This window comes from Mesorhizobium sp. WSM1343, assembly GCF_055901535.1.
In genome coordinates, this window is the sequence record NZ_CM148370.1 from 4,621,804 (window position 1) to 4,679,474 (window position 57,671).

Sequence of the window (57,671 nt, forward strand, 5' to 3'; positions counted from 1 at the left end):
GGGAACCGATCACGATGGAGGGCGGCACCACTTTCCACTTCGTCGTCGACGGCATCCATTCAGCTCTTGAACGGGCCAAGGCTGCCGCTGGCGGCAAGGATGTGCGGGTCGGCGGCGGCGTCGCCACCATACGGCAATATCTGCAGGAAAAACTGATCGACGAGATGCATCTGGCGATCGCGCCGGTGCTGCTGGGCACGGGCGAGAACCTTTTTGCCGGCCTGGACATGCTCAAGCTCGGCTATGTCTGCAGCGAGCAGGTGGCGACCCCGCTCGCAACGCACGTCACCATCAAGCGGGCGTAAGGTGGAGAGCCAATCTCCCCCCTCGTGGGGGAGATCGCAGCTTCGTCTGCCTCAATACTTCTCCGGCACGTAGAGCTCGCGCGGCAGCACCTGGCGTTCGTATTCGGGGTTGAAGACGCGCTCCGGCAAAGTGATCTCCTCGTGCGGCACTTCCTCGTAAGGCAGCTGCTTGAGCAGATGGTCGATGCAGTTCAGCCGCGCGCGTTTCTTGTCGTTGCCCTCGACGATGAACCAGGGCGCTTCCGGGATGTTGGTGCGGGCGAAGGTCTCTTCCTTGGCCTTGGTGTACTGCTCCCAGCGCACGCGCGACTGCAGGTCCATCGGCGACAGTTTCCACTGTTTCATCGGATCGTGGATGCGCATCAGGAAGCGCATCTGCTGTTCCTCGTCGGTGATCGAGAACCAGTATTTGACCACGGTGATGCCCGAGCGGACCAGCATGCGCTCGAATTCCGGCACGTCGTGGAAGAATTCTTCGACCTGATCGGGCTGGGCAAAGCCCATCACCCGCTCGACGCCCGAGCGGTTGTACCATGAGCGGTCGAACAGCACGATCTCGCCGCCGGCCGGCAGATGCGGGACATAGCGCTGGAAATACCATTGCGACTTTTCGCGCTCCGTCGGCGCCGGCAGTGCGACGACACGGCAGATGCGCGGGTTGAGGCGCTGGGTGATGCGTTTGATGACACCGCCCTTGCCGGCCGAATCGCGTCCCTCGAAGATCACCACCAGCTTCTTCTTGTGGTGGGCGACCCAGGACTGCAGCTTGATCAATTCGGACTGCAGGGTGATCAGGTCGCGAAAATACTGCATGCGATCGATCGAAGGCGGATGCGAGTTCTTGTAGATCTTGGCGATCTCCATCGACAGCGCCGGCTCCGACATTTCGAGCTCATAGTCTTCGTCAAGCGTGTCGGCGAGCTCGGCTTCAAGCCAATCCCTGGCCGGAGAATTCTGTTTTAGCTCGGTCATTATCGGCTGCTCCACTTGCAAGCTCTGTCGATCCACGTCCGGCGCCCCAAACTCCCGGCCTACAGCCCGGGAACGGCAACACCTGAGCCGACTTCCATATAGGCCTGCAATGACGGTTTTATTGCAGCGCGAGCATGGTTACCGCCGCCGTCGGTCCAGCCAGGCATGATCGATCCGCCGCGCTGGCATGGAGACACGTCGCCCAAATTGTCCTACAAATAGCGGCCTTATTCGGGCACCCTCCCCAGCCCTTTCCCAATGCAATCGCGAGGACCGACATGGAATACCGCACCCTCGGCCGTTCCGGCCTGAAAGTTTCGACACTGACCATGGGGACCATGACGTTCGGCGGCGCCGGAGCTTTTTCGGCGGTCGGCAAGACCGATCTCGACGAAGCGCGCCGGATGATCGATCTCTGTATCGACGCCGGCATCAATGTCATCGACACCGCCAATGTCTATTCGAACGGCATTTCGGAAGAGATCATCGGCGAAGCGCTCGGCGGCAAGCGCAAGGGCGACGTGCTGATCGCCTCTAAGGCACGGATGCGGATCGGCAAAGGTCCAAACGATGAAGGCCTGTCGCGCCATCACCTGATCCGGGAATGCGAGAAGAGCCTGAAGCGGCTCAAGACCGACGTCATCGACATCTATTTCCTGCACGAATGGGATGGCGTGACGCCGCTGGAGGAAACCATCGGCGCGCTCGACACGCTGGTTGCCCAGGGCAAGATCCGCTATGTCGGCTGCTCCAACTATTCCGGCTGGCAGGTGATGAAGGCGCTCGGCATCAGCGACAGCCGTCATCAGCCGCGCTTCATCACGCAGCAGATCCACTACACGCTGGAAGCGCGCGAAGCGGAGTACGAACTGCTGCCGATTTCCGTCGACCAGGGGCTGGGCGTTCTGGTCTGGAGCCCGCTTGCCGGCGGATTGCGTCCGGCAAATACCGCCGTGACAGCCCCACCGCCCGCCAACTCGCGGGCTGGTCGGAACCACCGATCCGCGACGAGGACCGGCTGTGGCGGATCGTCGATGTGCTTGTGGAGATCGGCGCGCAGCGCGGCGTGTCGGCAGCGCAGGTGGCGCTGGCCTGGCTGCTTGGCCGGCCGTCCATCAGTTCCCTGGTGATCGGCGGCAGGACGGAAACGCAGTTCCTGGACAACATCGCGGCGGCAAGCCTGGTGCTTTCGGGCGAGGAGCGCGCGCGCCTCGACGCGGTCAGCCGGCCGCCCCTGCTCTATCCCTACTGGCACCAGCAGCTGGCGGCAAAGGACCGTTTTGGTGCCGCCGATCTGGTGATTGACCGAAGCGGCATCTGATCGGCAAATCGATGGCGATAGGTATCGCCGCCGCAGTGATGGGCGTGGCCCCATCATTGCGGCGCGCATCTTGCAAGCCTGGCCATCATCGACGCACTATCGCTTCAGCTGTTGTGTTTGACGGCTAATGCTCCTAGGCAGGACCAGAGCCGCGAGGCAGTGAAAAAGGAGCCGATATGGCGCGACCACCAAACTACGATCAGGAACGCAAGGAACGCGACCGCCAGAAGGCGGCCAAGAAGGCCGAGAAGCTGGCAGCCAAGGTTGCAGCGAGGGAACGTTCGAAGCCCGAAGACGAGACTGAAGCCGAAACCGAAACGGCAAAGTGACGGCAAAAGGCCCGCAGATGCGGGCCGTGCCTCAATCCGGATTGCCGCCTCGGATGTCGCCTTGTGTCAGGCCGGCGCCTTGTCGCTGACAAAGACGTCCACTTCGCGCGCCGCCGCAATGAAGGCGCGCCTGGCGTTCATCGCCGGCTTGTCGCCGGCGAGTGCGTCATGGCAGGCCTGCAGGGCCGCGCGATGCTTGGGGCTGCGCTTGCCGGGCCAGCTGTTGAGGAGGTAGTCGGAAGCCTCACGCGCCGTGCGCAAGAGCTGAGTGCTTCCCGCCGCGACTGACTTCACAGTCACAGGTGTTTCAAATCGGTTGTTTTCCATCGCCGCTCCTTACGCCATCGGCGTCTGCGAAGCGAGGGCGAAAGTGCGCACACGTCCAGACGCCGCTTTGCGCCCCTTCATCCACCTTAAGCAGCAACGACGGCAAAGCCTCTGGCGCGAAGACCGCGCCGATCGTTGGCGAGCGACGTCACCAGCCGGTCGCGGCTGCCGACGATGTGGACCGAGAGCAGGCGCGCAGCTTCATCGGCGTCGCCACGGCGTGCCGCCGCCAGTATGGCGCGATGTTCGGCCCAGGCGCGGCTGAGGGCCGCTTCGTCGCGAACCTCCAGCCAGCGCGCCCGTGACAGGCGCGTCATGGCATCGCGGACCGCCCGGAACAGGAATTCATTGCCTGACAGACGCGCCAGTTCGATGTGAAAATCCATGCCGACGCGATGCCATTCCTCGCGCGGCGTGTCGTTGTCGCAGGATTCGAGCATCGCCTGGATGACATCGATGGCGCTCCGGTCCGCCAGGCTGCATGTCAGGCGAACTGCCGCAACCTCGACCGCCTCCCTGTAGACGGCGATCTGCTCGAGTTCAGCCAGATTGATCGGCGACACCGTCCAGCCGCGCCCGTCCCTGCCGACCAGCCCCTCGGTCTCGAGCCGCAGAAGTGCTGCCCTGACCGGGGTTCGCGATGCACCGAAACGGCTCTCGATCCAGCGCTCGGTCAGCTTTTCGCCGGGACCGATCTCGAGGCCCAGGATCATCTGCCGAAGCTGTTTTTCGACGCTGTGCATCTGCGACATTGTCGTTTCCACCTTTTGGCCGTTTGCGATCGTCTTGCCGATCACGTTCGACAGGTTGCATTGACAGCGGCCAAGCTTGCGTCCATGACGTGCACCATCTTGGTATCCCAAATTGGTATCCGCAGCAAGCATCGATAGAAGAGTTGCTGGGACAGGACATACGACATGCAGCAGAGCACGCCCCCGGCGACCGACAGCACCTACAACATCCACTGGCGGCGCAATCTGTTCGTGTGCTTCGCCGGTTCGTTTTCGACGCTTGTCGCCATGACGCTGCTTCTGCCGTTCCTGCCGCTCTATATCGAGCAGCTGGGTGCCGAGGGTCACGCGGCGATCGTGCAATGGTCGGGGATTGCCTATGGCGCGACGTTCTTCGCGGCGGCGCTGGTGGCGCCGCTCTGGGGACGTCTCGGCGACCGCTATGGCCGCAAGGTGATGCTGGTTCGCGCCAGCTTCGGCATGGCCATATGCATGTCGCTGACCGGCATGGTGCAGACGGTCTGGCAGCTGGTGCTGCTGCGGCTGCTCATCGGCTTTGCCGGCGGCTACTCCTCGGGATCGACCATCCTCGTCGCCATGCAGACACCCAAGGAGCGTTCCGGCTGGGCGCTGGGCCTGCTGTCGGCCGGCATCACGGGCGGGGCTCTGGTCGGCCCGCTGGTTGGCGGCGCCCTGCCGCCGCTGATCGGCATCCGCGCCACCTTTCTCCTCTCCGGCGGCGTCATCTTCCTGGCATTCCTGGCGACCACGTTTCTGATCAAGGAGAATCCCCGGCCGAAAACAGCAGACGCCGGAGCGACGCAGAAGCGGAAAGGCGGCTGGTCACAAATCCCCGACAAACGGCCTGTTGTCGCCATGCTGGCGACCGGCATGCTGTTGAGCTTCGCCACCATGTCGATCGAGCCGATCATCACCGTCTATGTGCAGCAGCTCATCGAGGACCAGAGCCGCGTCACGCTGATATCAGGCGTCGTCATGTCGGCGGCGGCCCTTGGCGCCATCCTGTCGGCCTCGCGCCTCGGCAAGCTCGCCGACCGCGTCGGCCACTGGAACGTCATCATCGGCGCGCTTGCCGTCTCGGCGCTGCTGCTGATCCCGCAGGCCTTCGTCACACAGAGCTGGCAACTCACCGGCCTGCGCTTCCTGATGGGTCTGGCGCTGGGCGGGCTGTTGCCCTGCATCACCAGCGTGATCCGCCACAATGTTCCCGATGGGGTCGGCGGCAATGTGCTCGGGCTGTCGATCTCCGCCCAATATGTCGGGCAAGTCGCCGGCCCCTTGCTGGGCGGCTTTGCCGGTGGTCATTTCGGCATGCGTTCGGTGTTTCTGGGCACATCCGTCTTGATGGCCGGCGGCGCGGTGTATAACTGGCTGGCACAGTCACGCCGCGAGCAGGACATGCTTGCCCACCCCGGCAAGCCCTGACGGGGTTGGGCGTCACGGAGCCCCAAACATGAGCACAGCCGAACGACCTTCCGACAACAGCAGCCGTATCCTCGTCCTGACCGGGGGCTTCTGCGGTGCTGCCGGCGTGGCGCTGTCGGCCGCGGCGGCGCATCTCGGCGGCGCCTTCGTTGGCACCGCCGCATCGTTCCTGCTGATGCATGCGCCGGTCTTCCTTGCCGCCGGATTGCTTGGCGCGAACCGGATCCTGCGCATCGGCAGCCTGATCCTGCTGGTTGGGCTTCTGCTGTTCTGCGGCGATCTGCTGGCCCGCGATTTCATCGGGTCGCGGCTATTCCCGCTGTCGGCGCCGATCGGCGGCACGCTGCTCATTGCCGGCTGGCTGGCGATCGCTGCCTCGGCGCTGGTGCGCGTGCGGTCCTGACGCCCGCCGGCACCAAACGTCGAGCGTGGCGGCTAATCCTGCCGGCGCTCGGGCTTGATGAGCAATTCGCGATTGCGCCGCCGCAGCCTTGCCAACCGACGCCGCTCCGGCCGTTCGGAAGCCGGCGCGATGCCCCAATAGTTGCGGTAGATGTCTTCAAATAGATAGCTCACGGGATGCATGATGTGCGCTCCTTTCAGCACTTGAATCGATCCAATCGAGAGGTGCGAAAAACCGACCCCGATCAGCTCCGCTTGCGCTCCACAAGGAACCGCAACTCGCGGACCCATGGGCTGGTTTTGCCGCGGCGCTTCTGCGTCGCGGTGTTCGACGAGATGCTCCAGTCGTTGCGGTAAATGTCTTCGAACAGAAAATTGACGGGATGCATGACACAACTCCCTACTTGATGTTGAATCGATCCAATTCTGCCAGCAGGCGTTTCCTTGGATCGATCAAACATAGGCCCTATCGAAGCCTCGATCAAGCCAAAATTTGAACCGATCCAACGAAAGTGTTAAATGGGAAGAATTCAGGAGACGAAGATGGCGCCACTTATCTCTGCAAAGACAAGACCGGTCCGGCTGGCGGACATTGCCAAGGCAGCCGGCGTGTCGCACGGCACCGCGTCCAACGTCTTCGCCCGTCCGGAGATCGTGCGCGAGGAGGTCCGTGAACGGGTCAAGGCGGCAGCCGAGGCCATGGGATATGGCGGACCGGATCCCAAGGGCCGGCTGCTGCGCGCCGGCAAGGTCAATGCCATCGGTGTCGCGACCGCGGAACCCCTCTCCTATTTCTTCGACGATCCCTTTGCCCGGGTGATGATGGCCAGCATCTCGCAGGCTTGTGACGCGACCGGTGCGGGGATTTCGCTGGTCTCCGCCGTCAATGGCGAGCAGCTCGCGTGGAACATCCAGAGTGCGCTGGTCGATGGCTTCATCGTTTTCTGTGTCGATGGCGGCTCAAAGCTGGTCCAACTGGCACGTGAACGCAAGCTCCCCTTTGTGGCGCTGGACCTCGATTCGGACGACGACGATGCGGTCGCGGCGATCGGCGTCGACAACATCGCCGGTGCCGGCCTGGCGGCCCGCCACCTGACCGAGCTCGGACACCGCCGCTTTGCCGTGCTTACCCTGCCCTGTGCCGACGCAGGCTTCGGCCCTACCACAAGGGAGCAGGTGGAAATGGCCCTCTACTCCGCTACGCGGGACCGCTTGCGTGGCTATTTCGCGGAACTCTCCCGCGTCGACATCGACGTCTCGCGTGTGCCGATCTACGAGACCGTCAATGACGAGAAGAGCGTGTGGGCCGGCCTCGACCATATTTTCGCCGGTGCCGAGGCGCCGACAGCCATCCTGGCGATGTCGGACAGGATGGCGCTCCATGCGCTGGACTGGCTGCGGCAGCACGACATTGCAGTACCGGGCGATGTTTCTGTCGTCGGCTTCGACGGCGTTCCGGAAGGGGCGGTTTCCAAGCCGCCGCTGACCACGATCGTCCAGCCGATCGCCGAGATGGGCCGCCTTGCCGTCAAGGCGATCCTTGAAAATGATGGTTCGTTCAGCCGGCAATCGCTGCCGGTCGAACTCGTGGTGCGGGCCTCATCCGGCCCCTCGTCCGCCTGAGCTCAACGGCCCATTCTTGTCGCCATGCCCGGCATCGCGAAGGATGCAGCATGGACGGGCGGTGCGGCGCTGTGAGCCGGCCTGCTTTTGGCGGACCAGCCAAGGCCCGATAGCCATTCGAGATAGTAGGCGAGCGCGAACTGCATGACGATGCCGGCCGATATCAACAGGCTGTCATAGGCAAATCCGCCCGGATTGATCAGCTTCAGCACCTGCGCCGCCATTGCAAGCACCGTGCCGGCAATGAAAACCGGCAGCGATCGTTTGCCCAATATGGCAAGCGGATGATCGCGCCCGGTGCGAAACAGATTCGAGATCACCGGGAATGCCACGATCAGGTAGCTCACTGCGAGTATATGCAGGAGCCTCGGCAGCGACAGGAACGTCTTGTCGAAACCGGTCAGCACCGGAGGCAGGCCAAACCAGGAGATATGCCCCCAGAGCGGGCTGTGCACCCAGACCAGGGCCACAACGGTGTAGGCCAAGGCCGCCCCAACCAGCCAGCGATTGACCGGGATGGTGCCGCCGCGACGCACATGCAGCGTGCCCGCCAGGCCGATGTTGAAAAGGAACTGCCACGACAGCGGGTTGAGAAACCAGAAGCCGGGCTCGGGGTAGTTGGGCGGAGCAATCTGATAAATCCCCGCGACCAGCCACAGGGCGCCGGATGCCACCAGTGCCAGGACCGGCCGATAGCTGACAATGAGCAGGAACAGCGGCGCCAGCAAGAGCAGCACCGCATAGACGGGCAGGATGTTGTTGTACCCAAGTTGGTGGCCCAGCGTCACGATGCCGATCAGCACCTGCGGCGTATTCTTGATCAACGGCTCGATGTTGATCATCGTCAAAAGCTCCGGCCGCCTGGCAAACACCGCCGCAGCGCAGAAAATGGCCATCACCACCATGGTGGTGACGATGTGGGTGGCATAAAGCACACCGGCGCGGCGCAACATCTTCAAAGTTGCCAGCAGCCGGTTTCCAGGCTGGAATTTCTTGCCGTAGGCGAGCGCGACCGAGATTCCCGAGATCAGCACGAAGACCTCCGCCGCATCCGAAAAGCCGAAATTCTTGTATGTCAGATACTCGAAGGCGGTACCCGGCACATGGTCGACATAGATGGTCAACAAGGCGAGAGCACGGATCACATCGATGCGCGTGTCGCGCTCAGTGCGGTCCGGGACACGCGCCTCGCGGTCTGGGACACGCGCATCGCGGTCCGGGGAAATCTGGGTGGTCATCGACAAAAAGGCCTCAAAGCTGGTTGTTCATACCGGCAATGCGACCCCCGGCGCACCGCTTCGATTCCTCCCGAAGGATGTTATCGGCGGAGAAACGGACTGTAATGCGCCCGGTTCAATCAACTTTCGCGGAGCTTGAAAATATTGCGTTTTGAAGCCGGCAAATTGAGCGAAACGTCATATAATCAAGAGGATGGTCGATGATCGACGAGACCTCACAAGATGGTGCGTTGCGGCGTGATCTCGCCTTCCACTACCGGCTTTACGGCGCGGCGGATTCAACGGGCGACTGCTTCTTCCTGCTGCATGGGTCGGGTGTCGACGAGACGACATTGGTGCCGCTGGCGCGAGAGATCGCACCGCGTGCCACGCTCGTCGCGGTGCGTGGCCGCGTTGTCCAGGAGGATGGTTTCCGCTGGTTCGCGCGGATCACGCCGACGCGCTTCGAACAGGCGAGCATCCGCACCGAAACCGAGGCCTTTGCGGGCTTCGTCGCTGACGCGGCCACACGCCATCATCTCGACCTCTCGCGCACAATTTTCCTCGGCTATTCGAACGGCGCCAATCTGGTTTCGAGCCTGATGCTGCTGCATCCGGGCCTTGTCGAACGCGCCGCGCTGCTGCGACCGATGCCGGTGCTCGATGATGTGCCGGCGACGGATCTGTCAAAGGTGCGGGTGCTGATGATCGCCGGCGCCGCCGACCTCACCTATGCGCCTTTCGCCCCTGCTCTGGTGACATTGCTCAGTCGGCATGGCGCCGAGATCGACGCCAGGATTGTCTCATCAGGTCATGAATTCGGCAGCGCCGACGCGGCAATCGTCAGGCAATGGCTGGCGGGACCGGCGGCGGTGGCGCAGGCAAGCTGACAGGCTCGCCGCCACGACCAGCCGGCCTACCCTCTTCCCATCCGGTTCCAGGCATCCAGCCCGGCGATCTTGTAGGCTTCGGCGAGCGTTGGATAGTTGAAGGTGTTGTTGACGAAGAAGTCGACGGTGCCGCCGAGATTGATCACCGCCTGGCCGATGTGGATGAGCTCGGTGGCGCCCTCGCCGATGATGTGCGCGCCGAGCAGACGGCGCGTTTCGATCGAAAACAGCAGCTTCAGGAAGCCGGTGTTGACACCCATGATGTGGCCGCGCGAGGTCTCGCGAAAACGCGCCACGCCGACCTCGTAGGCCGCACCGCTCTCACGCACCTGTTCTTCGGACTGGCCGACCGTCGAGATTTCCGGCACCGCATAGATGCCATAGGGGAAGGTTTCCGGCGGCGGCGGCAAAGGCACTCCAAAGGCATGGCAGGCGGCCACCCTGCCCTGCTCCATCGAAGTCGAGGCCAGGCTCGGAAAGCCGATGACGTCGCCGGCGGCATAGATGTTGGGCACGCTGGTCTGGAAGGATTGCGGATCGACCTTGATGCGCCCTCTGGAGTCGGCGTCGATGCCGACGACATCCAGGCCCAGGCTGCCGACATTGCCGGTGCGGCCGGCGGCGTAGAGCACAACCTCGGAACGGATGGTGCGGCCATCGGCCAGTTCCACTTCGGCGGCGTCCGGCTTGGAGCGGATCTCCTTCACCGCGCTGCCCAGCCGGATGGTCATGCCGCGATCGCGCATCTGGTGGATGAAATCGTCGACGATCTCGCGGTCGACGAAATCGAGGATGGAGTTGCGCGGCTCGACCAAGGTTACCGGCACGTCGAGCGCGGAAAAGATCGTCGCATATTCGACGCCGATGACGCCGGCGCCGATCACGGTCAGCGTGCGCGGCAAGCGATCAAGCTCCAGCATCTCGTCGCTGTCGAAGACGCGGGTCTTGTCGAAAGGCACGTCGCGCGGGCGGTGCGGCCTGGTGCCGACCGCTATCAGCGCATTGGCAAAACCGACCTCGCTGTAATCGCCGGTGTCTGATGTCAGGCTGACCTTGTTGGGGCCAAGGAATTTCACCGCGGCGCGAGCGCTCTTGACCGTGTTGCGCATGAACTGGTGCTGCAGCACCTCGACCTCATGGTCGAGCGTCTTGTGCAGGCGCTCGACCAGATCGCCGACCGAAATATCCTGCTTGACGCGGTAGCCGCGCCCGTAGAAGCCACGCTCGCGCCAGCCCGAGAGATTGAGCACCGTTTCGCGCAGCGTTTTCGATGGGATGGTCCCGGTATGCACCGAGACACCGCCCAGACGCCGGCCGCGGTCGACCACCAGCACGGACTTGCCGAGCTTGGCCGACTGCACCGCGGCACGGCGGCCGGAAGGGCCGCTGCCGATGACCAGCATGTCGTAGTCCATATTGCCCCGTCCCCTGTGCGCTCTGCTGCGCCGCAACAAGCTAATGCTATCCGCGCCGCAAATTCAACCAGTTCGCATCGGGCCCGACGCCATCGAAGCTGGAGCACCGCTGGAAGCGCGATCTTGATTCCGCCACAGGCCTTCACCATTTCATGGCTGAGCAGTCCGCACCCTATGTCGGACCTTGTTACGAGGAAATGACATGAACGCGCGCGTTCTCGACGGCGAACTCATCACCAGCAGGCTCGACGATGTCAGGGCCTATGACGGCGTGCGCACGAAGCGCATCCTCGCCTTCATGATCGACTATGTCATCGTCGCGCTGCTCACCATCCCGTTTGCCATTCTGGTGTTCTTCCTCGGGCTTTTGACCCTCGGGCTTGGCTGGATGCTGTTCGGCATCCTGTTGCCGACTGTGGCCATCCTCTACATCTGGAACACGCTCGGCAGCACCGATCAGGCCACCACGGGCATGAAGATGATGGGTATTCGGCTCGACCGGCTCGACGGCAGGCCGATCGACGGCCTCACTGCGGTTGTCCATTCGGTCCTGTTCTGGGCCGGCAATGTCATCCTGTCGCCGCTTGTCCTGCTGGTGACGCTGTTTTCCGACCGCAAACGCACCTTGCACGATCTTTTGCTTGGCACGGTCGTCAGCCGCACCGACCGCTGAAACGGCCCTCTGAAGAGCAGTCGCAACCGATTGAGCACAAATGTGAAGGCGTCGAGTCGACCGCGCCCACATAATCCTGTTGAATTTTTCGCCATCCGCGCCAAAGGTAGAGCGATTCGAAGGAGTGTTTCCAAGGCTCGATGACGCAGCATCCGACCCAGTCGCCGCAGTTCTTCCTGACCGCGCCGTCGCCGTGCCCCTATCTCGACGGCCAGTTCGAGCGCAAGGTGTTCACGCATCTGGTTGGCGACAAGGCGGCGGAGATGAACGACCTCTTGACGCAAGGCGGCTTCCGGCGCTCGCAGAACATCGCCTACAGGCCGGCCTGCGAGACCTGCCGCGCCTGCGTTTCGGTACGCATCCTCGCCCAGGAATTCGTCGCCAGCCGCAACATGAAGCGCGTGCTGCAGCACAATTCCGATCTCGTCGGCTACATGCACAATGCCGAGCCCTCGACCGAACAATATTCCCTGTTCCGCAGCTACCTCGATGCCCGCCACCGCCGTGGCGGCATGTCCGACATGACGGTGCTCGACTATGCGATGATGGTCGAGGATACCCATGTCGACACCAAGGTGATCGAATATCGGCGGCGTGGACCCGACACCTTCATCACCGGCAAGGGACAGGGCGAGCTGATCGCGGTGGCGCTCACCGACAAGATGGCCGACGGCCTGTCGATGGTCTATTCCTACTTCAATCCCGATTTCGAGGAACGGTCGCTCGGCACGTTCATGATCCTTGACCACATCGCCCGCGCCAGGGCGATGGGCCTGCCCCATGTCTATCTCGGCTACTGGGTCAACGGCTCGCGCAAGATGAATTATAAGATGCGCTTCATGCCGCAGGAGCATCTCGGCCCCAAGGGCTGGGAGCGCTACACCAACGAAGCGGTTTCACGCTGAGCTTTTCCAAGGTCCGCCTTTAAACTGTTTCAAGGCAGGGGATGCTGGTCTTTCAGCCGGTTGGCTGGAGAGAGTGCGCCATTGCACCGGCCGGCCGCCAGCCTGCATTTCATTGCGAAAGTTCCTGCATGTCCTCTCACCATGACCACCAGAAAGGCCTTTTGATAACCGCCATCGGCGGGCTGACGCTGACTGTCGACATACCGTTGATCCGGCTCGCCGACGGCGGCGCATGGACGATCATGCTGCTACGCACCGGCACCACATTCGTCGCGGCGATGGTCATCTGGTCGATCTGGCGGGCATTGAGCCGAAATGCCCCGCCGCTCATCCCCGGCTGGTCCGGACTGATCGTGGCGATCTGCTACGGGCTGACCGGGATCACCTTCGTCACCGCCGTCTATCACACCTCGACCGCCGACCTGGTGTTCATCCTGGCCTTCAACACCGTCTTTGCGGGGTTGCTGTCCTGGATATTCCTGCGCGAGAGGCCGCGGCTGGTGACCATCGCGGCGATGCTGATCATGATCTTCGGCGTGCTGGTCATCGTCGGCGGTTCCGTCGGCACCGGCAAGCTGTTCGGCGATTTCATGGCGCTCTGCTCGGCCTTCTTCATCGCCGTGGCCATCACCATCTCGCGCGCCAGTGGCAAGGACATGGGATTCACCTCGCTCGTCGGGGTGCTTCTGCCGCTTGGGCTGGCGGCCTTCATGGTGACAGGCGAAGGCTTTCACGTGAACGCGCCCTGGTGGATCGTCTTCAACGGCGCGGTCGTCATGCCGATTTCGTTCTTCTGCCTTGCCGCCGGGCCGAAATACATTTCGGGACCGGAAGTGGCGATGTTCTACGTGCTCGAAACGGTGCTGGCGCCGGTCTGGGTGTGGATGATCTTCGCCGAGGCACCGACCCGGAACAGCCTGATCGGTGGCGGGATCCTGATCGTCACGCTGACTGCGCATTCGCTGTGGCAACTGCATGAGGGCCGCAAGCGCCGAGCGACGCTCGCCGTCGCTCACCCGGCCTAGAGAGTGGACGGCAGTCGTTCCAGACCTGCAGCGCACGCAAGCGCAATCAACGCGTTGCCGTATCTGAAAAAGGCTCTGCGATTATCTGGTATTCGTCCTCGTAAACAACATATCCCAGACGGGAACTCTTCATGACCTCGACATGATGCCCATGCCGCCCAAGGAGCGCCGCGAGGTCATAAGCCCTTGCCAAATGGTCCGTTGCCGTTGGCTTGAACCAGCTTAATCCTTGGGTCGTCTGTTTCCGGTAAAAACCTTTCGATCTTGAGAGGTTGAAACGTGGCGGTACCGCAAGGTTCTGTCGAAACCAGGCGAGACTATCTTCCGGCCGATCTAACGTGTGTTGATCGATATCAGGTTGGCCTCGCAATTCGTAGGCAGCGCCAAAAAAACCTTCGCGCGCCTGCATTCCCTCAATAATTCTTGGCAGAACAAATCGCAAAAACATGCGTAGACCGACGTCAGGTGAGTCGCGCTTGGATCCCGAAGATCATGCCCGGGCCTTTTTCTCGGCGACAATTTCGATCTGCGGCGGGCTGCCTTCGATCTCGGCGACGCCATCGGGAACGACGTCTTCCGCCATTTCCACCTCGCGCAGCCATTCGCGCCAGATAGCCACCAGCAGGGCCATCAGCACCGGGCCGATGAACAGGCCGAGAAACCCCATGGTCTTGACGCCGCCGATCAGACCGAAAAAAGTCGGCAGGAAGGGCAGTTTTATCGGGCCACCGACGAGCTTGGGGCGCAATGTCTTGTCGACGATGAACAGTTCGACCGCCCCCCAGAGGAACAGCGCCAGCCCGGCCATCGGCGAGCCGCTGGCGGCGAGGTAGATCGAGACCAGCGTGAACGACAGCGGTGCACCGCCCGGGATGAGCGCCATGACGCCGGTCAGGGCGCCGAGTGTGACCGGCGACGGCACGCCGGCCAGCCAGTAGGCGATGCCCAGCACCAGGCCCTCGCCGATGGCGATGACGGTCATGCCGGTCACGGTCGAGGAGATCGTCGCCGGCACGACGCGCGAGATCCGCTCCCATCTGGCCGGCAGGATGCGCTCGCCGAGACGGTCGATCTGGCCGGCAAAATGCTCGCCGTCGCGATAGGCGAAGAACAAAGCGATCATCATGAACAGCAGCGTCAACAGCAGGCCGAAAGCGCTGCCGCCGGCGGCCAGCACGCCGCGATAGATGCTGCCGATGTTGGCGCCGCTGATCAGCTGGATCAGTTCGCCGATGCCGCCCGGATGACCGAAATTGGTCGTCCACTGCTCGTTCAGCCACTCGCCCACGACGGGCATGGTGGCGATCCAGTGCGGCGTGACGGCGCCGTGCCGGTTGGTCTCGATCGCCCAGGCGACCCATTCGCGGACCTCGTTGATCGCATAGGTGCCGGCGAGCGCGATCGGTATCACCAGGAAGGCGAGGATGAACAGTATGGCAAAGGTCGCGGCGATGGTGCGGTTGCCGCCGACCGCGACAAGCAGGCGCCGGTAGAGCGGCCAGCTGGCGAAGGCGATTACGAGGGCCGCCAGCACCGGAAACAGAAACCCGTGGAAGAAATAGACGCCGGCGGCGACGATCAGCACCAGCAGCCAGCGCGCCGCCGACAGCGGCGGAATGACGGCTGCCCTGAGCGGCGTCGACAGACCGAACAGACGCTGCTGTCGTTCCGGCTTCTGGATCTTCGCTTCCTTCAAACGCCCATTTCTCCCCGGCCTATCTCAGCGTTATGTACTGTTATAGTGCCGCAATCGTGACGATAGTCCAAATGCTTGGGAATCTCCCCCTCGAGGGGGAGATGGCCGGCAGGCCAGAAGGGGTCGCCGCGCGTGAAGCGCTAGCCTCCTGTGTCTGCGATGGGGGGCCGCGCCCAGTCGTACCGACCCCCTCTGTCGCCTTTGGCGACATCTCCCCCTCAAGGGGGGAGATTAGCAGCGTCATCCAAACTTCCCCGTTCTCGGGAATCCCTTCGGCACCATGCGTCCGGCTGAAGCCCTGGCGCCGATCCATTCGGCCAGTTCCTCACGCGACCTTGTGAAGGTGCGGTCGGCTGAATCCTGCCAGGAAAGGCCGCTCTCAAGCGTGAACGGCTTGAGATCGAGGAGGCCGCCGTCCTTGTATTTCTGCAGCCGCACGCCCTTGCCGCGGCCCATCTCCGGAATCTCGGAGAGCGCGAACACCAGCATCTTGCGATTCTCGCCGACGATGGCGAGATGGTCGCCGGTGACCGGGATGCAGCGCTTGGCCTCGTCCGGCGCCTTGACGTTCATCACCTGCTTGCCCTTGCGGGTGTTGGCGACGACATCCTCCTCCGGCACGATGAAACCGTTGGCGTCATGCGAGGCCAGCAGCAGCTTGCGCTTCGGATCGTGAACGAAGGCGGTGACGATGTCCTGGTCATTGTCCATGTCGACGATGATGCGGATCGGCTCGCCATGGCCGCGCCCGCCAGGCAGCCGGTCGGCGCCGATGGTGTAGAATTTGCCGCCGGTGGTGAAGACCAGCACCTTGTCGGTGGTCTGGGCATGGAAGGCGAGCTTGAGGCTGTCGCCCTCCTTGAAGGTCAGCGTCGAGAGATCGGCCAGATGCCCCTTCATCGCCCGCAGCCAGCCCTTTTCCGAGACGACCACGGTGACCGGCTCGCGCTCGATCATGGCGTGGGCGATGTCGGTCAGATCGTGTTCGGGCGCGTCGGCGAACTGGGTACGGCGCTTGCCGAGATCGGTCTCCGGGCCGAACTTGTCGCGGATGTTGGTAACTTCCCACTTGATCGTCGCCCACTGCTTCTCGTTTGAAGCAAGCAGTGCCTCGATCTGCTTCTTCTCCGCGCTCAGGCCGTCGAATTCCTTGCGGATCTCGAATTCTTCCAGCTTGCGCAGGGCGCGCAGCCGCATGTTGAGGATGGCTTCGGCCTGGGTGTCGGTGAGCGACCAGCGGGCCATCATCACCTGCTTGGGCTCATCCTCTTCGCGGATGATCCTGATCACCTCGTCTATGTTGAGGTAAGCGATCAGATAGCCGGCAAGTATCTCCAGCCGCCTTTCGATCTCGCCGAGGCGATGTTTCGAGCGGCGGACCAAAACGTCGCGGCGGTGCTCCAGCCATTCCTGCAGCACGCCCTTCAGCGACAGCACGTTGGGCACCTTGCCGCGCGACAGCACGTTCATGTTGAGCGGGAAGCGGCTTTCGAGCTCAGTCAACTTGAACAGCGATTCCATCAGGATGCCTGGGTCGACCGAGCGGCTCTTCGGCACCAGCACGACGCGGACGTCCTCGGCGCTTTCGTCCCTGATGTCCTCGAGCAGCGGCAGCTTGCGCGCCATCAGCAGCTCGGCGATCTTCTCGATCAGCCGCGCCTTCTGAACGCCGTACGGGATTTCGGTGACGACGATGCTCCAGGTGCCCCTGCCCTGGTCCTCCTGGAACCACTTCGAGCGCACGCGAAAGCCACCGCGACCGGTTTCGTAGGCTTCGAGGATCGAGGCGCGGCTGTCGACGATGATGCCGCCGGTCGGGAAATCCGGTCCCTGGACAAAATCCATCAGCTTCGCCACCGGCGCGTCCCGGTTTTCGATCAGGTGAAGTGCGGCATCGCAAAGCTCGGCGGCGTTGTGGGGCGGGATCGATGTCGCCATGCCCACCGCGATGCCGGACGAGCCGTTGGCCAGCAGGTTCGGAAAGGCGCCGGGCAAAACCACCGGCTCCTCGTCTTCTTCATTGTAGGTCGGCCGATAATCGACGGCATCCTCGGTGATGCCGGACAACAGTTCGGTCGCCACATCGGTCATGCGCGCTTCGGTGTAGCGCATGGCGGCGGCGTTATCACCGTCGATGTTGCCGAAATTGCCCTGCCCGTCGACCAGGGGATAGCGCATCGAGAAATCCTGCGCCAACCGCACCAGCGCGTCATAGATCGACTGGTCGCCATGCGGGTGGAACTTGCCCATCACCTCGCCGACGATGCGGGCGCATTTGGCAAAGCCCTGATCGGGGTTGAGCCGCAGCAGGCGCATGGCGTGCATGATGCGGCGATGGACCGGCTTCAGTCCGTCGCGCACATCGGGCAGCGCCCGGTGCATGATGGTCGACAGCGCATAGGCCAGATAGCGCTCTTCCAGCGCCTTCTTCAGATCGACCGGCTCGATGTGATCGCCACCGCCATTTTCAGGCGGCAAAAGCCTTTTTCCCATGGGCTCGGACTAGCCGAGCGGGTGATTCGCGGCAAGAGCCCGACGGAGATACCGGCCTTTCTGCAACATGAAACCATACCCCAGCGGATGTCGGCCAACATCAGCCTGTTACATGCGGGCTCTATCGCCAAGCGCGACGATATCCGGCTATCGGCTCTTCATGACAAATTCACCGGTTTGCGCAAAGACGGTGGGATCGGGTTTGCCTTTCACCGCGATTTTTGACCAATGTGCCGGGACACGCCTTTTTCCGGTCCAGTTCGTCACGGAATGGTGATGGCGCAAATAATTGAAAAAACAATTTCAGGACACTCTCAGGGACCTTGCGATGACAATCAAACGCTCAATTCTCAGGAAACTGGCTTTTTCGACCTTCTTGCTCACGCTGCCGCTGAATGCGGCCCTCGCACAGGATACGGCAGTGGCCGACCGGCTGAAGGCAGCGCTTGTCGCACAAGGTGTCGACATCACCTGGACCGGGGTGACCGGCGACAACACCAGCATGGTGCTGCAGGGCGTTGCCATCAAACCGGCGGCGGAGAAGGAAGCGCTTCCCATCGGCGACGTCAAACTCGAAGGCGTGACCGAGGCAAATGGCGGCTATGACATCGCCACCGTATCAACGGCTGCCTTCACACACAGCAAGGACGGCGTCACCCTCGACCTTAGCCCCTTCGTCATCCACGACATGACAGTTCCGGCCGACGGCGCCACCGGCCCGCTGGGCTCGCTGATGATGTACAAGTCCGCCGAACTCTCGAACATGACCGTCAAGGTCGCCGACAAGACCGCCTTCTCGATGGACGGACTTGCCATCGAGATCACGCCGCCGGCGGACGGCAAGGCGATGGAATTCACCGCAACCACCGAAAAATTCAATGCCGACCTGACGCTGGTGGACGATCCCAAGTCCAAGGAAGTCATCAACGCGCTCGGCTACCAGAACATCGCGGGCAACCTCGAAATGGCCGGCACCTGGCAGCCCACGGACGGCAAGATGGAACTGTCGAAATACGACATCTCGGTCGAGAATGCCGGCACGCTCGGCATGACCTTCGATCTCGGCGGCTACACGCTGGACTTCATCAAGTCGCTGCAGGAAATGCAGAAGAAGATGGCGGCACAGCCGGAAGGCGCCGACAATTCGGCGCAAGGCATGGCCATGCTCGGCCTGTTGCAGCAGCTTTCGTTCAACAGCGCCTCGATCCGCTTCGACGACGATTCGCTGACCAACAAGGTTCTGGACTATGTCGGCAAGCAGCAAGGCATGTCCGGCAAGGACATCGCCAACCAGGCCAAGGCGATCGTGCCGTTCGGCATGGCGCAGCTCAACAATCCGGAACTGACTGCGCAGGTTACGGCCGCGGTCAGCAAATTCCTCGACGATCCGAAGAGCCTCGAAATCTCGGCCGAGCCGCCGGCATCCGTGCCGTTCGCGCTGATCATGGCGGGCGCCATGTCCAACCCGCTCGATCTGCCCAAGACGCTCGGTGTCACCGTCAAGGCCAACGAAGACTGATCGAAGCGATCTCGGTATGCGAAAAGCCCGGCAGCGATGCCGGGCTTTTCATTGGGATTAGCGAATCGAAAGAATCGGTTCGGGCGGTTCTTTAAAGCATCGCCCAAAGCGCGCGATCAGGCGTCCTTCCTGGGCACGGCAACGCGCAGCGCCAGGTCGCGAAGCTGCTGAGGGCTCGCTTCCGACGGTGCATTCATCAACAGATCATAGGCCTGCTGGTTCATCGGGAACATGGTGATCTCACGCAGGTTCTTGGCGCCGAGCAGCAGCATGACGACGCGGTCGACACCGGCGGCCATGCCGCCATGCGGCGGTGCGCCATACTGGAAGGCACGATAGAGGCCGCCGAAGCGCTCCTCGACCGTGGCGCGGTCCAGCCCGACCGTCTCGAACGCCTTGACCATGGTTTCGGGCAGATGGTTGCGGATACCGCCTGAGGCGATCTCGAACCCGTTGCAGACCATGTCGTACTGGAACGCCTTGATGCCGAGCAGGTCCTCGCCATTCAGCGCATCGATGCCACCTTGCGGCATCGAGAACGGGTTGTGGGCGAAGTCGATCTTCTTCTCTTCCTCGTTCCACTCGAAGAACGGGAAGTCGACGATCCAGCACAGTTCGAAACGCTCGCGGTCGACAAGGTTCAGCTCCTCGCCGGCACGGGTGCGCGCAGCCCCCGCGAAGGAGACGAACTTCTTCGGGTCGCCGGCAACGAAGAAGGCGGCGTCGCCATCGGCAAGGCCGAGCTGAAGGCGGATCGCCTCGGTGCGCTCCTCGCCGATGTTCTTGGCGAGCGGACCGGCGCCTTCGAGCTTGTCGCCCTCCTTGCGCCAGAAGATATAGCCCAGCCCCGGCTGGCCCTCGCCCTGCGCCCAGGAATTCATGCGGTCGCAGAAGGCGCGGCTGCCGCCGGTCTTGGCGGGAATGCCCCACACTTCGGCCTTCGGGTCGTTGGCCAGGATGTTGGCGAACACCTTGAAGCCGGAATCGCGAAAATGATCGGAGACGGCCTGCATCTCGATCGGGTTGCGCAGGTCCGGCTTGTCGGAGCCGTATTTGCGCATGGCCACATCATAGGGAATGCGCTGGAAGTTCTGCGTCACCGGTTTGCCGTTGGCGAAGGTCTCGAAGACCCCGCGCATGACAGGTTCCATGGTCGACAGCACGTCGTCCTGCTCGACGAAGCTCATTTCAAGGTCGAGCTGGTAGAATTCACCGGGCAGACGGTCGGCGCGCGGGTCCTCGTCGCGGAAGCAGGGTGCGATCTGGAAGTAGCGGTCGAAGCCCGACACCATGATCAGCTGCTTGTACTGCTGCGGCGCCTGCGGCAGCGCGTAGAAGGTGCCGGGATGGATGCGCGACGGCACCAGGAAGTCGCGCGCGCCCTCGGGCGAAGACGCGGTCAGGATCGGCGTCGAGAATTCGGTAAAGCCGACCTCGCCCATGCGCTTGCGCATTTCCGCGATGATTTTGGTACGCGCAATGATGTTCTTGTGCAGCGTCTCGCGGCGCAGATCGAGGAAGCGGTACTTCAGCCTTATATCCTCGGGATAGTCGGGCTCGCCGAACACCGGCAGCGGCAGTTCCTTGGCCGCCGACAGCACCTCGATCTCGCGGGCGAAGATCTCGATCTCGCCGGTCGGCAAATTGGCGTTGGTGGTCTCGGGCAAGCGCGCCTTGACCTCGCCGTCGACGCGGATGACCCACTCGCCGCGCACGGTCTCGGCGACCTTGAAGGCAGGCGAATCCGGATCGGCAACGATCTGGGTCAGGCCATAATTGTCGCGCAGGTCGATGAAGAGCAGGCCGCCATGATCGCGCACGCGATGCACCCAGCCGGACAGACGAACGGTCGAGCCAACGTCGCTCTTCCTCAACTGGGCACAGGTATGGCTGCGGTAACGGTGCATTGTCATTGATAAAGTCCGGGGTGCTGGGTTGCGGGCCGAGCATCAAGCCCGGCCTCAAAATTTGCGCGAAAAGCGCATGGGAGGCCGGATTTGTCAAGGCAAGCAGGCCTTTGGGGTTCGAGTCTCTGCCGGCCTTCATGCATTGCCGCCAGAAGTGTTTCTTGCAACGATGCAGCAATCAAACGATTTGGAGATGCTTTGTGCCAAAACGCACTCCCCCAAAGGGCATCGCGCCACATAATGGTCGCGAGTTGGAATTGATGCTTCGGGGCGACAAGCCAATGGCCTTGTTCGCAGCGGAACCGGGTATGGACACCGAAGATGTTGGTGACGCGCATTTCGGACCGATTGTCGAGGAAGGCCGCATCCTGAAATTTTCCCAGGTTGATTCAAAAACGTCTGTGGAGGAACGCTGCTACTGCCTGCCGACGGAGGAATGGCGCTGCAAGCTCAGCCTGCTGATCGCTCGGATGTGCCGTAGCGAAGCAGCCTTTGATGTCTTCACACCGAACGATCTGGCGAGGCTGGAAGGCACTCTTCTCGGCTACTCAAAGGAGAGTGTTGAAGCGTTTGTTGCACATGCAGCGTCTCTGAAATTTCTGAACCCCAGCACGGATTGAACGGCCTGCCCCTTCCCGGCCCAGGCCGGATTCGAACTTTGCTTCCAGGAATTGCCGCTGGTATTGGTCAAGGCGATGGTTCAAGAAGAGATCACCGACACGTGATTGCTTCATGTCCTCCATCCGCCCGATGATCCCGCTTCTTCTCGCCGCAGGCATACTGCTCGGCGGCAATGGGCTGCAGAGCACGCTGATCGCGCTGCGCGGCGCGCAGGAAGGGTTTTCCGCTTCCGACATCGGACTGATGGGCACCTTCTACTTCGCCGGCTTCCTGCTCGGCTGCCTGGCCATCACCCGCATCATGAAGGCGGTCGGCCATATCAGGGCATTTTCGGCGCTGGCGGCAATCGCCTCGGTCGGTACTTTGCTCCTGGTGCTGGTCATCGATCCGGTGATGTGGTGCGCGGTGCGCCTAGCCGGGGGTTTTTGCTTCGCCGGGCTGTTCACCATCGTCGAAAGCTGGCTGAATTCCGGCGTCAGCAATCACGACCGGGCACGCGTGCTGGCGATCTACCGGATGGTCGACATCGGTTCGGTGACATCAGCCCAGTTCCTGATCCCGATCTTCGGCGCCGGCGGTTTCGCTATCTTCGCCATCATGTCGATGATGATCACTCTATCGCTGGTGCCGGTGTCGCTCGGCGACCGCTCCAACCCGACACCACCCGAAGAGGTCAAGCTCGACCTGGCGCGCGTCTGGCGGATTTCGCCGCTGGGCTGCTTCGGCTGCATCGCCGTCGGCGTCACCAACAGCGCCTTTCGCACCTTGTCCCCGGTCTATGCCGAGCAGATCGGCATGTCGGTCGCCGATGTCGTGACCTTCGTCAGCGTCGGCATTTTCGGCGGCGCCATCATCCAGTATCCGCTGGGTTACCTTTCCGACCGCTGGGACCGGCGCCGGGTGCTGTTGATCACAACCTGCTGCGCGATGCTTTCGGCACTGGCGCTGGTGTTCATTGCCGGCAGCAATCCGGCGCTCAACTTCATCTTCATCTTCATCTTCGGCTGTTTCGCCATGCCGCTCTATTCGCTGTCGGCGGCGCATTCCAACGACCGCGCCGACACGGGCGAGTTCGTGCTGATCAACGCGGCGCTGATGCTGTTCTATTCCTTCGGCGCGATCGGCGGCCCGTTCGCCGCCTCGACGGCGATGCAATATTTCGGACCGGGCGCCCTGTTTGTATTCAGCGCGGTGGTCTATGCGATCTTCATCGCCGTCATCCTCTACCGCATGCAGGCCCGGTCCGGCGTGCCGGCGGGCAGGCGCGGCCGCTTCATTGCGCTCCTGCGCACTTCGACGGTTTTCGCGCGGCTGGCCAGGAGAAACGGCGATTCCGACGGTCCGGGAACCTCATGATGGCGGTGCCAAAGCTTGACGAAAGCCCCGGCGGCTGAAATCTAGGAAGACCTTACTCCTGCCAAAAGCGATTTGATGCACGTCATCACCACCCAGAAAGAACTCGAGACCGTTCTCGCCGCTTTCGAAAAGTCGGATTTCGTCACTGTCGACACCGAATTCATTCGAGAAACGACGTTTTGGCCGATCCTGTGCCTGATCCAGATGGCCGCTCCCGGCGTGACGGCACTGATCGATCCGCTGGCTCCCGATATCGACCTGAAGCCGTTCTTCAGGCTGATGGCCAACGAGGCGGTGGTCAAAGTCTTCCACGCCGCGCGGCAGGACATCGAAATCATCGTCCATCTCGGCGATCTGGTTCCGCATCCAGTGTTCGACACGCAAGTGGCGGCGATGGTCTGCGGCTTCGGCGACAGCGTTTCCTACGATCAGCTCGTGCAGCGCATCACCGGGGCCCGGCTCGACAAGTCGTCGCGCTTCACCGACTGGCGCCACCGGCCGCTTTCCGACAAGCAGCTCGACTATGCGCTGGCCGACGTCACCCATCTGATCGAGGTCTATCAGCACCTCAGCGCCGAACTGGCGCGAGAAAACCGCGCCCATTGGCTCAACGAGGAAATGGAGGTGCTGACCTCACGCGAGACCTATGATCCGCACCCCGAGGACGCCTGGAAGCGGCTGAAGATGCGGCTGCGCAAGCCGCAGGAACTGGCGATCGTGCAGGGCGTTGCGGCGTGGCGCGAGCGCGAGGCGCGCGAACGCGACGTGCCGCGCGGCCGCGTACTCAAGGACGATGCGATCTACGAGGTGGCGCAACAGGCGCCGCGCGACGCGGCAGCCCTGGGCAAGCTGCGCACGACGCCGAAGGGCTGGGAGCGCTCTTCGACGGCAACGGCGTTGCTTGGCGCGGTCAACACCGCCCTTGCCCTGCCCAAGGAGCAGATGCCAAAGCTGCCGAAGAGTTTCCAGCCGCCCGAGGGCTCGAGCGCCGCGGCGGAACTGTTGAAGGTGCTGCTGCGGATCGTCGCCGAAAAGGAAGGCGTCGCCTCCAAGGTGCTGGCCTCCAGCGACGACATCGACCGTATCGCCGCCGAGGGCGAGGACGCCGACGTACCGGCCCTGCAGGGCTGGCGGCGCGCGGTGTTCGGCGAGGCCGCGCTCAAGCTGGTGCGCGGCGAGATCGGCATCAAGTTCGACAAGCGCAAGATTGCGGTGTTCGACCTGTAGACGTCCCTCGCGGATTTTCCTTCTCCCCTTGCGGGAGAAGGAAAAAGTGCCCTGCTCAAACCATGCCGAGCAGGTGCAGCGCGAACCAGATCCATCCCAGCAGGAGAATCACCGCACTGACGAAGAATGACCGGCTGCGCAGCAGCAGATTGTTGCTGGTCAGGTGAACCCAGGCGTGGAAATAGCGCGATGCGACGAAAATCCACATCAGCGCCAGGGTCAGATAGTTGACGCCGTTGGTCAGGTGCAGCGTCAGGCACAGCACATAGAACAGCACCGGCAGCTCGAACTGGTTGGTGAGATTGGCGGCAACGGTGACGCTGGAGGCCGGCTCGGTCGAACGCACCTTGAACTGAGCTGGCTTCGCCTCGCCTGACCTGATTGCGCCGTATCTGCGGCGACCCAGGATGCAGTAGACGATGTAGATCAGCAGCACATGCGCCAGAACAGGCCAGAAGATCGTGGTCTGGTTCACGAAGTTTCCCCTACCCGGCTAAGCTTTGCGCGCGGCATCAGGCCAGGCGTTTCTGGCCTGCCAGCCAGAAGGCGGCAATGACGATCACCGGGACGGCGAAAAGCGCGAATTTGGTGACGGTGAGCGCCGAAGCCAAAGACAGCGAGTCCGGATTCGCCGACAGGAAATCGGACAGAAGCCGCGCTACCGCGATGTTCTGGGCGTAGTCGGCAAGCGTGTAGGGCAGCACCAGGACCAGCGCGAAGATCGACTGCAGCTGCACCGGCTGCACGCGGAAAGCCTTCAATCGCCGGCCGGTGGCCAGGATCAGGCTGACCAGCGTCACAGACAGCAGCGCCGGGAACAACAGATCGAAGGTCAGATAGTGCCAGACGAGAATGATCTCGCCGCCGCGCCGGCCGAGTGCCGTCAGCCAGGCCATGCCTTCGTCCGGAGTGAAACCGAAAATACGCATGTCGAGTGATGGCAAGCCGCCGCTCAACTGGCGGAAGTAGAGGAATTCCATAGCCGTCATGGCGATGAAAACCACCGCCGACAGGAAACAGAGTGCGCCTGCGTGGCGCGGCAGCCGCAGGATCGTTGCCGTCAGGCTCCGCCCGAGCCCGTACTGGTCAGGCTCCGCCGGGATAGTTCGGGCTTTCGCGGGTAATCGTGACGTCATGGGCGTGGCTTTCACGAAGTCCGGCATTGGATATGCGCACAAAGGTGGCGCGCTCGCGGAAATCGGCAAGGTCGCGGCCACCAACATAACCCATAGCGGCTTTCAGCCCGCCCGCAAGCTGGTGCAGCACACCAGACACAGGTCCTTTGTAGGGAACCTGCCCTTCGATGCCTTCCGGGACCAGTTTCAGCGTGTCGCGCACCTCGGCCTGGAAGTAGCGATCGGCGGAGCCGCGGGCCATGGCGCCGACCGAGCCCATGCCGCGATAGGCCTTGAAGGAGCGGCCCTGATGCAGATAGACCTCGCCCGGGCTTTCGTCGGTTCCGGCCAGCAGCGAGCCGATCATGGCCGCACTGGCGCCTGCGGCCAACGCCTTGGCCAGATCGCCGGAATATTTGATGCCGCCATCGGCGATCACCGAGACGCCGGATTTGTGCGCCGTCTCGACCGCCGACATGATGGCCGAGAGCTGCGGCACGCCGACGCCGGCAACGATGCGGGTGGTGCAGATGGAACCCGGGCCGATGCCGACCTTGACGGCGTCGGCGCCGGCGTCGATCAGCGCCTGCGTGCCCGCGGCGGTGGCGACATTGCCAGCCAGGATGCGGACGGAGTTGGATAGTTTTTTCGCCCGCGTGACGGCGTCGAGCACGCGCTGCGAGTGGCCATGCGCGGTGTCGATCACCAGAAGGTCGACGCCGGCATCGATGAGGCGTTCGGCGCGCTCGAAACCGTCATCGCCGACGCTGGTGGCGGCGGCGGCGCGCAGGCGGCCCTGTGCGTCCTTGGTGGCGTGCGGATTGAGCTGCGACTTCTCGATATCCTTGACGGTGATCAGTCCGACGCAATTGCCTTGCCTGTCGACGACGACCAACTTTTCGATCCTGTGCTGGTGCAGGAGGCGCTTCGCCTCGTCCTGGTCGACGTTCTCCTTGACCGTGATCAGGTTGTCACGGGTCATCAGTTCATGGACCTTCTGCGCCGGATCGGACGCAAAGCGCACGTCGCGATTGGTCAGGATGCCGATCAGCCGGCCGATCTTGTGGCCGCCGCTGCCGCCGTTCTCGACCACCGGAATGCCCGAGATCGAATAGCTGCGCATCAGGCCCAGCGCGTCGGCGAGCGTCGCGTCGGGGCCGATGGTGACGGGATTGACCACCATGCCGGATTCGAATTTCTTGACCTGCCGCACCTGCTCGGCCTGTTCGGCCGGCGAGAAATTGCGGTGGATGACGCCAATGCCGCCGGCCTGGGCCATGGCGATGGCAAGCCGCGCCTCGGTGACGGTGTCCATCGCCGCCGACAGGATCGGCACATTCAGGTCGATATCGCCGGCGATGCGGGTGCGGACATCGGTTTCGCCGGGCATGACCTCGGAATGACCCGGCTGCAGCAGCACGTCGTCAAAGGTCAGCGCCAATGCGCCGGTGGACGTTTCGATGATTTTTGCCATGGCCAGTCCCTTGAACATAAAAAGCGGTGGGGGAATACAAAAAAGCGCTGGACCGGAATGGACAGCGCCGACTCGTTTCTTCCCTTTCAGGATTGGCGCTGGCTGGTACCACGTCCAAGCACCGATGAAAAGCGGATGATTTCACGCTCCCGGAAAGGTGACTTTCCGGCGAAGGGATGCCACCTGTGGTTGCCGGTCGCACAAAAGTGACAGCAAATTAATGCGACATCCCGGCGAAGGCATGGTAACCGCCCGCCTCAGGGCCGACATGCAACCGGCAACGCAACATTCAAGTCTGGACGCGTTCCTTGAACCGCACCATCCCGCTTATATTGGCGGTCGCCCTTTTCATGGAAAACATGGATTCGACTGTTATCGCGACATCGCTGCCGGCGATCGCCGTCGACATCCACACCAGCCCGATCGCGCTCAAGCTGGCCCTGACCGCCTATCTCGTCTCGCTGGCGATCTTCATTCCGATTAGCGGCTGGATGGCCGACCGTTTCGGCGCCAAGAATATCTTTCGCGCCGCGATCGCCGTCTTCATCGTCGGCTCGATCGCCTGCGCGCTCTCCGGTTCGCTGCCGGCTTTTGTGGTCTCGCGCTTCCTGCAAGGCATTGGCGGCGCCATGATGACACCGGTCGGGCGGCTGGTGCTGGTGCGCGCGACACCAAAAAGCGAACTCGTCGCGGCGATGTCCTGGCTAACCGTTCCGGCGTTGGTCGGACCGTTGGTCGGGCCGCCGGTCGGCGGCTTCATCACCACCTACTTCACCTGGCACTGGATCTTCCTGATCAATGTGCCGATCGGCCTGATCGGCATCTGGCTGGCGACGCGTTTCCTGCCGGAGACCGAATCGATGGAGACGCCGCCGCTCGACTTCCTCGGCTTCGTGCTAAGCGGGCTGGCGGCATCCGGCGTGGTTTTCGGCCTGTCGGTGGTGAGCCTGCCCTATTTGCCGCCGGCCACCGGCCTTATCACCGTAGCGGTCGGCCTGCTGTCGGGCGCGCTCTATCTGCTGCACGCGCGGCGCGCCAAAAATCCCTTGCTGGCGCTCGAATTGTTCCGCAACCAGGTGTTCCGCTCCTCGGTGCTTGGCGGCGGACTGTTCCGCATCGGCATTGGTGCCGTGCCGTTCCTGCTGCCGCTGATGTTCCAGATCGGTTTTGGCCTGACGCCATTCCAGTCCGGCATGATCACCTTCGTTTCGGCGATCGGCGCCATCGGCATGAAATTCGTCACCGCGCTGATCTTCCGCGTCGCCGGCTTCCGCCGCGTCCTGGTTGTCGGTTCTCTGGTCGCCGCCGCCTCGATCGCCATCAACGGCCTGTTCACACCCGACACACCCTATCTCTTGATGCTGGCCATGCTGCTCGTCGGCGGCTTCATCCGCTCGATGTTCTTCACCGGCGTCAATGCGCTCGCCTATGCCGAGGTTTCGGCTGAAGACACCAGCAAGGCGACACCGATCACGGCGGTGTTCCAGCAGTTGTCGGTCGCGCTCGGCGTGGCGCTGGCCGGCGGAATCCTGGAAGTGTCCACAAGCCTGCACGACCGATCACTGACGCTGGCGGATTTCCACACCGCGTTTTTCGTCGTCGCGGCGATTTCGGCCGCCGCGTCGCTGTCGTTCATGCGGCTGGCGCCCGATGCCGGCAACGCCATCTCCGGCCACGGCCGCCTGACCACACCCAAGACGCTGGAAACGAGCACGGCGGGGAAGTAGTTCCCTCTTGCCTTCTCCCCTGTGGGAGAAGGTGGATCGGCGCGAAAGCGCCGAGACGGATGAGGGGTGTTCCAGCGGAGTGAAACGTTGGCGCTCCCTGGAGCTCATCCGTCGCCTTCGGCGACACCTTCTCCCAGGGGAGAAGGAAGATCTCGCCCTTTGAAATCCTTGGCCAGCAAATAAAGCTCGACCGATTCATCCCGCGACGCCGGCGGCTTGACGTGATGGACCGAGCGGAAGTTCTTCTTGAGCATGGAGAGCAGTTCGTTTTCGGCGCCGCCCTGGAAGGTCTTGGCGAGGAAATGCCCGCCCGGTTTCAGGACGGAGAGCGCGAAATCGGCCGCCACCTCGCACAGATGCATGGTGCGGATATGGTCGGTCCGCTTGTGGCCGGTGGTCGGTGCCGCCATGTCGGACAGCACGATATCGGGATCCCCACCCAGCGCCTCGGCCAGCTTCTGCGGCGCCTGCGGATCGAGGAAATCCATCAGCAGCACCGGTGCGCCGGGCACGGCGTCCATTTCGAGATAATCGATGCCGATGACATGCGGCTTGTCGGCCGTCGATTTCGTCCGCGCGGCGGCGACCTGGCACCAGCCGCCGGGGGCCGCACCGAGATCGATCACCTTCATGCCGGGTTTCAACAGATGATGCTTGTCGTCGATCTCGATCAGCTTATAGGCCGCGCGTGAGCGATAACCGTCAGCCTTGGAGCGCTGGACATAGGGATCGTTGATGTGGCGCTGCAGCCAGCGGCGCGACGATTCCTTCAGCCCGCTCTTCTTCTTGATTCGCGTCTTCAGCACGCGAATGCTGGCGGATCCTGGTTTTTCCGGTTTCTTGGTCATTGCCTGATTTCTGGTCCGGGTTTTCTCGCTCGTCGAGTTGTGTTCATTTTTCGACGTCTGCGCGTTTCGTGAACGGCTTCCCCCACTCCGTCTCGGCTTCGCCGAGCCACCTCTCCCCCCTCCGGAGGGAGAGGAAGGGAGCCAGCCTGCATAAGTTCACGCCTTTCCTCTCCCCCGTCGATCGGGGGAGAGGTGTCGAGCGTAGCTCGACGGAGTGGGGGTCGACTGTTCACGCTCTGCCACGCCCATCGTTGCGCCAGACGCCATCATCGGCCATCAGTTCGCTCAAAATACCTTCGCGCAGGCCACGATCGGCGACGCGCAGCCGCTCGGACGGCCATACGGCGCGGATCGCTTCGAGGATAGCACAGCCGGCCAGTACCAGATCGGCGCGATCGGCACCGATGCAAGGGTTGGCGCAGCGCTGCTGGAAATCCCAGCCAACCAGTCTTTCTACCATGCGGTCGACGCTGTCGCGGTCCATCCACAGCCCGTCGACACGGCGGCGATCGTAGCGCTCGAGTTCAAGGTGGACACCGGCCAGCGTCGTCACCGTTCCGGACGTGCCCAGCAGATGGAAATTCGGGCTGGCCTTGAGATGGCTCAGCCGATCGCGACCGTCGAAGCTGGCCAGCCGGCCGGCAACGTCATCGACCATGGCGGCGAAGATCTCGCGCGTCACCGTGCGGCCGCCAAAGCGCTCGGCCAGCGAGACGACGCCGACCGGCAGCGACGTCCACGACACGATATGATTGGCCAACCTCGGCGAACGGCGGCCGGCGAGATCGATGAGCGCGATTTCCGACGAACCGCCGCCAATATCGAACAGCACGACGCCTTGGGTGTCGCGCTCGACCAGCGAGCCGCAGCCGGACACCGCCAGCCGCGCCTCGGTCTGGCGGTCGATGATCTCGAGCTTCAGGCCGGCCTCGCGTTCGACGCGGTCGATGAATTCGACGCCGTTTTCGGCCGTGCGGCAGGCCTCGGTGGCGATCAGCCGGGCTTTTCTGATCTTGCGGTTGCGCAATTTGTCGCCGCAGATTTTCAGCGCCTCGACCGCGCGGTCCATCGCCGGCTGGCCGAGCCGGCCATTGGCGGTGAGCCCCTCGCCCAGCCGGACGATGCGCGAAAAGGCGTCGATGACGCGGAACTGGCCATGCCGCGTCGGCACGGCGACCAACAGCCGGCAATTGTTGGTGCCGAGGTCAAGCGCCGCAAACACCGGAAGCTCATGGACCGGCGGCCGACGGGCGCCTTGTTCCGGCCGCGGCTCAAGAGCGGCGGGCGAGACCGCCGCTTCCGCCGGTCTGTGGGCCTCCGCCGCCGGGGCACCGGTTTTGCCTGGCGCCGGCGATCGATTCTCCGCGGGACGCGCTTCCTCGCGCGCAAAAACCTTGCGCCCGCGCCTTCGCTTGCGCCGCTTCTTGGGCTTGCCTTTGTGGGGTGCGTCGCCCGCCTGCCCGTCTGCGGAGCGGAGCTCCGTCGGGCGGCGTTGCTGCCAGCTTGCGTTCCCCGGGTCAGCCGACCGCTGGGAAGCGCTGGACACGCCCACCTCCGGCGCGCCGGCGCCGGTATCGTGGTCTTCCACTGTCGTTCCTTCCGGCGCCGCGCGAACCTATGATGGACGCAGCAGGCGCTTCAGTGTTTTAAGTTGTCGCCAGATTAACAGCGCCGTGCCCGATCACCAAGAGCCGCATGCCGAATTTTACCGGCAGGCCGCTGACCGCCGTTCCGGCGCGGCCGCGTGATGGATCCGCACGCCGCAGTTGCCGGCGCAACGCCTGCCGGCATCTCTTTCGGGCGCCCCACGGACAAATCTTGCCGGCCGCCGCTGCGACAAGGGTTCGCGGTTGAATAGCCGGCTTCGATGAGGCATTTCTGAAATGAGCGGAAGAATCCGGCGCAGCCGGCCTCCCACCAGCCACGAAAGGAAGCGGACCCCGCAACGCATGGCAGTCAGGCAATGAACTGGAGACGCTATTTCTGGCCGGTCGTCGGCATCGCGGCGGTGATCTTCTCGCTGCTGCTGCTCTGGCACGAACTGCGCGGCATTTCGCTCGACGATGTATGGGACGGTATCACGGCCATTCCGACCCGCGGCTGGATCCTTGCCGCGCTGAGTTCGATCATCGCCTATGCCTCGCTCGCCGGCTACGATCACATCGCGCTTCTGCATATCGGCAAGCGCGTGTCGTGGCTGTTCGTCACGCTGTGCTCCTTCACCACCTATGCGCTGTCGCACAACATTGGCGGTTCGGTGTTCTCGGGCGCCGTCATCCGCTACCGCGCCTACGGTACCAGGGGCCTGACCGGACAGGATGTCGGCGTGCTGGTGGCGGTCTGCTGGATCACCTTCGTGCTGTCGACGATTTTGGCCTCGGGCCTCGTTCTGGTGTTCGAGCCTGAGATACTCGACCGATTTTCCGGCATCGCCCATCATGGCCTGTCCGAAGCGGCCGGTATCGCGATGCTGCTGCTCGTCGCCGCCTATGTCTTCGGCAGCTGGCTGCATCTGCGCCCGCTGAAGATCGCCAGCTTTCAGCTGCATTATCCGGCGCTGCCGATCGTCGCCCGGCAGTTGCTGATCGGCCCGATCGAACTGCTGGCCGCCGCCGCGATCATCTTCTTCGCCCTGCCCGCGGCCCACAATCCCGGCTACTTCGTCATACTGGGCGTCTTCCTCGTCTCCTTCTCGATCGCGCAGATCTCGCATGCGCCGGGCGGACTCGGCGTGTTCGAGGTGGTGTTCCTCGCCGGCCTGTCGGACATGGATCCGGTCGGCGTGCTGGCGGCGCTGCTGGTGTTCCGGCTGTTCTACCTGATCGTCCCGCTGATTCTGGGTCTGGGCGTGGTGTTGTTCTTCGAACGCTCGCAGTTCAGCCGGACGGAGCCTTGAAGGCTGGAATTGGACTGGGCGCCGCGCGCCGGCATCTGAAGTGTGGCGTCCTGTCGAAACGTGCCATTGAAGCACAGAGCAGGCTTGACTATTTTCCGCTGGCGGCTACAAGGCAGCGCTCACAGCGGCTTGCCCGCTCGGCCCGCACGGTTTTCACGTTTATCGTGATATTCAAGATCGTGCCTGCTGGGGAATAGGTTAACGGTAGACCCACGGACTCTGACTCCGTTAGTCCTGGTTCGAATCCAGGTTCCCCAGCCACTCCTCTTCTCTCGATCAAAACAATCACCAACGCTCATCATCGTGAAATGCTCCCTGGCGACCACCTGACGGGATCCCAGCTATGGTGGGTTGCGGCGGGGTGACATTTATAGGATCGTCAAAGGATCGAAATTATCGAAGGAAGAACGGAATGCGCGCTTTGGTCTTCATCGGATTTCTGATGTTCGTTACTTTCTTGGTTGGCTGCACGACAGACAAGGGGAATGCCAGTCAAACCCAGACTGCGGAAGACAAGGCGCAGTGTACCGGCTTTGGTTTTAAACAAGGCACGGATGCTTTTGCCAATTGCATGATGAAGCTTTCGTCGCAGCGACAAGGCCAACAGCCCCAAGATCACGATGCACTCCTTCGCCGGTATAAGTCCTTAAGTATGGCTCGGCGCGGTGATGATCGGTATCCTGTATGCAGCGCCTCCGACATGGACAATGAACTCGATACTTCGGCAAATAAATGGATTGGCCCCAATTGCCAGATGGCACCAGATTAAGCGAGTGGAGTGCTGTACCAGCGACCCCGTCGAACGCGCCAAGCGTGAAATTCAAGACACCGCCAGCAACACCAGTCGATCCGACGAGCCGGCATATTTATTCCGGCGTTCGCCGCATCGCGCGCCGTGTCGTCACTTACCCTGCCTTCCTGTAGGCCGCCTCGGCTGCGTGATTTCCTTCGATGAAGCCGAGGCCGATTCCGGTCGCGCTCCACTCCCGGCACCCGGCCTCTGCTACATCGAGGAGCATGGAGCAAACGCGTAATGGTCAGTGACAGCCGATTCATTCTCGAACGCATCAGCCAAGGCTGCGTGACGCTCTCCGACGACGAATTCGTCATCGACAGGCTGGTCAAGTATTTCGGCAATGGCAGGATCCGCTGGCACGTCGAATTCCGCGGGCATCGCATCGAGCTGACGACAGGCCAGCTTAAGAAGCAGCCGACCTTCCGCAGGAAGATGCTCGAACAGACAGGGGTGCTGCCGCCCCAGCGTGCCGGGACCAACTACAGGCGATGGGCACTCGATCTGAGGAAGAATGCCGTCGAGCTTCCTTGGCGGGATAGGCCGGTGGATAGCGGCTTCGCCATCGACAGGCTCGCCAGCCACGGCGACGGGCGCTGGACGGTCGAATATCAGGGCAAGACCATCAAATTCACGACGACGAAACTCCGCAGGCAGGTGAGTTTCCGCAAACGCATGCTGGCCAAGGCCAAGGTGCTGCCGCCCGAGTTGACCCCGGCTGCCTATCGGAAGTGGATGGACTGGCTCATTCAAAACGCCACCGAGGCTGCTCCGCAGGCCGGCGATGCCTTGATGACCGAGAAAAGCTGGCTTGACGACCTGCCTGAGCTAGCCGGCTGGCAAAATGAAACGGTGCCCGAAGAGACCGGCTAAGGGCGGTAGTATCCAAATGCAAGCAGCGATGGCACTCGTTGCGTTTGCCATGCCTGCCAGTTTCGGCACACATTGATGGCGAAGGAGTCTGACCAGAGCTGGCTCGCTGGCAATCAGAATTGAATGAGACCACATGGACCGCTTCGACCTCGGCACCTACCGCCGCCCCATCTCCACTCGCTCGACAGAAACCCAGCGTTGGTTCGATATTGGCCTTAACTGGTGCTACGGCTTCAACCATGAGGAAGGCATCAAGTGTTTTGAGAAGGCGCTCGAAACAGATCCGGACTGTCCGATGGTGCATTGGGGCATCGCCTATGCTGCCGGACCTTTCTACAATCTGACCTGGAAGGAACATGGCGAGGCCGAGGCCGACAGCGCGACCAAGCGCTGCTTCGAGCATGTCCAACTGGCCAGGGCCAATGCGGCTTCCGCCAGTGAGATCGAGAAGCGGCTGATCGAGGCGCTGGCCGCCCGCTTCCAGAAGCCACACCGGGTGAGCCTGGAGGAATTCGAACGTTGGGATGACGCCTATGCCGCCGCGATGCGGCTTGTGTATCGGGACTTTCCCGATGACCATGATGTGATGGCACTGCTGGTCGAAGCACTGATGATGCGCACGGTGCGGCGGCTGTGGAACCTCAAGACCGGCGCGCCGGCGCCGAATTCCGATGTCGTCGAGGCGCTCGACGTCTGCGAGCGGTCGATCCGGCTTGCCGATGAGGCCGGCGCAGCACAACATCCGGCGATCGTCCACCTGCACATCCATCTCCTGGAAATGTCCACCATGCCGGAGCGCGGCATGCGGTCAGCGGATCTGCTCGGCGAGATGTGCCCCGATGCCGGGCACATGAACCACATGCCGGGGCATATCTATGTGCTGTGCGGCGAGTATGAGAAAGCAAAACGCGCCAGCGAAAAGGCGGTGCGTGCCAACGACCTCTATCTCGCCTATGCCGACGAGCCGACCTATTATTTGCTCGGCTGCTGCCACGATCTGCATCTGATGATGTTCACCTGCATGTTGTCGGGCCAGCACCAGCCTGCACTGTGGGCCGCCGACAGAGTGCGCAGCCTGGTCGCGCGCGACGTGGTCGCCATCCAGGGCCGGCCAAAGCTCACGCAGACGGTGGAAGGCTACCATGCGATGAAATCGCATGTGCAGGTGCGCTTCGGCCGCTGGCAGGAGATCATCGACGAACCGGTCACCGAGGAGCCTGGCCTCTATGTGCTGACGGCGGCCATGCAGCGCTACGCCAAGGGTGTGGCGCATGCGACGCTCAAGCATTTCGCTGAGGCTGAACGTGAGCGCGAAGAGTTCCATCGGCATCTGAAAGGCATTGCGCCCGAGCGGCGCTTCCTCAGCAACCCGGCGCAAGCTTCGCTGGCTGTCGGTGCCGCCCTGCTCGACGGCGAGCTCGCGTACCACCAGGGCCGGCATGAGGAGGCGTATGGCCATTTGCGGCAGGCGGTCGAGCTTGACGACAATCTGTCCTACACCGAGCCGTGGGCCTGGATGCACCCGCCGCGCCATGCGCTGGCGGCGCTGCTTCTCGACCAGGGTCACGCGCAGGAAGCAGAACAGGTCTATCGCGACGATCTGGGCCTGAGCGGCACGGTGCAGCGCTGTGCCCAGCATCCGAACAATGTCTGGGCATTGCACGGGCTTGTGGAATGCCTGAAACGGCGCGGCGAGACCGATGAATTGCCGACATTGCAGACAAGCCTTGCAGCGGCGCTGGCCAAGGCGGACGTACCGATCACCTCGTCCTGCCTGTGCAGGACGAGCGCGCAGCAAGGCTGCTGTCACTGACGCGAAGTCTGCCTGTCGCCACTGTTGCGGCCGATCGGCTAGAGCAATTCCAGGAAAAGTGTGAAACGGTTTTCCATCCGGAATTGCGTCAAAACAAGGAGTTAGAGCGGGTCGCCGTTTCCGTGAAACGGTGAACTGCTTTAGCCAAACAAATTGTCGACCAGATCGTCGTTGGCGGTGGAAACCTCGCCGCCCGGGTATGTCACCTGCCGATCAGCCGAGGCTCCATGCTGCGTCGCCCCACGCCTTCGATCAGCACGGAACAGTCTATCTCATCGTGAAGTTGGGCGTTTGGGTCAGACGAAAGCCAGGAAGCATAGGAGCGAAGCTGCTTGAGCCTGGCTGTTTTCTCAAGCCGTGCCTGGCGCTCATCCTCGGCTGGTTGAGCCGGTCCTTTGTTCTTCTGGGCAGGAAATTGCATCCTGGCTCTCCTCGGTCACCGAGCCTGTGGAGACGGACTCAATCGGGCGTTGGCCCGTTGTCGCTCCGGTCTCTGCGGTTCTGAAGCCAACACATGCGCTGACGGGAGTCGCCATTCATCTTGATGATGGCGGACCCTTATCAACAATGCACCCGCGCCACCGCCGGGTGCTCCTGGTCCGGGTTCACTGCGCGCACGGCTCGGCAGTCGGACGCAACTGCAGGAAATGGAACCAGATCGGCCGTGCGACGTCATAGAAGCAGGTGCCCATACGGGAGTGTGACCTCCATGATCAGGCTCGTTCTTGTCGCGGTCGCCATGCTCGTCATCGCATGCGATGCAACGGCGGCGGCAAAACTGGACGCGGCCGCCGTCAACAACGCCCAATTTGACGGCAGCGAAGCGAAAGGCGTCAGTGCGACCGTGCTGAAGGCGCAAATCCTCCTGGATCGTGCACGCTTCTCGCCAGGCCTGATCGATGGCCGCCAGGCGGAGAACTTCACCCGGGCAGTCAGTGCGTTCCAAGCGACCAACGGATTGCCTGCCGACGGCAAGCTCACCCGCGAGACATGGGACAAGCTGGTCGCGACCTCCTCGCGCCCCGCGATTGAGACCTACGATTTGACACGCAAGGATGCGCATGGGCCGTTCACCAGGCGAATTCCGGCGCGCATGGAGAGGATGGCCCGCCTGCCCAGGCTGGCCTACCACAATGCCCTGGAAAAGATGGCGGAGCGCTTCCACATCAGCGAGCAACTGCTTGAACGGCTCAATCCCGGCATCGGCTTCAGGAAGGCGGGGCAAAAGCTGCTCGTGCCAGCTGTCACCCGAGGTGATCCGCCGCAAGACATCGCGAGCGTCGAGGTCGACAAGAGCGCTCGCCAGGTTCGGGTGCTTGACCCTTCCGGCAAAGTGCTTGCGACGTACCCCGCCTCGATCGGAAGTCAGGAGAAGCCCGCGCCGAGTGGCCAGGCGGAGGTCAAACGCGTGGTGCACCACCCAACCTATCATTACGATCCCGAGTTTGCCTTCAAGGGAGTGAGGAGCAAGCGCCCCTTCACGATCGCTGCCGGGCCAAACAATCCGGTGGGATCGGTCTGGATCGACTTGTCCATCGATAGCTACGGCATTCACGGGACTCCGGACCCAGGCAAGATCGGAAAGACCTTCTCGCATGGTTGCATCAGGCTGACCAACTGGGATGCCGAAGACCTCGCCTCCGAAGTGCGAAAAGGCACAAAGGTCGTCTTCAAGGACGAAGCGGCAGGATCGGTCGAACAAGGATCGCAGTAGGTAGGCGCTACGGCCTACCCACTTTCGACCGTGTGACTAGTCACACGGTCGTGTGACTGGCGTCGCCGAGGGCGTGGAGCGGCCCCTTACCCCAGCCACTTCTCGTAGTCGGACACCAGCAGATGGATCGGGGCAACGTCTTCGTCGATGTTGGAAAAACGCCCGATCGGTTCGCGAAACACATTGTCGGTGAGATCGTCATTGACGGTGGAGACCTCACCGATCAGCACGTCCTTGCCCTCGGCCCAGAAGGCATGCCAGACGCCGGGCAGCAGCGTGACGCTCTGGCCCGGGTCGAGCTTCAGGAGCCCGCCCGCAGGCAGCCTATGGATGGTTCCGTCGACCGGCACCGAAACCTCGGCCTTGGGATCGATGCCGCCGTCGCGGTCGTGCATGAACAGTTCCAGCACCAGCTTGCCGCCGCCACGGTTGATGATGTCCTCGGCCTTGATGTTGTGGCGATGCATCGGGGATAGCTGATCCTTGCGCGAGATCATGATCTTCTCGGCATAGAGCATGCCCATGCCCTTCTTCATGTCCTCGTAGCGGCCATTGCGAACGGTGAACAGGAACAGGCCGAGTTCCCTGAATTTCTCCTGACCGTAATCGGTGATGTCCCAGCCGAGCCGCGAGGTGAACACCGCCGACGAGTCGACCTGGCGCGCCTTCGCCTCCTGCGGCGACCAATAGGCGAAGGGCGGCATGATGTAGCCGAACGAGCGGATGAAAGCGTCGGCTTCGCGGATGATGTCGTTGATGGCGGAGCGCTTCATGATCATGATCCCTTCGTATCGATTTGTCTGGCAAATCGCATAGCCGAACGTCGATGCGGTGTCGATCCATCTCGCCACCTGCCCGGCCTTGCGCTTAGGCGCATGGACCACAGATCCGCTTCGCTGGCCACGTGACATCGCGGATTTTCAGGGCCATAAATCCCGCGGATTCCTCATGGGGTGAAAGATGATGCCGACCGTCCACGACCTCGATACGCCGTCGATTCTCATCGACGCCGCGCGCGCCGAAGCCAATATTGCCCGCGCCCAGGCGCATGCCGACAGGAACGGGCTGAAGCTCAGGCCGCATATCAAGACGCACAAATTGCCCTATTGGGCGAAGAAGCAGGTGGCGGCCGGCGCCGTCGGCATCACCTGCCAGAAGATCGGCGAGGCCGAGGTGATGGCCGATGCCGGGCTGACCGATATTTTTCTTCCCTACAACATCCTTGGGCGCGCCAAGCTGGAGCGGCTTCTGGCGCTGCACGGGCGCGTCACCCTGTCGGTGACAGCGGACAGCATGGAGACGCTCGAAGGGCTGGCAACCACCTTCACCGATGCCGGTCATCGTCTACCGGTGCTGGTCGAATGCGACACCGGCATGGGTCGCTGCGGCGTGCAGTCGGCCGATGAAGCGGTTGCGGTGGCAAGACAGATCGACAGAGCCGGTGGCCTCGCCTTCGGAGGACTGATGACCTACCCGGCCGCCGGGAAGGCAGCGGAGGCCGAAGCCTGGCTCGCCGACGCCAAGCAGGCGCTGGCCGCATCGGGCCTCGCCTGCGAACGCATCTCCAGCGGCGGCACGCCGGATATGTGGCGCTCCAGCGATACATCTGTTGTCACGGAGTATCGTCCAGGCACCTACATCTATCTCGACCGCTATCAGGTCGCCAAAGGCGTCGGCACGCTCGACGATTGCGCGCTGACGGTGCTGTCGACGGTGGTCAGCCATCCCACCGCGACGCGCGCTATCCTCGATGCCGGCAGCAAGGCGCTGTCCAGCGACACGCTGGGTCTCGCCGATTTCGGCGAGTTGCCCGGCGTGTCGGGAGCGCGGGTGACGGGGCTGAGCGAGGAGCACGGCACCGTCACGCTTTCGGGCGACGGCAAATTGCGCATCGGCGAGCGCGTGCGTGTCGTGCCCGACCATTGCTGCGTCGTCACAAACTTGTTCAACGAGGTCAACCTGGTCGACGGCGACAAAGTGCTGGAAACGCTGCCTGTGGCGGCGCGCGGAAGGATGGGGTGAACTAAGAAGCGTCTTGCCTTCTCACACAAGGGGAGAAGGGGGAGAGCGCTCCGCCTGCCGTGCCGCGACCCTGCGCATGGCAATCACCCGGCGACGGCGGATTTCGGTGCGCATCGCCATCAGGTGCAGCGCGAAGAACAGCACGGTGAAGCCGAGCGCCATGACCAGAAGCGGCCACAGCAGGCTGGGGTCGATGGTGGAGCCGCCCATGCGGAACACCGAGGCCGGCTGATGCAGCGTGTTCCACCAGTCGACCGAGAATTTGATGATCGGGATGTTGATGAAGCCGACCAGCGTGATGATGGCGGCGGCCCAGGCGGCGCGGCTGGCATCGTCGAGCGCACGGGTCAGCGCGATGATGCCGAGATACATCAGGAACAGCACGAAGACCGAGGTCAGCCGCGCATCCCAGACCCACCAGGTGCCCCACATCGGCTTACCCCAGATCGAACCGGTGATCAGCGCCAGCGCGGTGAAGACCGCACCGATGGGGGCGGCTGATTTCAGCGCGACATCGGCCAGCGGATGCCGCCAGACGAGCGTGCCAAGTGCGGAAACCGCCATCAGCGTGTAGCACATCATGGCCAGCCAGGCGAAAGGCACGTGGATGTACATGATGCGGACGGTGATGCCTTGCTGGAAATCCTCAGGCGCGGCAAAGCTCATATAGAGCCCGACTGCGAGGATCAGTGCGGCGATCGTGGCCAGCCATGGCACGACCTTGTCCGCCAGCCCGACGAAGCGCGTCGGGTTGGCGAGATCCATCCAGCTTGTCAGGCGTGAAGTCGTGTCGCTCATGCGGTTCTACATAAACCGCCGCGGCGTTCGGGGCAATCGAGCGGTGGTGTCGCAGGGCTGCAGCGCTTTGCCTTCTCCCCTGTGGGAGAAAGCAGAGACGTGCCTGATCAGGCGGCCGCTTCCTGCTGTTGCAGCACGGTGCGGCTGAGGCGGCGGACCTCCTCGTCGTTGAGCAGGCCGCCAGCGCGCAGCAGGCTGGCAAAGCGGCCATTGCGCAGCGACAGCTCGGTGAAGCCGCCCATCTCGACCACCCTGCCCTTGTCCATGAACACGACCAGATCGGCGTCGCGAACGGTGGTCAGGCGGTGGGCGATGATGAAGGTGGTGCGGTCGCGGCGCAGTTCGTCGATCGCTTCCTTGACGCGGTCCTCGGTCTCGACGTCGAGCGCGCTGGTCGCCTCGTCGAGCACCAGGATCGGTGCGTCCTTCAGCACGGCACGGGCAATGGCGATGCGCTGACGTTCGCCGCCCGACAGCTGGCCGCCACGTTCGCCAACCACCGTGTCGTAGCCATTGCTCTTGGACAGGATGAAGTCCTGTGCGGCAGCCGCATTGGCGGCGGCATGGATCTCGTCATTGCTTGCATCGGCGCGGCCGACACGGATGTTGTCCTCGATCGAGCGGTTGAGCAGGCCGGCATCCTGGAACACCGTGGCGATCGAATGGCGCACCGACTTGCGGGTCACGGTGCGGGTGTCGATGCCGTCGATCAGGATACGGCCATGGGACGGCGAGAAGACACGCTGCAGCAGGTTGATGAGCGTGGTCTTGCCGGCACCCGTCGGGCCCACGATGGCGACGGTCTGGCCCGCCTGCACCTCGAAGGACACGTCGTCGATGCCTTGGCCGGAATTGGCGAATTCAAAGCCGACATTCTCGAAGCGCACATGGCCGGTGACGTTGGAAAGATCGCGCAAGCCGTCCGGCTCGGCGGAATCAGCCGCGGAGTCCTCGAGATGGTAGAAATCCTCGAGCTTGGCACGGGCCTCGGAAATCTGGTTGGCGAAAGCCGACATCTGGTCGAGGCGAGCGATCAGCATCGTGGCAAAACCGGTGAAGGCAATGACGTCGCCGACACCCAACTGACCATGAGTCACGAGATAGGAGCCGATCGACAACACGATCAGCATCGAGATTGCCGATGACAGACGGTGCAAGGCATTGGCCAGCGCCCACCAGTCGAGCACAGGGTTCTGCGCGTCGAGCAGGTTCTTGACGTAGCGGCGCAGCGTATCGGCCTCGTGGCCGAGGCGATTGTAGCTCTGCAGCACCGCAACGTTGCTGACCGAGTCGGTCACATGCGCGAACACCTTGTGGTAGTGGCGCTCGACCGCGGCCTGGCCCGCCTTGGTGCGGCGCATGACCATCCGGCCGATGCCGACATAGAGCAGCCCGAGGCCAAGCAGCACCAGCGACATGCGCAGGTCCATGCTGATCGCGGTCGGGACCAGCAGCACGAGGGCGACAGCCGTGGACAGATGCTGGCGCATGAATTCGAGCCAAAGGCTGAACAGGGTTTCGACGGCGCGCAGCATCGTGTGCAGCGCATTGGAGGTGCCGTGCTGATGGTGCCAGGCGAGCGGCATGGTGATCACGCGCTCGAACGACTCGCAAAGCACTTCGCTGCGCCGAGCATGGGCGAAACGGTCAGCGCCGCGCGCCACCATGACGAAGGCAACGATGTTGAAGGCGCCGAGACCGGCCCACATGACCAGCGTGGTGAAGACAGAGCCACGCTCGGAGATGGCGCCGATGACGCGACCGAACATAATCGGCTCGAGAAGCGCTACGATGGCGAGAGCCACGTTGGCCGAACAGATCAACGCAACGCGTTTCCTGTCCGCGGCCAGATAACCGAGAGCTCGCCAGTAGATTTGCAGAAGGGTCACCCCAGTTACTCCGCCACGCTGTTTATTGTGCACTGCATCATTTTATTCGTACCGGTTGATACGTCGCAAAACAATGGCCGTGTACCCCTTCAGTTCCCTTAGAGCGAACAAAAGATGGCGACGTTCCGAAATCTGCCGTGATCACCTAACGGTTTGAGAAGACAGGTAAAATGTCAGGCATGCGGCGAAATCATGGCAGTTGGCACGTGCTGCCATAATTTTAATCAGCAACAATGTCGGGCGGATGACTGAGGCCGAAATCGCCTTTCGCGAAGTATAAAGCAAAACAAAGCTGCAGGATGCCCTTCCAGGCGAAGGGTGGCCAAACCCTCACCGCTCGCGGCTACTCCTATGGGACGCCTCAAGCCTTTGATTTCATAGACTTCTCAGCGAGATGCCCGTCAACGGCAGACGGCAACGCCAGGCGGGATGGGGCCTCTCATCCGCCCTGGTGACAAAAGTCGCGGCCCGGACCCCCGCCCCGAGCGCATGCTTTTTGGGCAACAGGCCTCAGGCCGGGATCGTGATGACCACCTCGGCAACTTCGCCGTCCTTCAGCTCGACTGCCGAAGCCTTGGTCTTTGCCCCATTCACCTCCAGCGACACGGCCTTGGCCTTATTGTCGCGGATGACGCGAACCTTGAGTTCCGCCCCCAGCATTTTGAGATTTGCCGAGTACCCATCCCAGTGGCTTGGCAGCTTCGGCTTGAACTGGACACGCTTGCCGCGCCGTTCGATGCCCAGGATGCCTTCGACCGCAGCCCTGTAGAGCCAGCCGGCAGAGCCGGTGTACCAGGTCCAGCCGCCACGGCCGCCCTTGCCGTTGCCGGCATTGTCGTCCCCGGCATAGATGTCGGCCGCCACGACATAGGGCTCCACTCGATAGTGCTCGGCCGTGGCCTCGTCGGTCGCGTGGTTGACGGGGTTCAGCATCGAGAAACAACGATAGGCCTCGTCGACCTGCCCCATCTCGGCAAGCGCGATGACGAACCATGTGGCGGCGTGGGTGTACTGGCCGCCATTCTCGCGCACGCCAGGCGGATAGCTCTTGATGTAACCGGGGTCCTTTTCCGTCTTCGAGAATGGCGGCGTGAACAGCTTGACGATCTTCAGCTTGTCGTCGACGAGCAGCTTCGTTGCTTGCTCCATGGCGGTGGTCGACCGTGCCGGGTCGCCCTCTCCCGAAAGCACACTCCAGGACTGGGCGATCGAGTCGATCTTGCACTCCTGCGAGTTGCGAGACCCCAAAGGCGTGCCGTCGTCGAAACTGCCGCGCCGGTACCATTCGCCGTCCCATGCGGTGCTCTCAAGCGCCCGCTTCAGAACATCGGCATGCTTTGCCCAGGCCTGTGCTCGCTTGGCATCACCCTCGGTCTTGGCGACGGGCGCGAAATCGCCCAGCGTCTTCAGCAGGAACCAGCCGAGCCAGACGCTCTCGCCCCTGCCGTGCTCGCCGACGCGGTTCATGCCGTCGTTCCAGTCGCCGCCGAGGATCAGCGGCAGGCCCGCGGGGCTGCTGCGCTTGATGGCGAGATCGAGCGCACGCGCACAGTGGTCGTAGAGCGTCGCTGTCTTCTTCGAGATTTCCGGGGTGAAGAAGGCATCGTGCTCGCCCTCGCCCAGCGGCTGTCCATCGATGAAGGCCAATTGCTCCTTGAGGATGGAGGCATCGCCAGTGACCAGCAAATAGCGCGCCGTAGCGTGGGCAAGCCAGACCACGTCGTCGGAGATCAACGTGCGTACGCCAGCACCCGTGCGCGGCAGCCACCAATGCTGCACGTCGCCTTCGGGGAACTGCCGCCGCGCCGCGTTGAGGATCTGGTCGCGCGCCAGCTGCGGGTCATGCGCCAGCAGCGCCAGCGTATCCTGCAACTGGTCGCGGAAGCCGAAGGCACCGCTGGCCTGATAGAAGGCCGAGCGGGCGCGGATGCGGCAGGCCAGGCTTTGATAGGGAAGCCAGTGGTTGACCATGGCGTCGAGCGCCTTGTCGGGCGTCTCGACCTGGATGGTGTCGAGGAAGCCGCGCCATTCGCGCTCATTGTCGGCCAATCGCTGGTCGAAGTCCTTGGCCCGATGCTCCTGCACCAGCGCGCTCGCCTCCTCGACCGACTCGGCGTCGCCGAGCAGCCAGAGCAGCGTCACGTCGCCGCCTGCCGGGATCTCGACGTCGCGGGCAATCGCCGCGCACGGATCGTCGCCGGCCTCGACACGGCCAGACAGCGCCGCACCACTCAGCACCGCCTGCGGCAGCTCGCTGGAGCCATGCCGGCCCAGGAACTCCGACCGGTCTGTGGTCACCGAATGGACGCCGCCGTCGGCCGCCAGGAACGCAACCCGCTCGCCGAAATCCAGCCCGTAGGGGTTTTGTGCGAGCAGCGCCCCACTGGCGGCATCCCGCGACGGGACGATGGTTGCCGCAGTGCGCGACCGATGCCCGCCGAGCACCCATTCGGCATAGGCATAGACACGCAGCCGCGCCGGCACCGAGCCGGAATTCTGGATGCGCAGCCGCGAGATCTTCAGGGAATCGACCGGATCGACGACATGGGTAAGGTCCATCGACAACGGTCCGCGCTTCGAGCGGAAGGTCGAGAAACCCTGGCCGTGCCAGGCCTCGTAGGTCATCGAGGGATCGCGCACCATGGCGGCGAGCGGCGAGAATGCCTTGCCGCTGGCCTGATCGTAGATATAGAGGCCCTCGCCCGGGCGGTTCGAGACCGGATCATTCGACCACGGCGTCAACTGGTAGTCGCGGCTGTTTCGGCTCCAGGTGAAGGCTGCGCCCTCGGCGGAGGTGTGGAACCCGAACGAGGCGTTGGAGACGACGTTGATCCACGGCTGCGGCGTCGTGCGCCGCCCGGCCAGGCGCACGACATAGTGCCGTCCGTCGCCGTCGAAACCGCCAAAGCCGTTCCATTGGCTGAGTCCGCTGCCATCGGCGCTGACATTGGCCACCGCCTGCGAGGCAGGAGTAGGCGTCGTGGGTGTCGGCGAGGGCAATTCACGCGGAATCGGCAACGTTGCCAGAGCATCCCGCGCCTGCAGGGCCGCCGCCTCGGCGCGCTCGATCTGGTCGAAGATGGTGCCGTTGCGCGTGTGCAGGACGACGCGGGCGACGGCGAGCAGCGTCTTGTAGGTGGTCTCGTCCATAAGATCGCGGCGCACCGCGAAAATGTGCTGGCGCGGCCCGAGCTCCTTGCCGCGCAGACGGCTGTTTTCGCACAGCGTCTCGACCGCCCGCTGCAGGTCCTGGACATAGGAGGACGCCTGCTCGTTGACGACGACGAAGTCGATCATCATGCCGCGGGTGCGCATATATTCCTGGAACCGCAGCGCCTGGGCGACGATTTCGAGATCGGCGACATCGCCGATCCTGACCAGGAAGATCGGGAAATCGCCGGAAATGCTTGTCGGCCACAGGCTCGACTGCTTGCCCAGCCCCGAGGCGATGGATTCGGCGGGAAGACGCAGGAACGGATCCGGATAGATCAGATAGCGCGCCAGCTTCTGCACATTGGCGGCATCGGTCAGGCTGAGGCCCATGTGGCGGGTCTGCACCTGGCTGCGCGTCCAGGCAAGCATGGCCTGGCGGGCAAAGCTCTCCGGATGGTCGAGGCGGGCGATGGCTTCGTCCAGTTCGGCACGGCCGGCGCCGACAACCGTCCAGAAGGTCAGCGATATCTTCTTGTTGGCCGGCACGCGCACCTGGCGGCGCAGCGAGGCGACGGGATCGAGCGTAAAGCCTGAGTGGCCGCCCAGCCTGGCGCCCGGGTCGAAAGCGGCTGCGTCGACGATGGTGCGGCCACGGCCGATGAAGGCGCGCCTGTCGGTCTCGGCCTCGGCGTCGCGCGCCGATCCGGACGGATCGGTGACGAAATGCACCATGGCGATATCGGGCTCGCTGGTCTCGCGCTTGCGCCGCGTGGCGAAGATCGCCGCGTTGTTCGCAGAGATTTCGGTTTCCACGAACATCTTCGAGAAGGCCGGATGCGCGTTGTCGGACGCCTCCAGGCCGAGCACCAGCTCGGCAAAGGAGGTCACTTCGATGTGACGGTCGGACGGACCGTCGTTGTAGAGCGTGACCCGACGGCCCTCGCCATTGCCTTCCGAGATGACGATGCATTCGACCTCGGAGCGCAACGTGCCCACCGATTTGACGAAGCTCGCCTTGTCGTCGGAGAACAAGGTCTGCGCCTTTTCCTCGGCGGCTCGCTTCGGTTCGGCTGTAGCCGACCACCAGTCGCCGGTGCCGGCGTCACGCAGGAAGATGTAGGAGCCGAGCCGGTCCTCGGTCGGATCCGGCTGCCAGCGGGTGACGGAGAGATCGCCCCAGCGGCTGTAGCCCGAGCCGGTCGCGCTGACCATCACCGAATAGCGGCCGTTCGACATGACGTTGGTCGACCGCAGCGACTGCAGCGGATTGAGCACGATGCGGGTGTCGGGGCTGTCGACTTCAGTCTCGTCCTTGGAGCGTTCGTCGGCCTCGGTCCTGACGGTCGCGGCCGGGATGTCGCGCGGCGCCCTCTCCTGCAGCAAGAGTTCGGCCGATTCGATGACCGGATCGCTGTGGAAGCGGTCGCGCATGCGACCTTCGAAGATGGCGTCGGCAACCGCCGCGATCGACATGCCCGAATGGTGGGCCATATAATTCTGGACGACGACATGGTCCGTGCCTTCCGGCACGCGCTGCGGCGTGAAGTCGACGGCATCGTAGTAGCCGTGGCGGCCGAGCGCCCCGATCTCCCGCAATCGGGCGAGATTCAGCACGGCTTCACGCGGATTGAACTGGGCCGCCAGTATGGTGGCGTAAGGCGCGATCACCGTGTTCTGGCCAAGACCGCGCTTCAGCCCGAGGCCTGGAACGCCGAAATTGGTATATTGGTAGGTCAGTTCGCGGTCGCGGGCATTGTAGGCGGCCTCCGAAATGCCCCACGGCACGTTCTTCTGGCGGCCATACTGGATCTGGCGTTTGATGATCAGCTTGCTGGTCTGGTTGAGGATCGAGCCCTGCGGCTCCTTCATGACCAGCGGCGGCATCAGATATTCGAACATCGAGCCGGACCAGGACATCAGCGCGCCCTGGAAACCGATTTCGACGATCGGCCGGCCAAGCCTGAACCAGTGCTCGGTCGGCAGATCGCCCTTGGCGATGGCGAACAGGCTGGTCAGCCGCGCTTCGGAAGCCAGAAGGTCGTAGCAGCTTTCGTCGAGCTGGTGTTCCTCGACCCGGTAGCCGATCGACAGCAGCTTGCGCTCCGGCCGCATCAGGAAGGAGAAATCCATCTCGAAGGCGTAACGGCGCGTGCGCTCGCGCAAGGTGAGCAGCTTGGCACGCAGGGCCTCGACGGCATTGTCGTCGCTGTGCGCGTCATGGACGTGCGCTTCGCAGGTGGCTTCCAGCCTTGCCGCCCAGTCGACGATGACATCGCTCTGGGGCGACACCGCCTCGGTATGGATGGCGGTGGCCAATTTGCGGATCTCGCCGGCCAGCACAGCCAGGTTGATGGTGCGGATCGATGCCATTTCGGGCTGCGCCTTGATGGTGTCGACAGCGCGCCGCATGCCGTCGAGACGGTCGGCTAGGCGCTGGCGCAAGGGGCGCAACTGGCGACGATCATCGGGCAGATCATCGAGGCTTTCGCTGAGGATGGTGACCGTGTCGAGAATGCCTTCGAAATCGCCCTGGAGGTGCACGGAGGGCGCCTCCGCCCATTCGGCGCAGGCCGCCGCCACCGCCACCAGATGGCCGGCCAGATTGCCGCTGTCGACTGCCGAGATGTAAAGCGGATAGAGCGGCTTCAGCGTCGTGGTGTCGTACCAGTTGAAGAGGTGACCGCGCTCACGCGGCATGCCCTCGATCGTGGCCATGGTGGCGTCGATGCGGGTGATGGCGTCGGAGAGGCTGATCCAGCCGAAGTCGCGGGCGGAAACGACGGACAGCAGGTAGACGCCGATATTGGTGGGCGAAGTACGAGGCGCCACCACCGGTGCCGGGCTTTCCTGGAAATTGTCGGGCGGCAGATGGTGATGCTCTGCCGTCACGAAGCTTTCGAAATAGTGCCATGTGCGCCGCGCCACCGTGCGCAATGTATGGATATCGGCCTGCGATATGCGCAAGCGATCCTCGGTTTCAGCCGAACGGCTGATCCAGCTGGCGATGGCGGGCGAGCCAATCCAGAACAGCGCGAAGAAGAAGGCAACGAAGGCGCCGGTCGAATCGGCCAGCACCGGAATGGCAAGGCCGACGAAACCGATGATCACGGCGCCATACATCATGCCGTAATACGACCCGACATCGTTGTCGCCCGCCTTGTGCGCCTGCGAGGCGGTGCGCCATTCCAAAAGGTTCTGGCGGCTGACGAACAACCGATAGAGCGTGCGCACGATGGCATCGCCCATCATCCAGGCGTTGTGCGCCATCAGCACGATCTTCAGCGCCACCATGGCGGTGCCGAAGGCGACGTCGCGTGCCAGGGCCGAGAAATGGCCGCGTGGCGTCTGGTCGCCGCTCTTGGGCAGGATGGCGTTGACGATGTCGAATGTCGGCGCCATGAACAGGCTGAGGATCAGCAGGGCCTGCCATTGCGCGGCCTGCGTGAAGGGCAGCAGCGTCCAGCCGGCAATCGCCGCCATCACCCAGAAGATCGGCGTCAGCGAGCGGCGCAGATTGTCGATCATCTTCCAGCGCGACAGCGCCGGCACGCCGGAGCGCGGATCGAGCATGAAGCCGAGCAACTGCCAGTCGCCGCGTGCCCAGCGATGGTGGCGCGAGGCGTCGACCGAGTAGCGGGTCGGATAGTCCTCGACCAGTTCGACGTCGGTGACCAGCGCCGAGCGCGCCAGCGCGCCTTCCAGCAGATCGTGGCTGAGGATGGTGTTTTCCTCGATGCGGCCCTGCAGGGCGGCCTCGAAGGCGTCGACGTGATAGAGGCCCTTGCCGGTGAAGGACCCGTCGCCGAAAACGTCCTGATAGAGATCGGACACGGCAAAGACATAAGGGTCGAGGCCGCGATTGGCCGAGAACACCCGCTGGAAGAACGACGCATCGTCGCCTGATGTCAGCGACGCGGTGATGCGCGGCTGCAGGATCGCGTAGCCGGCGGTGACGATGCGCTTGCTGGCATCGAAATGCGGCCGGTTGAGCGGGTGGCAGAGCTTGCCTACGAGGGTGGCGACCGCGTCACGGGTGGTGCGCGTGTCGGCATCGAGCGTCATCACGTGGACGACGTTCTCCGGCAGCGGCACGTCGAGCGGCAGGAACGTGGTGTCGCTGTCGCCGCGCAGCAGAAGGTCGAGTTCATGCAGCTTGCCGCGCTTGCGCTCCCAGCCCATCCACGACCCTTGCGCCGCATTGAACAGCCGGCGCCGGTGTAGGACGTAGAAACGCGGCGCGCCTTCGGAGGGATAGCGGGCGTTGAGGCGAGCGATCTCGGCACGCGCGAATTCGAGGATTTCGGTGTCGGCAGCATCGATCTCGGCCTTCGAGTCCGGCCAGTCCGACAGCAGCGCGAAATGGATTTCATCGGCCGTGTTGGCGAGATGATGCACCTCGATATTGCGGATGTTTTCCTCGACATCGTCGCGCGAGCCGATCAGCGACGGCACCACCACCAGCGTGCGCGCCTCTGGCGGCACGCCGTGCCGGTAATCGTAGCCGACGAGGCGCGTCGGTTTCAGGAACAGCGAAACGACCGTGTTGAAGAAGGCGAGCGCGCCCTCGCTGGCCGGCACGGCAAACAGCGCCAGCATCAGGACGATCGAAGGCACCGACAGGCCGAGATTGGCAAGCGCGTTGCCTGAGAGGACGAGAAGCAGCGCCGTCAGCGCAAACACCGGTACGACGATGCCGAGCCAGCCGGTCTTGCGGAAGGCACGCTTGACTGTCTGGCTGATGGTGGGTCGATAGCCGATCGCCTTCTCCAGCTCGAGCCGGCGTGGGCCGACGAGAAAGAAGCCGACATCGGTGTGGGCGGACCCGGTTAAAACGACGTCGCCGTCGCCATCGCTGGCGGCGTGGCCGGCCAGCTCGATGGCCTTCTCGGCGACGCGATATTCCGAAAGGTTCGAGCGGCGCGCCAATTCCTCGATCGCAGTCCGGTACTGGTCGCGCGAGAAGAAGTCGAGCGCGGCGAAATCGGTGCGCTCGCGCAGCACGGTGTCGATGCGGCTGACGCCTTCGAACCACACGGTCCAATCGACGTCGTTGATGAGGCGCAGGCCGCGAATGATGTTGCCCGTCGTCACATTGCCGCTGGACAGCGTGTGATGTTCGGAAATGATGATTTCCTCGGCATCGGAGCCGGTCTTTTCGAGCTCGCCTTCCAGCCATTCCAGAGCCTTGCCGGCATTCTGCGAGCCATCGCGCAGGCGATAGAGCAGCTGGGTGGCGAAGGTGGTGTCCTGTGCGTGTGCGCTGAAATTGGACAGGATCGACTGCCGGTCCGCGCTGTCGTCGGTGGCCAGGACCTTGTCGGCCACATCGTTGGCGATCTGGCGCATCTGACGGGTTCGGTTGACCCTGACCGCCAGCCGGCGCAGATTTTCGATCAGCACGAAGCGCAACAGCGAAGGCAGCGCCCAGAGTTCGCCGATCTTCAGCGGCTCGACCGACTGAAAACCCTGGACGATGGACTTGAACATCGTCGCCGAAACGGAACTGTCCGAATGTGCGACATAGGTCCAGGCCAGCGCCAGCGCGCGCGGCACGCTGCCGCCGTCAGGCAGCTTCAGGGTCGGCAACTGGCGATAGAAGCGGCGCGGCAGGTCGCGCTTGACCTGGAAAATGGTCTCTTCGACCAGGTAATTGTTGTCGAGCAGCCATTGTGCCGCCGGCGTGATCGTCTCGCCCCTCGCCTGCGCCGCATTGGTCGACCGGTAGACTTCCAAAATCTTCTTGGCGCTGTCGCGGATACGGGCCTGAAAATCGAAGGGCGTCAGGCCGAACAGATCGGTGAGATCGCCTTTCGCCAGGCTTTCACCGAGCAGCCGAAGGCGCTCTTCGGGCAGGTAATTGGAGCGGATCGGCTCTTCGGTGATGGCCGGGAAGCTCGCGCTTGTCTTCTCGATTTGGGCAGGATTCGTCTGAATATTCATTGAAAATTCCGTAAGCGGGCACTGAGCGGCGTCACCGCCACGGCAATGGCCCTAAAACCGGTTCAAATGCAATTGGTTGCATAAACCCCACTTGCCGAAAGTTTGTTTCCGCACCACGACAGGGCGTCGTCTCTCAGCAAAACTCAAAGACAAGCACCCCACTTCCCGCCAGCCAGATCGGCGGAGAGGATTCAGGCTTTTTCGTGATGCCGCCAGCAGCTTACGCTATATTTCGCCGGTACCGCGATCATGTTTGGAAACAAGCGTTAATCGTTGCCGGCGATGGCGCGGATCCGGATCACGTACAGCGTTGCCTCATGGGCGGGTTGGACAAGCAGGCCGGTGCTGACCGGCCCGGACAGCAGCGTGTCAAGCGGCCCGAGGCGAACCGGTTCAGCGGCGGGCACACTGATGTCGCCGTCCAAGCACAGGATGAGCGTTGTGCCGGCTTCAGTCCGGATTTCCACGGGGGCCGAGATCACCAGGCGTTCGACCGAATGCGTCATCCGGCTTCGGCGGGTCATGACATTGAGATCGGTGATCGGTCCGCCGATCAGCGCGGCCGAGGTCTGCACGTCGGCCGGGAAAGAAAACAGGGCGGTCGTCCTGTTTATAGATCTCGGCGGGTAGCCGGCAATCTCGAGGACGATGCCCTCGCCTTCGAGCACGGCAAGGGTGCGATCGATGCCGGCGAATTGCGAGAACGGACCGCTCGATTCGACACGCGCCATCGACACGCGCCAGTCGAAATCGTTTAGCCCGGCACCGGGCGGCGAGACGGCGATTTCCGTCGTCACGCCGCCGCCGTTCTTCCACGGCATCGACCGGTATTCGGCTGCCCGCAGGATGCGCATACCTAGCCCTCCGCTATGGTTACGGGCGTTCGAAACTCGAAAAGCCGATTCCGCGGCTTTTCGCCTGCCTGCGGCCGGACGTTTCTCACCCGAGAATGCCGGGCAGGTTGAGCTGGTGCTCCTTGGCGCATTCGACGGCGATTTCGTAGCCGGCATCGGCGTGGCGCATGACACCGGTCGCCGGGTCGTTCCACAACACCCGCTCCAGGCGCCTGGCGGCTTCGCGCGTGCCGTCGGCGACGATGACCATGCCGGCGTGCTGCGAGAAACCCATGCCGACGCCGCCGCCATGGTGCAGCGACACCCAGGTGGCGCCCGACGCCGTGTTGAGCAGCGCGTTGAGCAGCGGCCAGTCGGATACCGCGTCCGATCCGTCCTTCATCGATTCCGTTTCGCGGTTCGGCGAAGCAACCGAGCCGGAATCGAGGTGATCGCGACCGATGACGACAGGCGCCTTCAGCTCACCCTTGGCCACCATCTCGTTGAAGGCAAGGCCGAGCCTGTGGCGGTCGCCAAGGCCGACCCAGCAGATGCGCGCCGGCAGACCCTGGAAGGCGATGCGCTCGCGCGCCATGTCCAACCAGTTGTGCAGGTGGGTGTTGCCGGGCGTCAGTTCGCGCACCTTGGCGTCGGTCTTATAGATATCTTCCGGATCGCCCGACAGAGCCGCCCAGCGGAAGGGGCCTATGCCGCGGCAGAACAGCGGACGGATATAGGCCGGCACGAAGCCGGGGAAGGCAAAGGCGTTCTCGAACCCCTCCTCCTTGGCCACCTGGCGGATGTTGTTGCCATAGTCGAGCGTCGGCACGCCGGCGTTCCAGAACGCCACCATCGCCTCGACATGTTCGCGCATGGAAGCGCGGGCCGCCTTCTCGACCGCCTTGGGGTCGCTGACGCGCTTCTCGCGCCACTCGGCCATCGTCCAGCCCTTCGGCAGATAGCCATTGATGGGATCATGCGCCGAGGTCTGGTCAGTGACCATATCGGGGCGAATGCCACGCCTGAACATCTCCGGGACGATCTCGGCCGTATTGCCAAGCAGGCCGACCGACTTCGCCTCGCCGGCCTTGGTCCAGCGTTCGATCTTTTCCAGCGCCTCATCGAGCGTCTCGGCGCGCTCGTCGACGTAGCGGGTGCGCAGGCGAAAATCGATCGAGTCCGGGTTACATTCGATGGCGAGACAGCAGGCGCCGGCCATGACGGCGGCGAGCGGCTGGGCGCCACCCATGCCGCCGAGGCCGCCGGTCAGGATCCATTTTCCCTTGAGATTGCCGCCATAGTGCTGGCGGCCGGCCTCGACGAAGGTCTCGTAGGTGCCTTGCACGATGCCTTGCGTGCCGATGTAGATCCACGAGCCGGCCGTCATCTGGCCGTACATCATCAGGCCCTTCTTATCGAGCTCGTTGAACTTTTCCCAATTCGCCCAGTGCGGCACCAAATTGGAGTTGGCGATCAGCACACGCGGGGCGTCCGGATGGGTGCGGAAGACGCCGACCGGCTTGCCCGACTGGACCAGCAAAGTCTCGTCATCGGCCAGCGTCCTCAAGGAGGCGACGATGCGGTCGAAATCGTTCCAGGTGCGCGCCGCCCGGCCGATGCCGCCATAGACGACCAGTTCGTTGGGATTTTCAGCAACATCCGGGTCGAGATTGTTCATCAGCATGCGCAGCGGCGCTTCCGTCAGCCAGGAGCGCGCGCTGATTTCGGTGCCGCGCGGGCTGCGGACTTCGCGGATGTTGTGGCGAGGATTGTTCATGGCGTCACTCCATAAAGGACCTGATGTCAGACACGCGCCCAGGATGTCGCGGTCTCGAGGATTTTCCGCAGGGTGGCGCGGATCGGTGCTGCGAACTCGGCGTCATAGGGCACCGGCCAATTGTCCGGCGTGCCCTTGCCATCGGGCTCGCGCATATAGATGCGGTTGGAGAGTTCCATCTGCAGTGCGTGCACGCCTTGTTGCGGCTGGCCGAAATGGCGTGTGATCCAGCCGCCCTTGAAGCGGCCGTTGATGACAAAGGTTTCACCGGTTTCGGCCATGATCTGGCCGACCTTCGCCTGCAGCGTCGGATCGGCGCTCCTGCCGTCATTGGTGCCGAGATTGAAAACCGGCAGCGTGCCTTCGAACAGGCGCGGCAGCACTGAACGGATCGAGTGGCAGTCATAGAGCACGATCTTTTCGTGTAGCCCGCGCAACCGGCCGATCTCGGCCTGCAAGGCGGCATGGTACGGCACGAAGAATTCCTCGCGACGCTCGTCGATCTCCGACGGCCCCGGTTCTTCGCCCTCGCGATAGAGCGGATCGCCATCGAAGGTCTCGGTCGGGCAAAGGCCCGTCGTCGCCTGGCCGGGGTAAAGCGAGGCGCCGGAGGGATCGCGGTTGACGTCGATGACGGTGCGGGAGATCGCGGTGTGCACCACCGTCGCCCCGAGGCCGGCGGCAAAGTCATAGAGATTATCGATCCACCAATCGCAGTCGCGGCGGCCGAGCCAGGGTGAGACCAGCCGATTCTCAAGGCCGGCGAGGTCGATGCCGGTGTGTGGTATCGACACCAGCAACGGGGCTGTGCCGGGCGTGACCGTCAGCCAGGGCGCGCTTGCCATCACACCGCTCCGGAAATCGACGGCAGAGCCACACCGCCGGCGGCCTCGATGGCCGCACCGCTGCGCACCATGGCGATGGCTTTTTCCATATCGGGGTGGAAATGGCGGTCATTGTCGAGATGCGGCACTTCGGCCCGCACCAGCCTGCGCACCGCCTCCAGGGCGTCGCTCGAGGCCAGCGGCGCGTGGAAATCGCAGCCTTGGGCCGCGGCCAGCAGTTCGATGCCGATCACCGCGGTGGCGTTCTCGACCATGCCGATCAGCCGGCGCGCGCCGTGCGCGGCCATCGAAACATGGTCCTCCTGATTGGCCGAGGTGGGGATCGAATCGACTGATGCCGGATAGGCTTTCTGCTTGTTTTCGGAAACGAGCGCCGCCGCCGTCACCTGCGGGATCATGAAGCCGGAGTTCAGGCCGGGCTTGGGCGTCAGGAAGGCCGGCATGCCGGAAAGTGCCGGATCGACAAGCATGGCGATGCGGCGCTCCGACAGCGAGCCGATCTCGCAGACGGCGAGCGCGATCATGTCGGCGGCGAAGGCCACCGGCTCGGCGTGGAAATTGCCGCCGGAAAGCGCGGTGTCATCCTCGGCGAAGATCAGCGGATTGTCGGTGACGCCGTTGGCTTCGGTGCCCAGCGTGTCGGCCGCCTGGCGCAGCACGGTGAGTGCCGCGCCCATCACCTGCGGCTGGCAGCGCAGGCAATAGGGATCCTGCACGCGTTCGTCGCCAACCCGGTGCGATTCACGGATGGCGCTGCCGGCCATCAGATTGCGCAGGGCGTCGGCCGTCTCGACCTGGCCGGGATGCTTTCTCAGCACATGGATGCGCGGATCGAAGGGTGCGTCGGAGCCTTTTGCCGCGTCGGTCGACAGGGCACCGGCGACCAGCGCCGATTGGTAGAGCACTTCGGCCTCGAACAAGGCGGCCAGCGCATAGGCGGTCGAAAACTGGGTGCCGTTGAGCAGCGCCAGGCCCTCCTTGGCGCCCAGTGTCACCGGTTCCAGGCCATGCGAGACGAAGGCGACCTTGGCCGGGAAACGGCCATGTGGGGTAAAACATTCGCCGACACCGATCATCACCGCCGTCATGTGCGACAACGGGGCGAGGTCGCCGGAGGCGCCGACCGAACCCTGCGCCGGCACCACCGGGATGACGTCGTTGGCCAGCATCGCTTCCAGCAACTCGATGGTTTGCGGCCGCACACCCGACGCGCCCTGCGCCAGGCTGGCGAGCTTCAGCGCCATCATCAGCCGGCAAACGGCAACCGGCATCGGCTCGCCGACGCCGGCGGCGTGCGACAGGACGATGTTGCGCTGCAAGGTCTCGAGATCCTCGGCCGGGATGCGGACGCTGGCCAGTTTGCCGAAGCCGGTGTTGATGCCATAGACCGGCTCGCCCTTGGCGACTATCCTGGCGACGGCCTCGGCGCTCGCCTTGATTTTCGGCCGGCAGGCATCGTCCAGCTTGGGCACGGCGCCACGATAGATGGCGCGCCAGTCGGCCAGCGTCGCATTGCCGGGCTTCAGGGTCAGTTCGGTCATTGTCCTCTCCAGATGCGGGCATGCAGCGGGTTGAAGCCCATGCGATAGACGAGTTCGGCGGGGCGCTCGATGTTCCAGATCGCCAGGTCGGCGGATTTTCCGGCTTCCAGCGTGCCGGTTTCTCCCAGCAAACCAAGCGCGCGGGCCGCCTCCCGGGTGACGCCGGCAATGCATTCATCGACGGTCAGGCCGAACAGGGTCGCCACCATGTTCATGGTCAGAAGCAGCGAGGTCAGCGGCGAAGTGCCGGGATTGTTGTCGGTGGCGACAGCCATCCTGACGCCGTGCTGGCGAAACAGGCCGATCGGCGGCTTCTTGGTTTCGCGAATGAAATAGTAGGCGCCGGGCAGGATCGTCGCCACGGTTCCGGCCTTGGCCATCGCCGCTGCACCTGCCTCATCGGTGTATTCGAGATGGTCGGCCGACAGCGCACCGTAACGGGCGGCGAGTTCGGCGCCATGCAAATTGGACAGTTGGTCGGCATGAAGCTTGACCGGCAGGCCGGCCGCCTTTGCAGCATCGAAGACGCGCGCCATCTGTTCCGGCGAAAAGGCGATGCCCTCGCAGAAACCGTCGACGGCATCGGCCAGCCCCTCGGCGGCAACCGCCGGGAGAATTTCCTTGGCGACCAGATCGATAAAGGCGTCCTTGTCACCCTTGGCTTCCGGCGGCAGCGCGTGGGCGCCGAGGAAGGTCGTGCGGATCGTCACCGGCCGCTGGTTGCCCAGCCGCCGTGCGGCACGCAGCGACTTCTTCTCGTTTTCGAGGTCCAGGCCGTAGCCTGATTTTACCTCCACGGTGGTTACGCCCTCGGCGATCAGCGCATCGAGGCGTGGCAGTGATTGGGTGACCAGTTCGCTCTCGCTGGCGGCGCGCAGCGACTTGACCGAGGAGACTATGCCGCCACCAGCCCGGGCGACCTCTTCATAAGTGGCGCCGGCCAGCCGCATCTCGAATTCGTTGGCGCGGTTGCCGGCATGGACCAGATGGGTGTGGCAGTCGATCAGGCCGGGTGTGATCCAGCGGCCCTCGCAATCAACCGTCTCGGCGCCCTGGGCAAGTGTCGGGGGCAGCTCCGACTCGGGGCCGGCATAAACAATGCGGCCGTCACGCGCAGCGACCGCGCCATGTTCGACGACGCCAAGTCCGGCAGACCCGTCGGCCATTGTCGTCAGCCGCGCATTGCGCCACAGACGAAGATCCCCTGCCCGGCTTTTGCT

At 63.3% G+C, this 57,671-nt stretch carries 47 protein-coding genes, 1 tRNA gene and 1 pseudogene (2 of these 49 only partly in view); 23 read left to right on the forward strand and 26 right to left on the reverse strand.

The window, feature by feature from the left end; translation table 11 throughout:
- Positions 1-305 carry the end of a dihydrofolate reductase family protein gene (locus AC0NIL_RS22655; protein ID WP_064995450.1) on the forward strand. Its footprint begins 343 nt before the window's first position, so 305 of the gene's 648 nt are visible here — the last part of the coding sequence; its start codon lies beyond the left edge, outside the window; its stop codon occupies positions 303-305.
- A 51-nt stretch (positions 306-356) separates the two neighbouring features.
- On the opposite strand, the gene ppk2 is transcribed toward AC0NIL_RS22655, so the two are convergent.
- Positions 357-1,277 carry a polyphosphate kinase 2 gene (gene ppk2 / locus AC0NIL_RS22660; RefSeq protein ID WP_013532260.1) on the reverse strand — a complete coding sequence of 307 codons (921 nt, stop codon included), beginning with the start codon at positions 1,275-1,277 and terminating at the stop codon, positions 357-359.
- A 278-nt stretch (positions 1,278-1,555) separates the two neighbouring features.
- Here ppk2 and AC0NIL_RS22665 point away from each other — a divergent pair.
- Together AC0NIL_RS22665 and AC0NIL_RS22670 are read left to right on the forward strand one after the other, a co-directional pair.
- Positions 1,556-2,598: pseudogene (locus AC0NIL_RS22665) on the forward strand (aldo/keto reductase).
- A gap of 176 nt (positions 2,599-2,774) precedes the next feature.
- Positions 2,775-2,927, forward strand: a complete 153-nt coding sequence (locus AC0NIL_RS22670; protein ID WP_013532262.1) for a hypothetical protein — start codon at positions 2,775-2,777, stop codon at positions 2,925-2,927.
- 66 nt (positions 2,928-2,993) lie between these two features.
- Here the strand turns inward: AC0NIL_RS22670 and AC0NIL_RS22675 are convergent, their stop codons facing one another.
- Both AC0NIL_RS22675 and AC0NIL_RS22680 read right to left on the reverse strand, forming a co-directional pair.
- On the reverse strand, positions 2,994-3,227 hold the full coding sequence (locus tag AC0NIL_RS22675) for a DUF982 domain-containing protein (protein WP_244506945.1): 234 nt from the start codon (positions 3,225-3,227) through the stop codon (positions 2,994-2,996).
- Positions 3,228-3,340: 113 nt separating this feature from the next.
- Positions 3,341-4,006, reverse strand: coding sequence for a GntR family transcriptional regulator (locus AC0NIL_RS22680; RefSeq protein ID WP_024504688.1), 666 nt, complete (start codon positions 4,004-4,006; stop codon positions 3,341-3,343).
- A 165-nt stretch (positions 4,007-4,171) separates the two neighbouring features.
- Between AC0NIL_RS22680 and AC0NIL_RS22685 the strand changes: the two genes are divergently transcribed.
- The gene (locus AC0NIL_RS22685) at positions 4,172-5,431 is read left to right on the forward strand and encodes a multidrug efflux MFS transporter (protein WP_275954704.1); all 1,260 of its coding nucleotides are present in this window, start codon (positions 4,172-4,174) and stop codon (positions 5,429-5,431) included.
- A gap of 28 nt (positions 5,432-5,459) precedes the next feature.
- Entirely contained in the window at positions 5,460-5,834 is a 375-nt protein-coding gene (locus tag AC0NIL_RS22690; protein WP_275954705.1) for a DUF423 domain-containing protein, read from the forward strand.
- 32 nt (positions 5,835-5,866) lie between these two features.
- On the opposite strand, the gene AC0NIL_RS22695 is transcribed toward AC0NIL_RS22690, so the two are convergent.
- Both AC0NIL_RS22695 and AC0NIL_RS22700 read right to left on the reverse strand, forming a co-directional pair.
- The gene (locus AC0NIL_RS22695) at positions 5,867-6,016 is read right to left on the reverse strand and encodes a hypothetical protein (protein ID WP_084652668.1); all 150 of its coding nucleotides are present in this window, start codon (positions 6,014-6,016) and stop codon (positions 5,867-5,869) included.
- Positions 6,017-6,078: 62 nt separating this feature from the next.
- The gene (locus AC0NIL_RS22700; protein WP_013532268.1) at positions 6,079-6,222 is read right to left on the reverse strand and encodes a hypothetical protein; all 144 of its coding nucleotides are present in this window, start codon (positions 6,220-6,222) and stop codon (positions 6,079-6,081) included.
- A 154-nt stretch (positions 6,223-6,376) separates the two neighbouring features.
- Between AC0NIL_RS22700 and AC0NIL_RS22705 the strand changes: the two genes are divergently transcribed.
- Positions 6,377-7,456, forward strand: coding sequence for a LacI family DNA-binding transcriptional regulator (locus AC0NIL_RS22705; RefSeq protein WP_473573455.1), 1,080 nt, complete (start codon positions 6,377-6,379; stop codon positions 7,454-7,456).
- A gap of 2 nt (positions 7,457-7,458) precedes the next feature.
- On the opposite strand, the gene AC0NIL_RS22710 is transcribed toward AC0NIL_RS22705, so the two are convergent.
- Complete coding sequence (locus tag AC0NIL_RS22710) at positions 7,459-8,694, reverse strand: OpgC family protein (RefSeq protein ID WP_275954707.1); 1,236 nt, start codon at positions 8,692-8,694, stop codon at positions 7,459-7,461.
- A 200-nt stretch (positions 8,695-8,894) separates the two neighbouring features.
- Between AC0NIL_RS22710 and AC0NIL_RS22715 the strand changes: the two genes are divergently transcribed.
- Complete coding sequence (locus AC0NIL_RS22715) at positions 8,895-9,563, forward strand: alpha/beta hydrolase (protein WP_275954708.1); 669 nt, start codon at positions 8,895-8,897, stop codon at positions 9,561-9,563.
- A 26-nt stretch (positions 9,564-9,589) separates the two neighbouring features.
- Here the strand turns inward: AC0NIL_RS22715 and sthA are convergent, their stop codons facing one another.
- Positions 9,590-10,978, reverse strand: coding sequence for a Si-specific NAD(P)(+) transhydrogenase (sthA, locus tag AC0NIL_RS22720; protein ID WP_027162436.1), 1,389 nt, complete (start codon positions 10,976-10,978; stop codon positions 9,590-9,592).
- Positions 10,979-11,180: 202 nt separating this feature from the next.
- Between sthA and AC0NIL_RS22725 the strand changes: the two genes are divergently transcribed.
- The 3 genes from AC0NIL_RS22725 (at position 11,181) to AC0NIL_RS22735 (ending at position 13,581) form a co-directional block, all read left to right on the forward strand.
- Positions 11,181-11,651: an RDD family protein gene (locus AC0NIL_RS22725; RefSeq protein ID WP_027162437.1), complete on the forward strand. Its 471-nt coding sequence runs from the start codon at positions 11,181-11,183 to the stop codon at positions 11,649-11,651.
- A gap of 140 nt (positions 11,652-11,791) precedes the next feature.
- Positions 11,792-12,556: an arginyltransferase gene (locus tag AC0NIL_RS22730; RefSeq protein ID WP_013532274.1), complete on the forward strand. Its 765-nt coding sequence runs from the start codon at positions 11,792-11,794 to the stop codon at positions 12,554-12,556.
- Between the two features lie 128 nt (positions 12,557-12,684).
- A complete protein-coding gene (locus tag AC0NIL_RS22735; protein WP_473573458.1) occupies positions 12,685-13,581 on the forward strand; it encodes a DMT family transporter in 897 nt (298 codons plus the stop codon).
- 46 nt (positions 13,582-13,627) lie between these two features.
- On the opposite strand, the gene AC0NIL_RS22740 is transcribed toward AC0NIL_RS22735, so the two are convergent.
- The 3 genes from AC0NIL_RS22740 to parC form a co-directional block, all read right to left on the reverse strand.
- On the reverse strand, positions 13,628-14,029 hold the full coding sequence (locus AC0NIL_RS22740; RefSeq protein WP_473573459.1) for a hypothetical protein: 402 nt from the start codon (positions 14,027-14,029) through the stop codon (positions 13,628-13,630).
- A gap of 42 nt (positions 14,030-14,071) precedes the next feature.
- Entirely contained in the window at positions 14,072-15,277 is a 1,206-nt protein-coding gene (locus AC0NIL_RS22745) for an AI-2E family transporter (protein ID WP_473573461.1), read from the reverse strand.
- A gap of 240 nt (positions 15,278-15,517) precedes the next feature.
- Positions 15,518-17,770, reverse strand: coding sequence for a DNA topoisomerase IV subunit A (parC, locus tag AC0NIL_RS22750; RefSeq protein WP_473573463.1), 2,253 nt, complete (start codon positions 17,768-17,770; stop codon positions 15,518-15,520).
- On the opposite strand from parC, the gene AC0NIL_RS22755 reads away from it, so the two are divergent.
- Both AC0NIL_RS22755 and AC0NIL_RS22760 read left to right on the forward strand, forming a co-directional pair.
- The gene (locus AC0NIL_RS22755) at positions 17,726-17,995 is read left to right on the forward strand and encodes a hypothetical protein (protein ID WP_127423385.1); all 270 of its coding nucleotides are present in this window, start codon (positions 17,726-17,728) and stop codon (positions 17,993-17,995) included. The two genes, parC and AC0NIL_RS22755, sit on opposite strands and share 45 nt — an antisense overlap.
- Positions 17,996-18,098: 103 nt before the next feature.
- On the forward strand, positions 18,099-19,289 hold the full coding sequence (locus AC0NIL_RS22760; protein ID WP_473573464.1) for a hypothetical protein: 1,191 nt from the start codon (positions 18,099-18,101) through the stop codon (positions 19,287-19,289).
- Between the two features lie 116 nt (positions 19,290-19,405).
- On the opposite strand, the gene aspS is transcribed toward AC0NIL_RS22760, so the two are convergent.
- Positions 19,406-21,196 (reverse strand): aspartate--tRNA ligase, encoded by a 1,791-nt coding sequence (aspS, locus tag AC0NIL_RS22765; protein WP_164920061.1) that lies wholly within the window; start codon positions 21,194-21,196, stop codon positions 19,406-19,408.
- Positions 21,197-21,396: 200 nt separating this feature from the next.
- Between aspS and AC0NIL_RS22770 the strand changes: the two genes are divergently transcribed.
- The 3 genes from AC0NIL_RS22770 (at position 21,397) to rnd (ending at position 24,400) form a co-directional block, all read left to right on the forward strand.
- Positions 21,397-21,816: a hemin receptor gene (locus AC0NIL_RS22770; RefSeq protein ID WP_013532281.1), complete on the forward strand. Its 420-nt coding sequence runs from the start codon at positions 21,397-21,399 to the stop codon at positions 21,814-21,816.
- A gap of 112 nt (positions 21,817-21,928) precedes the next feature.
- Positions 21,929-23,173, forward strand: coding sequence for an MFS transporter (locus AC0NIL_RS22775; protein ID WP_473541330.1), 1,245 nt, complete (start codon positions 21,929-21,931; stop codon positions 23,171-23,173).
- A gap of 75 nt (positions 23,174-23,248) precedes the next feature.
- Positions 23,249-24,400 carry a ribonuclease D gene (gene rnd / locus AC0NIL_RS22780; RefSeq protein WP_063167751.1) on the forward strand — a complete coding sequence of 384 codons (1,152 nt, stop codon included), beginning with the start codon at positions 23,249-23,251 and terminating at the stop codon, positions 24,398-24,400.
- A gap of 55 nt (positions 24,401-24,455) precedes the next feature.
- On the opposite strand, the gene AC0NIL_RS22785 is transcribed toward rnd, so the two are convergent.
- The 3 genes from AC0NIL_RS22785 to guaB are packed head-to-tail and all read right to left on the reverse strand — an operon-like array spanning position 24,456 to position 26,989.
- Complete coding sequence (locus AC0NIL_RS22785) at positions 24,456-24,875, reverse strand: MAPEG family protein (protein ID WP_013532284.1); 420 nt, start codon at positions 24,873-24,875, stop codon at positions 24,456-24,458.
- A 37-nt stretch (positions 24,876-24,912) separates the two neighbouring features.
- Positions 24,913-25,536, reverse strand: a complete 624-nt coding sequence (locus AC0NIL_RS22790; protein WP_082826435.1) for a hypothetical protein — start codon at positions 25,534-25,536, stop codon at positions 24,913-24,915.
- Entirely contained in the window at positions 25,487-26,989 is a 1,503-nt protein-coding gene (guaB, locus tag AC0NIL_RS22795; protein WP_013532286.1) for an IMP dehydrogenase, read from the reverse strand. The genes AC0NIL_RS22790 and guaB overlap by 50 nt, the downstream gene beginning before the upstream one ends.
- Before the next feature lie 308 nt (positions 26,990-27,297).
- Between guaB and AC0NIL_RS22800 the strand changes: the two genes are divergently transcribed.
- Positions 27,298-28,716: a DHA2 family efflux MFS transporter permease subunit gene (locus AC0NIL_RS22800; RefSeq protein WP_013532287.1), complete on the forward strand. Its 1,419-nt coding sequence runs from the start codon at positions 27,298-27,300 to the stop codon at positions 28,714-28,716.
- A gap of 104 nt (positions 28,717-28,820) precedes the next feature.
- Here AC0NIL_RS22800 and AC0NIL_RS22805 read toward each other — a convergent pair whose 3' ends face one another.
- Positions 28,821-29,564, reverse strand: a complete 744-nt coding sequence (locus AC0NIL_RS22805) for an RlmE family RNA methyltransferase (protein ID WP_013532288.1) — start codon at positions 29,562-29,564, stop codon at positions 28,821-28,823.
- A 229-nt stretch (positions 29,565-29,793) separates the two neighbouring features.
- Entirely contained in the window at positions 29,794-31,152 is a 1,359-nt protein-coding gene (locus AC0NIL_RS22810; RefSeq protein WP_127371660.1) for a Ppx/GppA phosphatase family protein, read from the reverse strand.
- A 375-nt stretch (positions 31,153-31,527) separates the two neighbouring features.
- Here AC0NIL_RS22810 and AC0NIL_RS22815 point away from each other — a divergent pair, with 375 nt between their 5' ends.
- From AC0NIL_RS22815 to AC0NIL_RS22835, 5 genes are all read left to right on the forward strand, one after another.
- On the forward strand, positions 31,528-32,460 hold the full coding sequence (locus AC0NIL_RS22815; RefSeq protein WP_275954717.1) for a lysylphosphatidylglycerol synthase domain-containing protein: 933 nt from the start codon (positions 31,528-31,530) through the stop codon (positions 32,458-32,460).
- Positions 32,461-32,647: 187 nt separating this feature from the next.
- Positions 32,648-32,721, forward strand: a tRNA-Gln gene (locus AC0NIL_RS22820).
- A 151-nt stretch (positions 32,722-32,872) separates the two neighbouring features.
- Positions 32,873-33,229 carry a hypothetical protein gene (locus AC0NIL_RS22825; RefSeq protein WP_024505762.1) on the forward strand — a complete coding sequence of 119 codons (357 nt, stop codon included), beginning with the start codon at positions 32,873-32,875 and terminating at the stop codon, positions 33,227-33,229.
- Between the two features lie 264 nt (positions 33,230-33,493).
- Positions 33,494-34,126, forward strand: a complete 633-nt coding sequence (locus tag AC0NIL_RS22830; protein WP_024505763.1) for a hypothetical protein — start codon at positions 33,494-33,496, stop codon at positions 34,124-34,126.
- Positions 34,127-34,259: 133 nt separating this feature from the next.
- Positions 34,260-35,939, forward strand: a complete 1,680-nt coding sequence (locus AC0NIL_RS22835; RefSeq protein WP_127384545.1) for a tetratricopeptide repeat protein — start codon at positions 34,260-34,262, stop codon at positions 35,937-35,939.
- A gap of 202 nt (positions 35,940-36,141) precedes the next feature.
- Here AC0NIL_RS22835 and AC0NIL_RS22840 read toward each other — a convergent pair whose 3' ends face one another.
- A complete protein-coding gene (locus AC0NIL_RS22840; RefSeq protein WP_127368314.1) occupies positions 36,142-36,360 on the reverse strand; it encodes a hypothetical protein in 219 nt (72 codons plus the stop codon).
- A 288-nt stretch (positions 36,361-36,648) separates the two neighbouring features.
- On the opposite strand from AC0NIL_RS22840, the gene AC0NIL_RS22845 reads away from it, so the two are divergent.
- Positions 36,649-37,653 carry a L,D-transpeptidase family protein gene (locus AC0NIL_RS22845; protein ID WP_473573531.1) on the forward strand — a complete coding sequence of 335 codons (1,005 nt, stop codon included), beginning with the start codon at positions 36,649-36,651 and terminating at the stop codon, positions 37,651-37,653.
- Positions 37,654-37,739: 86 nt separating this feature from the next.
- Here the strand turns inward: AC0NIL_RS22845 and AC0NIL_RS22850 are convergent, their stop codons facing one another.
- Positions 37,740-38,426, reverse strand: a complete 687-nt coding sequence (locus AC0NIL_RS22850) for a D-lyxose/D-mannose family sugar isomerase (protein WP_013532294.1) — start codon at positions 38,424-38,426, stop codon at positions 37,740-37,742.
- A 190-nt stretch (positions 38,427-38,616) separates the two neighbouring features.
- Between AC0NIL_RS22850 and AC0NIL_RS22855 the strand changes: the two genes are divergently transcribed.
- On the forward strand, positions 38,617-39,675 hold the full coding sequence (locus AC0NIL_RS22855; protein ID WP_473573533.1) for a D-TA family PLP-dependent enzyme: 1,059 nt from the start codon (positions 38,617-38,619) through the stop codon (positions 39,673-39,675).
- A gap of 21 nt (positions 39,676-39,696) precedes the next feature.
- Here AC0NIL_RS22855 and AC0NIL_RS22860 read toward each other — a convergent pair whose 3' ends face one another.
- From AC0NIL_RS22860 to hutI, 8 genes are all read right to left on the reverse strand, one after another.
- Complete coding sequence (locus tag AC0NIL_RS22860; protein ID WP_027162453.1) at positions 39,697-40,473, reverse strand: heme ABC transporter permease; 777 nt, start codon at positions 40,471-40,473, stop codon at positions 39,697-39,699.
- A gap of 107 nt (positions 40,474-40,580) precedes the next feature.
- Positions 40,581-42,362: a glucan ABC transporter ATP-binding protein/ permease gene (locus AC0NIL_RS22865; RefSeq protein ID WP_013532297.1), complete on the reverse strand. Its 1,782-nt coding sequence runs from the start codon at positions 42,360-42,362 to the stop codon at positions 40,581-40,583.
- A gap of 510 nt (positions 42,363-42,872) precedes the next feature.
- Positions 42,873-51,455 carry a glycoside hydrolase family 94 protein gene (locus AC0NIL_RS22870; protein WP_473573468.1) on the reverse strand — a complete coding sequence of 2,861 codons (8,583 nt, stop codon included), beginning with the start codon at positions 51,453-51,455 and terminating at the stop codon, positions 42,873-42,875.
- A gap of 266 nt (positions 51,456-51,721) precedes the next feature.
- Complete coding sequence (locus AC0NIL_RS22875; RefSeq protein ID WP_013532299.1) at positions 51,722-52,309, reverse strand: HutD/Ves family protein; 588 nt, start codon at positions 52,307-52,309, stop codon at positions 51,722-51,724.
- 85 nt (positions 52,310-52,394) lie between these two features.
- Entirely contained in the window at positions 52,395-54,065 is a 1,671-nt protein-coding gene (hutU, locus tag AC0NIL_RS22880; RefSeq protein ID WP_013532300.1) for a urocanate hydratase, read from the reverse strand.
- A 26-nt stretch (positions 54,066-54,091) separates the two neighbouring features.
- Positions 54,092-54,910, reverse strand: a complete 819-nt coding sequence (hutG, locus tag AC0NIL_RS22885) for an N-formylglutamate deformylase (RefSeq protein WP_473573470.1) — start codon at positions 54,908-54,910, stop codon at positions 54,092-54,094.
- Positions 54,910-56,451 (reverse strand): histidine ammonia-lyase, encoded by a 1,542-nt coding sequence (gene hutH / locus AC0NIL_RS22890; protein ID WP_027162456.1) that lies wholly within the window; start codon positions 56,449-56,451, stop codon positions 54,910-54,912. The genes hutG and hutH overlap by 1 nt, the downstream gene beginning before the upstream one ends.
- On the reverse strand, positions 56,448-57,671 hold the 3' portion of the coding sequence (gene hutI, locus AC0NIL_RS22895) for an imidazolonepropionase (protein WP_473573472.1). The gene runs 12 nt beyond the window's last position; the window shows 1,224 of its 1,236 coding nt (coding positions 13-1,236); its start codon lies beyond the right edge, outside the window; the stop codon is at positions 56,448-56,450. Before hutI ends, hutH begins: the two co-directional genes overlap by 4 nt.

Coding starts and splice junctions, on each gene's coding strand:
- AC0NIL_RS22875 (WP_013532299.1), bottom strand. CDS start 52,309: ATGCGCATCCTGCGGGCAGCCGAATACCGGTCGATGCCGTGGAAGAAC.
- AC0NIL_RS22815 (WP_275954717.1), top strand. CDS start 31,528: ATGAACTGGAGACGCTATTTCTGGCCGGTCGTCGGCATCGCGGCGGTG.
- AC0NIL_RS22730 (WP_013532274.1), top strand. CDS start 11,792: ATGACGCAGCATCCGACCCAGTCGCCGCAGTTCTTCCTGACCGCGCCG.
- AC0NIL_RS22825 (WP_024505762.1), top strand. CDS start 32,873: ATGCGCGCTTTGGTCTTCATCGGATTTCTGATGTTCGTTACTTTCTTG.
- AC0NIL_RS22860 (WP_027162453.1), bottom strand. CDS start 40,473: ATGAGCGACACGACTTCACGCCTGACAAGCTGGATGGATCTCGCCAAC.
- parC (WP_473573463.1), bottom strand. CDS start 17,770: ATGGGAAAAAGGCTTTTGCCGCCTGAAAATGGCGGTGGCGATCACATC.
- AC0NIL_RS22870 (WP_473573468.1), bottom strand. CDS start 51,455: ATGAATATTCAGACGAATCCTGCCCAAATCGAGAAGACAAGCGCGAGC.
- AC0NIL_RS22695 (WP_084652668.1), bottom strand. CDS start 6,016: ATGCATCCCGTGAGCTATCTATTTGAAGACATCTACCGCAACTATTGG.
- AC0NIL_RS22830 (WP_024505763.1), top strand. CDS start 33,494: ATGGTCAGTGACAGCCGATTCATTCTCGAACGCATCAGCCAAGGCTGC.
- AC0NIL_RS22775 (WP_473541330.1), top strand. CDS start 21,929: ATGTCCTCCATCCGCCCGATGATCCCGCTTCTTCTCGCCGCAGGCATA.
- AC0NIL_RS22725 (WP_027162437.1), top strand. CDS start 11,181: ATGAACGCGCGCGTTCTCGACGGCGAACTCATCACCAGCAGGCTCGAC.
- AC0NIL_RS22680 (WP_024504688.1), bottom strand. CDS start 4,006: ATGTCGCAGATGCACAGCGTCGAAAAACAGCTTCGGCAGATGATCCTG.
- AC0NIL_RS22845 (WP_473573531.1), top strand. CDS start 36,649: ATGATCAGGCTCGTTCTTGTCGCGGTCGCCATGCTCGTCATCGCATGC.
- AC0NIL_RS22835 (WP_127384545.1), top strand. CDS start 34,260: ATGGACCGCTTCGACCTCGGCACCTACCGCCGCCCCATCTCCACTCGC.
- AC0NIL_RS22760 (WP_473573464.1), top strand. CDS start 18,099: ATGACAATCAAACGCTCAATTCTCAGGAAACTGGCTTTTTCGACCTTC.
- AC0NIL_RS22805 (WP_013532288.1), bottom strand. CDS start 29,564: ATGACCAAGAAACCGGAAAAACCAGGATCCGCCAGCATTCGCGTGCTG.
- AC0NIL_RS22670 (WP_013532262.1), top strand. CDS start 2,775: ATGGCGCGACCACCAAACTACGATCAGGAACGCAAGGAACGCGACCGC.
- hutU (WP_013532300.1), bottom strand. CDS start 54,065: ATGAACAATCCTCGCCACAACATCCGCGAAGTCCGCAGCCCGCGCGGC.
- AC0NIL_RS22710 (WP_275954707.1), bottom strand. CDS start 8,694: ATGACCACCCAGATTTCCCCGGACCGCGATGCGCGTGTCCCAGACCGC.
- AC0NIL_RS22740 (WP_473573459.1), bottom strand. CDS start 14,029: ATGTTTTTGCGATTTGTTCTGCCAAGAATTATTGAGGGAATGCAGGCG.
- ppk2 (WP_013532260.1), bottom strand. CDS start 1,277: ATGACCGAGCTAAAACAGAATTCTCCGGCCAGGGATTGGCTTGAAGCC.
- AC0NIL_RS22840 (WP_127368314.1), bottom strand. CDS start 36,360: ATGCAATTTCCTGCCCAGAAGAACAAAGGACCGGCTCAACCAGCCGAG.
- AC0NIL_RS22735 (WP_473573458.1), top strand. CDS start 12,685: ATGTCCTCTCACCATGACCACCAGAAAGGCCTTTTGATAACCGCCATC.
- AC0NIL_RS22715 (WP_275954708.1), top strand. CDS start 8,895: ATGATCGACGAGACCTCACAAGATGGTGCGTTGCGGCGTGATCTCGCC.
- AC0NIL_RS22855 (WP_473573533.1), top strand. CDS start 38,617: ATGCCGACCGTCCACGACCTCGATACGCCGTCGATTCTCATCGACGCC.
- AC0NIL_RS22690 (WP_275954705.1), top strand. CDS start 5,460: ATGAGCACAGCCGAACGACCTTCCGACAACAGCAGCCGTATCCTCGTC.
- sthA (WP_027162436.1), bottom strand. CDS start 10,978: ATGGACTACGACATGCTGGTCATCGGCAGCGGCCCTTCCGGCCGCCGT.
- aspS (WP_164920061.1), bottom strand. CDS start 21,196: ATGCACCGTTACCGCAGCCATACCTGTGCCCAGTTGAGGAAGAGCGAC.
- AC0NIL_RS22790 (WP_082826435.1), bottom strand. CDS start 25,536: ATGACGTCACGATTACCCGCGAAAGCCCGAACTATCCCGGCGGAGCCT.
- AC0NIL_RS22850 (WP_013532294.1), bottom strand. CDS start 38,426: ATGAAGCGCTCCGCCATCAACGACATCATCCGCGAAGCCGACGCTTTC.
- rnd (WP_063167751.1), top strand. CDS start 23,249: ATGCACGTCATCACCACCCAGAAAGAACTCGAGACCGTTCTCGCCGCT.
- AC0NIL_RS22685 (WP_275954704.1), top strand. CDS start 4,172: ATGCAGCAGAGCACGCCCCCGGCGACCGACAGCACCTACAACATCCAC.
- hutG (WP_473573470.1), bottom strand. CDS start 54,910: ATGGCAAGCGCGCCCTGGCTGACGGTCACGCCCGGCACAGCCCCGTTG.
- hutH (WP_027162456.1), bottom strand. CDS start 56,451: ATGACCGAACTGACCCTGAAGCCCGGCAATGCGACGCTGGCCGACTGG.
- guaB (WP_013532286.1), bottom strand. CDS start 26,989: ATGGCAAAAATCATCGAAACGTCCACCGGCGCATTGGCGCTGACCTTT.
- AC0NIL_RS22705 (WP_473573455.1), top strand. CDS start 6,377: ATGGCGCCACTTATCTCTGCAAAGACAAGACCGGTCCGGCTGGCGGAC.
- AC0NIL_RS22700 (WP_013532268.1), bottom strand. CDS start 6,222: ATGCATCCCGTCAATTTTCTGTTCGAAGACATTTACCGCAACGACTGG.